General features: G+C 46.5%; 44 protein-coding genes (2 of these 44 only partly in view). 38 read left to right on the top strand and 6 right to left on the bottom strand.

Features of this window, described 5'->3' with window-relative positions; genetic code table 11:
• From FS628_RS03985 to FS628_RS03905, 17 genes are all read left to right on the top strand, one after another.
• Positions 1-484, top strand: partial view of a carbohydrate ABC transporter permease gene (locus FS628_RS03985; protein ID WP_076330510.1) — the 3' portion only. 425 nt of this gene lie to the left of the window's left edge; the window shows 484 of its 909 coding nt (coding positions 426-909); the start codon falls outside the window, past its left edge; the stop codon is at positions 482-484.
• Positions 485-616: 132 nt separating this feature from the next.
• Entirely contained in the window at positions 617-2,146 is a 1,530-nt protein-coding gene (locus FS628_RS03980) for an ABC transporter substrate-binding protein (protein ID WP_145319183.1), read from the top strand.
• A gap of 127 nt (positions 2,147-2,273) precedes the next feature.
• Positions 2,274-2,972 carry a hypothetical protein gene (locus tag FS628_RS03975; RefSeq protein WP_145319180.1) on the top strand — a complete coding sequence of 233 codons (699 nt, stop codon included), beginning with the start codon at positions 2,274-2,276 and terminating at the stop codon, positions 2,970-2,972.
• Positions 2,973-3,270: 298 nt separating this feature from the next.
• Entirely contained in the window at positions 3,271-5,025 is a 1,755-nt protein-coding gene (locus FS628_RS03970) for a sensor histidine kinase (protein ID WP_145319177.1), read from the top strand.
• Between the two features lie 72 nt (positions 5,026-5,097).
• Positions 5,098-6,726 carry a response regulator gene (locus FS628_RS03965; protein ID WP_145319174.1) on the top strand — a complete coding sequence of 543 codons (1,629 nt, stop codon included), beginning with the start codon at positions 5,098-5,100 and terminating at the stop codon, positions 6,724-6,726.
• A gap of 123 nt (positions 6,727-6,849) precedes the next feature.
• A complete protein-coding gene (locus tag FS628_RS03960) occupies positions 6,850-8,535 on the top strand; it encodes an extracellular solute-binding protein (RefSeq protein ID WP_145319171.1) in 1,686 nt (561 codons plus the stop codon).
• Between the two features lie 190 nt (positions 8,536-8,725).
• Complete coding sequence (locus FS628_RS03955) at positions 8,726-9,616, top strand: ABC transporter permease (protein WP_145319168.1); 891 nt, start codon at positions 8,726-8,728, stop codon at positions 9,614-9,616.
• A 29-nt stretch (positions 9,617-9,645) separates the two neighbouring features.
• Positions 9,646-10,524 (top strand): carbohydrate ABC transporter permease, encoded by an 879-nt coding sequence (locus FS628_RS03950; protein WP_145319165.1) that lies wholly within the window; start codon positions 9,646-9,648, stop codon positions 10,522-10,524.
• A 34-nt stretch (positions 10,525-10,558) separates the two neighbouring features.
• Positions 10,559-11,644: a glycoside hydrolase family 53 protein gene (locus tag FS628_RS03945; protein WP_145319162.1), complete on the top strand. Its 1,086-nt coding sequence runs from the start codon at positions 10,559-10,561 to the stop codon at positions 11,642-11,644.
• A 129-nt stretch (positions 11,645-11,773) separates the two neighbouring features.
• On the top strand, positions 11,774-13,846 hold the full coding sequence (locus FS628_RS03940; RefSeq protein WP_145319159.1) for a beta-galactosidase: 2,073 nt from the start codon (positions 11,774-11,776) through the stop codon (positions 13,844-13,846).
• 210 nt (positions 13,847-14,056) lie between these two features.
• On the top strand, positions 14,057-15,496 hold the full coding sequence (locus tag FS628_RS03935; protein ID WP_145319156.1) for an NAD-dependent malic enzyme: 1,440 nt from the start codon (positions 14,057-14,059) through the stop codon (positions 15,494-15,496).
• A gap of 55 nt (positions 15,497-15,551) precedes the next feature.
• Complete coding sequence (locus FS628_RS03930; protein ID WP_440131262.1) at positions 15,552-16,223, top strand: HD domain-containing protein; 672 nt, start codon at positions 15,552-15,554, stop codon at positions 16,221-16,223.
• Positions 16,224-16,598: 375 nt separating this feature from the next.
• On the top strand, positions 16,599-17,666 hold the full coding sequence (locus FS628_RS03925; RefSeq protein ID WP_145319150.1) for an FUSC family protein: 1,068 nt from the start codon (positions 16,599-16,601) through the stop codon (positions 17,664-17,666).
• A 116-nt stretch (positions 17,667-17,782) separates the two neighbouring features.
• Entirely contained in the window at positions 17,783-18,274 is a 492-nt protein-coding gene (locus FS628_RS03920) for a pyridoxamine 5'-phosphate oxidase family protein (protein ID WP_260870921.1), read from the top strand.
• A 247-nt stretch (positions 18,275-18,521) separates the two neighbouring features.
• On the top strand, positions 18,522-20,897 hold the full coding sequence (gene helD / locus FS628_RS03915; RefSeq protein WP_145319145.1) for an RNA polymerase recycling motor HelD: 2,376 nt from the start codon (positions 18,522-18,524) through the stop codon (positions 20,895-20,897).
• 313 nt (positions 20,898-21,210) lie between these two features.
• Positions 21,211-23,070 (top strand): adenine deaminase, encoded by a 1,860-nt coding sequence (locus FS628_RS03910; RefSeq protein ID WP_145319142.1) that lies wholly within the window; start codon positions 21,211-21,213, stop codon positions 23,068-23,070.
• 387 nt (positions 23,071-23,457) lie between these two features.
• Positions 23,458-24,378, top strand: coding sequence for a hypothetical protein (locus FS628_RS03905; RefSeq protein WP_145319139.1), 921 nt, complete (start codon positions 23,458-23,460; stop codon positions 24,376-24,378).
• A 230-nt stretch (positions 24,379-24,608) separates the two neighbouring features.
• Here FS628_RS03905 and FS628_RS03900 read toward each other — a convergent pair whose 3' ends face one another.
• The gene (locus FS628_RS03900) at positions 24,609-25,523 is read right to left on the bottom strand and encodes an AraC family transcriptional regulator (RefSeq protein WP_145319136.1); all 915 of its coding nucleotides are present in this window, start codon (positions 25,521-25,523) and stop codon (positions 24,609-24,611) included.
• Positions 25,524-25,695: 172 nt separating this feature from the next.
• Here FS628_RS03900 and yicI point away from each other — a divergent pair, with 172 nt between their 5' ends.
• The 4 genes from yicI to FS628_RS03880 all read left to right on the top strand — a co-directional run bounded on the left by yicI (position 25,696) and on the right by FS628_RS03880 (position 33,506).
• Positions 25,696-28,014, top strand: coding sequence for an alpha-xylosidase (yicI, locus tag FS628_RS03895; protein WP_145319133.1), 2,319 nt, complete (start codon positions 25,696-25,698; stop codon positions 28,012-28,014).
• Positions 28,015-28,088: 74 nt separating this feature from the next.
• Complete coding sequence (locus tag FS628_RS03890; RefSeq protein ID WP_145319130.1) at positions 28,089-29,099, top strand: phosphotransferase family protein; 1,011 nt, start codon at positions 28,089-28,091, stop codon at positions 29,097-29,099.
• 19 nt (positions 29,100-29,118) lie between these two features.
• The gene (locus FS628_RS03885) at positions 29,119-32,049 is read left to right on the top strand and encodes a glycoside hydrolase family 3 C-terminal domain-containing protein (RefSeq protein WP_260870920.1); all 2,931 of its coding nucleotides are present in this window, start codon (positions 29,119-29,121) and stop codon (positions 32,047-32,049) included.
• Between the two features lie 155 nt (positions 32,050-32,204).
• The gene (locus FS628_RS03880; RefSeq protein ID WP_145319127.1) at positions 32,205-33,506 is read left to right on the top strand and encodes an MFS transporter; all 1,302 of its coding nucleotides are present in this window, start codon (positions 32,205-32,207) and stop codon (positions 33,504-33,506) included.
• A 158-nt stretch (positions 33,507-33,664) separates the two neighbouring features.
• Here FS628_RS03880 and FS628_RS03875 read toward each other — a convergent pair whose 3' ends face one another.
• Together FS628_RS03875 and FS628_RS03870 are read right to left on the bottom strand one after the other, a co-directional pair.
• On the bottom strand, positions 33,665-34,978 hold the full coding sequence (locus tag FS628_RS03875; RefSeq protein ID WP_145319124.1) for an MFS transporter: 1,314 nt from the start codon (positions 34,976-34,978) through the stop codon (positions 33,665-33,667).
• Positions 34,979-35,008: 30 nt separating this feature from the next.
• Positions 35,009-35,455, bottom strand: coding sequence for a MarR family winged helix-turn-helix transcriptional regulator (locus FS628_RS03870; protein ID WP_260870919.1), 447 nt, complete (start codon positions 35,453-35,455; stop codon positions 35,009-35,011).
• Positions 35,456-35,686: 231 nt separating this feature from the next.
• On the opposite strand from FS628_RS03870, the gene FS628_RS03865 reads away from it, so the two are divergent.
• The gene (locus FS628_RS03865; protein ID WP_145319121.1) at positions 35,687-36,160 is read left to right on the top strand and encodes an RbsD/FucU family protein; all 474 of its coding nucleotides are present in this window, start codon (positions 35,687-35,689) and stop codon (positions 36,158-36,160) included.
• Between the two features lie 4 nt (positions 36,161-36,164).
• On the opposite strand, the gene FS628_RS31890 is transcribed toward FS628_RS03865, so the two are convergent.
• Positions 36,165-36,314 carry a hypothetical protein gene (locus FS628_RS31890; RefSeq protein WP_222125177.1) on the bottom strand — a complete coding sequence of 50 codons (150 nt, stop codon included), beginning with the start codon at positions 36,312-36,314 and terminating at the stop codon, positions 36,165-36,167.
• A gap of 109 nt (positions 36,315-36,423) precedes the next feature.
• Between FS628_RS31890 and FS628_RS03860 the strand changes: the two genes are divergently transcribed.
• A complete protein-coding gene (locus tag FS628_RS03860; protein WP_260870918.1) occupies positions 36,424-36,924 on the top strand; it encodes a GNAT family N-acetyltransferase in 501 nt (166 codons plus the stop codon).
• A 77-nt stretch (positions 36,925-37,001) separates the two neighbouring features.
• A complete protein-coding gene (locus tag FS628_RS03855) occupies positions 37,002-37,622 on the top strand; it encodes a conjugal transfer protein TraX (RefSeq protein ID WP_260870917.1) in 621 nt (206 codons plus the stop codon).
• A 123-nt stretch (positions 37,623-37,745) separates the two neighbouring features.
• Here the strand turns inward: FS628_RS03855 and FS628_RS03850 are convergent, their stop codons facing one another.
• On the bottom strand, positions 37,746-41,420 hold the full coding sequence (locus tag FS628_RS03850) for a non-ribosomal peptide synthetase family protein (protein ID WP_145321370.1): 3,675 nt from the start codon (positions 41,418-41,420) through the stop codon (positions 37,746-37,748).
• A gap of 79 nt (positions 41,421-41,499) precedes the next feature.
• Positions 41,500-43,242, bottom strand: coding sequence for a methyl-accepting chemotaxis protein (locus tag FS628_RS03845; protein ID WP_145321368.1), 1,743 nt, complete (start codon positions 43,240-43,242; stop codon positions 41,500-41,502).
• A gap of 510 nt (positions 43,243-43,752) precedes the next feature.
• On the opposite strand from FS628_RS03845, the gene rpiA reads away from it, so the two are divergent.
• The 14 genes from rpiA to FS628_RS03775 all read left to right on the top strand — a co-directional run.
• Positions 43,753-44,424: a ribose-5-phosphate isomerase RpiA gene (rpiA, locus tag FS628_RS03840; protein ID WP_145319118.1), complete on the top strand. Its 672-nt coding sequence runs from the start codon at positions 43,753-43,755 to the stop codon at positions 44,422-44,424.
• A gap of 11 nt (positions 44,425-44,435) precedes the next feature.
• On the top strand, positions 44,436-45,050 hold the full coding sequence (locus FS628_RS03835; RefSeq protein ID WP_440131241.1) for a GNAT family N-acetyltransferase: 615 nt from the start codon (positions 44,436-44,438) through the stop codon (positions 45,048-45,050).
• A 15-nt stretch (positions 45,051-45,065) separates the two neighbouring features.
• Positions 45,066-45,527, top strand: a complete 462-nt coding sequence (locus tag FS628_RS03830; RefSeq protein WP_145319115.1) for a MarR family winged helix-turn-helix transcriptional regulator — start codon at positions 45,066-45,068, stop codon at positions 45,525-45,527.
• Between the two features lie 259 nt (positions 45,528-45,786).
• Positions 45,787-46,875, top strand: coding sequence for a cobalamin B12-binding domain-containing protein (locus tag FS628_RS03825; RefSeq protein WP_145319112.1), 1,089 nt, complete (start codon positions 45,787-45,789; stop codon positions 46,873-46,875).
• Positions 46,876-46,887: 12 nt separating this feature from the next.
• Positions 46,888-48,603, top strand: coding sequence for an ATP-binding protein (locus FS628_RS03820; RefSeq protein ID WP_145319108.1), 1,716 nt, complete (start codon positions 46,888-46,890; stop codon positions 48,601-48,603).
• A gap of 37 nt (positions 48,604-48,640) precedes the next feature.
• Positions 48,641-49,603, top strand: coding sequence for an alpha/beta hydrolase (locus FS628_RS03815; RefSeq protein WP_145319105.1), 963 nt, complete (start codon positions 48,641-48,643; stop codon positions 49,601-49,603).
• A gap of 99 nt (positions 49,604-49,702) precedes the next feature.
• Complete coding sequence (locus tag FS628_RS03810; protein ID WP_222125176.1) at positions 49,703-50,011, top strand: hypothetical protein; 309 nt, start codon at positions 49,703-49,705, stop codon at positions 50,009-50,011.
• 17 nt (positions 50,012-50,028) lie between these two features.
• Complete coding sequence (locus tag FS628_RS03805) at positions 50,029-50,742, top strand: class I SAM-dependent methyltransferase (protein ID WP_145319099.1); 714 nt, start codon at positions 50,029-50,031, stop codon at positions 50,740-50,742.
• A 63-nt stretch (positions 50,743-50,805) separates the two neighbouring features.
• The gene (locus FS628_RS03800; RefSeq protein ID WP_145319096.1) at positions 50,806-51,792 is read left to right on the top strand and encodes an N-acetylglucosamine kinase; all 987 of its coding nucleotides are present in this window, start codon (positions 50,806-50,808) and stop codon (positions 51,790-51,792) included.
• Between the two features lie 63 nt (positions 51,793-51,855).
• Complete coding sequence (locus FS628_RS03795) at positions 51,856-52,293, top strand: GNAT family N-acetyltransferase (RefSeq protein ID WP_145319093.1); 438 nt, start codon at positions 51,856-51,858, stop codon at positions 52,291-52,293.
• 219 nt (positions 52,294-52,512) lie between these two features.
• On the top strand, positions 52,513-52,971 hold the full coding sequence (locus FS628_RS03790; protein ID WP_091017386.1) for a MarR family winged helix-turn-helix transcriptional regulator: 459 nt from the start codon (positions 52,513-52,515) through the stop codon (positions 52,969-52,971).
• The gene (locus FS628_RS03785) at positions 52,968-56,135 is read left to right on the top strand and encodes an MMPL family transporter (protein ID WP_145319090.1); all 3,168 of its coding nucleotides are present in this window, start codon (positions 52,968-52,970) and stop codon (positions 56,133-56,135) included. The genes FS628_RS03790 and FS628_RS03785 overlap by 4 nt, the downstream gene beginning before the upstream one ends.
• 200 nt (positions 56,136-56,335) lie before the next feature.
• Positions 56,336-56,962: an SGNH/GDSL hydrolase family protein gene (locus FS628_RS03780; RefSeq protein ID WP_145319087.1), complete on the top strand. Its 627-nt coding sequence runs from the start codon at positions 56,336-56,338 to the stop codon at positions 56,960-56,962.
• Between the two features lie 88 nt (positions 56,963-57,050).
• A protein-coding gene (locus FS628_RS03775; RefSeq protein WP_145319084.1) for a phosphotransferase crosses the window boundary here: on the top strand, positions 57,051-57,671 show its 5' portion. It continues 438 nt past the right edge of the window; only the first 621 of its 1,059 coding nucleotides appear in the window; it begins with the start codon at positions 57,051-57,053; its stop codon lies off the right edge, out of view.

The following is a 57,671-nucleotide window of genomic DNA, read 5'->3' as shown; positions in this document are numbered from 1 at the left end:
CTCCATACTGGCACTCATCATGCCGCTACTGCTATCTCCATTCTTTGTACTGGTCATGCGTACATTCTTCGCGAACTCCATCCCGGTATCCATTCTGGAATCGGCCCGGATTGATGGTGCAGGAGAGTTGAGAACGTTTACACGTATTGTGCTCCCACTCTCCCTTCCGGTAATGGCAACCGTGGCGTTGTTCAGTACACTGAATTACTGGAATGACTGGTACCTTAGCATGATTTTTATATCGGATAACCGGACGATCAGCCTTCAGTATCTTATGTACCGGACGCTGCTCGATATTCAATATTTAACAACCAACTCCAATGTCTCTTCACAGATTTCGTCACAGGGTGGATTGCTGAATCTGCCGAACAAAACACTGCAAATGGCGATGGCTGTGGTCGGTATTGGTCCAATTGTACTGGCATATCCATTCTTCCAGCGGTATTTCATCAAAGGTCTTACGGTTGGCGCTGTGAAGGGATAACTCCGGCCGGTTAGCGGAGTGGGCATGGGAAATGAAGATGGACTGAAAGGGCATATATAGAAGTTGCTATGGGTTTTATTGTGAATTGGGGCAATGGGCTGTACGGTTCAACACATGACAGGAGGGGTTCAATTGGTTAGATCATTAAAGGTATGGTCACGCATGATGGCAACGGTGATGACGCTGAGCCTGGTGCTGGCAGCTTGCTCATCAGACAAAGGTGGAACAACAACACCTGGAGCAGAAGGCGGAGGCGCAAGTGAGGGTGGAGGTAAACCCTACGAAGTGACGCTATTCTACCCGGGGACACCTCAGAAGGATGTCGCTCTGGTGGAAGCTGAGATCAACAAGAAGATGGAACCGAAGATCGGGGCCACGCTCAAGATCAATGCTATTGACTGGGGACAGTGGGATAACAAGCTGAATCTCATGATCTCTTCGGGTGAAAAATCAGACATTATCTTCACAGCAGCTTGGCAGAACTACACGGTGAATGTAGCCAAAGGCGCATTCTTGCCACTGAATGATCTGCTTGATGCACATGGTCAAGATATCAAGAAAAACCTGGACCCTGCCTTTCTGGAAGGTTCCCAGGTAGACGGCGTGAACTATGGTGTTCCAACGAATAAGGAACTCGCTGCCACACGTGGCGTGCTGGTACGCAAAGATCTGGCTGACAAGTATAACCTGGATCTGACAGCAGTTAAGACATGGGCTGATCTGGAGCCTCTGCTCAAAACCATTAAGGAAAACGAGCCAGCCATCACACCGTTCTATATGTCCAACACCAATGGTAACGGGTTGCTGGAGAATCTGGATTGGGATTATCTCGGTGATGCTTCCGTACCTGGAGTAATCTCCAAAACAGCAGGTGGAACAACGGTTCTGAACGAAGTGGAGACCCCTGAATTCAAGGAAGCGGCTGAACTCGCTCGCAAGTGGTATCAAGCGGGATATATCAACAGTGATGCTGCTACATCCAATGTGTTCCCGAAAGACCAGGCGAAGGCTGGAAAAGCGTTTCTCTGGACGGATGGCATGAAGCCAGGCAAGGATAAAGAAGAAGAAGGGTATGTGGGTTTCCCACTGACTCAGATTGAGATGACACAGCCGACAATTACGACGGGTGATGCATCTGGAGCGATGCTCGCGATCTCCCGCTCTTCGGAGCAACCGGAGAAAGCAATGCAGGTAATTAACCTGCTGCATTCCGACAAGGAAATTAACAACCTGTTGAACTTCGGAATTGAAGGTACTCATTATGTGAAAAAAGACGGACAGGATAATATCATTGCTCTCCCTGAAGGTGTCGATGCCAACAGTCGTACCTACAATCCAGGTGCACAATGGCAGCTGGGTAACCAGTTCCTGAACTTCCTCTGGGATAATGAAGATCCGCAGAAATGGGAAAAGTTCAAGGAGTTTAACGCCAAAGGTGTGAAGTCACCAGCATTGGGCTTTACGTTCAATAGCCAATCTGTCAAAAATGAAATTGCTGCGGTCAACAACGTGAACAAACAGTTCAAGCCGGGTATGACATCGGGTGCCGTTGATCCGAATGAGATGATCCCAAAATATCTGGAGAAACTGAAAGCAGCGGGCATTGATAAAATTATTGCTGCCAAACAAGAACAGCTCGATGCATTCCTGTCTGGGAAATAATTAAAAGATTGAGGACGTTTTCGGTAAACAACCGAAGGCGTTCTTTTTTTGTTCTATTTTGATATGGATTGTTAATCATAATTAGGAAAAATATGATATAATCAGGTGGTTGATTGGGGGTGTTCGTGTGTCGAGAACCAGACTTGTGTTCTCCGTGGCTTTATTGCTATTTGCTATCATCTTTACATTTAACCACCATCTTGGTTTTTCTGTTGGAGATACAATGCTGTCAGCAATAGGTATATCACCGTATACTACATCCTATTTAAGTGGTGTACATATCACACTTTTCCTGGGAATGGGGTTCTTCGCCTGTGGCTTCTATCTTACACGCAAAGAAATTGTAAAAGGGTCCCCCGGTCTTGCAAAAGGGTTATGGATCGTAGTTCTCGCTATCGTTCTTAGTTATTCGTCCATGACGGATAAATTCATGTATGTAGCCAAGTGGGGAGCAAGCGGCATTGACGGCATATCCTATGTTCAAAACAAAAGTTCTTGTACATTTAACGTTCTTATGACGGGCGAGACCCGAGCAACCTGTGATCTAACACTCAAAAATTACGGCAGAGAGCCCGTAGCAGCGGTGCTATTGCCTGATCTCGGCCGCAGTTACAAGCTTAAGGACGACCCGTTACTTGAGGCTTTGAAGTCTGTCCAATTAAGGCCAGCATACATTGAGCTTGAACGCCATGGAACGTTTGTGGGCACGTTGGAGTTTTACGGGAAAGCGGAATCTCCTCTGCATGTCAGTGGAAAACTTGGTGATATTGTGCTCGATGTAGGCGTGGATGGAGCGAACACGGTGTTTGATTACGATATTCCATAGTTGATATTTGAATAGAAGAAACAGAACGATTACATAAAAAGAAGTAGATTAAGATTTGATATTAATAGAAAGACAAAAACATATACGGATCAGACAGGGGCTGGCTAAATGCTGGCTCTTTTTGTTCGTGGAAGTTGCAATTAGTGCAGAAATATTGGTTTTATCACCTTCCCCCTAGAATTGGTAACGCTTACGCTTAGATAATGAATCGGTTTGTCTCAAAAAAAATAGTTTGTCTTTACCGCTTACATCATTACAATTAATGTCACGACAAATTAAGACAAGGTGAGATGAAAAGATGTCATATCGGACAAACCTGTTTTCCAAAATGGTCATTCTAATTCTGATTATGCTAGTTCCAGTTGTGCTCCTGTACTGGTACTCTAATCACAAAACGACAGCCGTTCTCAGAGATGAGTTGAATCGATCGAATAGCAATCAGCTTGAATTTTTCCAAAATCAGGTGAACACACACATTGAGTTGTTGTCCTCATGGCCGAATCTGCTCATACATGATCCTGATATTGCCAGCTTCCGGCGAATCTATGCGAACAGTAAATATTTTGACCTCGATGCCATTAATTTGGTTAAGCGTATTCAAAATAAGCTGAGTATTCAGGAAAGTTCATCCAATTGGGCCACAAAGTTATATCTGTACTCTCCTTCGCTCGGCAGAGTGGTTTCCGAAAGGGACGCCCGTTCTTACGATAAGCAAACGCTAAGGGAGAATATAATTTCCGGCTGGGATGTACGCAAAATCCAGGATGGGGAAGATAATCGGTTCATGTTTAGCTGGATTACAGTATCTCCATATGGTATTAAAGACCCAGCGGATAATGCGGAAACGATTATTAAACTGGAGTTTGATAGTGATAATATTCGAGACATGCTCGACAAATTCAAGGACGATGGCAGGCATGACCCCTTCTATTTCCGTGAAGATTCGGGGGTCATCTATAACCGGACTTCGGATCGTTCCCTAACGAATCAGTTGATGGAAGAACTGTCCATGCATAATCTACAGGACGTCGATAATCGCACCGTTGTCATTGGGAATGAACCTTACATGGTTAATACGGTCAAATCCAGTACGACAGGCTGGTATCTGGTAGACTATATGCCTTTATCCGATATTTTGAAGCCCATTCATCAATCGAATATGCTGTTCTATTCATCCATGATTTGTTTGTTATTGATGAGTTTTGGTGTAGCGTACTTGTTATATGTTCAGGTGCAGGTGCCTGTGAAACAACTCATTCGAGGCTTCCAGCGATTGAAGCAAGAAGATTATTCAGTAAGGATTAAGCCAAAGGGCCGCAATGAATTCAGTTTTCTGTCCGAACGTTTCAACTTGATGGTGGAGCAGATCCAGCAGTTGTTTGAACATGTATATCTGGAACAGATCCATGTGCGTGAAGCCCGGTTGAAGCAGCTGCAATCACAGATTAACCCGCACTTCTTCTATAATTGTTTCTCCTTCATTACGAGCATGGCGAAGCTGAAGCGCATGGACGCTGTTGTAGCGATGTCGCATAACCTATCGCGATATTATCGGTATACGACAAGGCAGGAACGGGATTTGGTACCGTTGACAGAGGAAATTGAATTCGTCAGCTGTTATCTGGAGATCCAACGGATGCGTATGGATCGTATTCATTACAAGCTTGATCTGTCCGATGAGATGCTGAGACAGGAAGTGCCGCCGTTGATTGTGCAGCCACTGGTGGAGAATGCGGTGATTCACGGGATTGAAGCGGATGCGGAAGCCGGAGAAATAAGAGTAACCGGGGAGAAACGTGGCGACGTGATGGTTCTTGTGGTAGAAGATGATGGACAAGGCATGACACAAGAGGCGCGTGAGGCGCTCCTGAATAAACTCAGAGGAACGATGGATCAGGAGATGGGGTGTGGCCTGTGGAATGTGAACCAGAGACTTCAACTCCGATATGGGGATCAGGCAGGAATCGATATAACTGAATCGGAACTTGGTGGATTACGCGTTACGCTGTCGTGGCCAGCCGAGCAAGAGCTACTTCTGGAGAACGAAGGATGAGCCTCTGAAGTGTCTATAGCATGATGAATAATGGAATGAACTGCAGAATGAACGAGATAGGGAGTGACTTGCTTGATAGATATACTGCTGGTAGATGATGAAACGTATGTAACAGAAAGTCTTGAATTGACGATACCCTGGGGAGAACTTGGGGTAACGACCGTGCTGCGTGCCGCATCCGGTAAGGAAGCGCTGGAGATTATGGAGGAAAATGCAGTAGACATCGTAGTCACCGATATTCGAATGCCTGGCATGTCGGGACTGGATCTCATTGCAGAGGTAAGCAAACGCTGGTCTCATATCCGCTGTATTTTGCTAACCGGTCACAGTGACTTTGATTATGCCAAGAAAGCCATTCAATTGCAGGCCGCTGATTATATTCTCAAACCTGTAAACGATGATGAGTTCATGGGATCGGTCTCGGCAGCCATTACATCTCTTCGGGATCAATGGGATGAATTCGATAAATATCACCGGCTCTTATACAGTCGGAAGTCTGACTATAAAATTTTACGGGAAAATCTCATGCACGATCTGCTGCTGGGGCGCGAGATCACGGCGCGGGCACTTCGTGAACAATTGGAACAATACGAGATTCACATTAACCCGGAGCAATCCGCTGTGATGATGCTGATTCGTCTCACAGGACGCTTCTCGTCGATGGACCAGCAATCGCTGGATTTGATGGATTTTGCGGTAGGTAATATTGCAGAAGAAGTGCTCGGAGAGCAATTTAACGTGTGGTTTGGTCGTGGGCCGCATGAGTGTCTGGTTATGTTTCTGCAAAATCAGGGACAGGTCGAAGCCCCGCAGATGAACTTGGATACGCTGAGAGTATCCGCTGAAACCTTCCGTGAGCATGTCATTCGGTATTTGCAGGGAGATCTGTCTATGGTGGTTACACCGTCATTTCCCTTTAATGAGTTGACCGTAGCTTATCGAAAAAGTCTGGGCTCACTTGTTCTTTCCGGGCCGGAAGAACACAAGATTATATATATGGACCTGGATAAGGCACTTAGTAAACGCCCGGAGAATGATGCAGTGCAGGCGCTTGAAGAGCTGTACAAACCACCTGTACTTCCGCAATTACTTGAGACCAAGCAATGGGAAGCGGCAGCACGCAAGCTGAACATGGTCTTTGACGCGGCAGAACAGGTACGGTTGTCCAGGGAACATGTGTATGAGATGTATCTGTCTGTAACGAATGCATTCATGTATATCGCCCATAAGCAGGGGCACTTGGTACATGAGATTGATCATGCAGGATTCGATCTGCTCCTTGCTCATCAGTTGATTCAATCACCCGAGAAGCTGCGGCGATGGGCCACTGAGATGCTGTCTAAACTGCAGGAGGAATTGTCGGATCAGGAAGGTGTGCAGAGCCGCAGACATGTGATCAAGCAGGTTCAGGAACTCGTGACAAGAGATACTGGACAGGATCTGTCGGTGAAAATGATTGCAGACAAGGTATATCTGCACCCCGTATATCTATCGAAGATATACAAGGCAGAGACGGGGGAAGGACTTGGCGATTACATGATTCGTATGCGTATGGAGCGTGCTCTGTATTTGCTCAAGAATAGCAACAAAAAAATATACGAGATTACGAGTGAGCTCGGCTATCAAAATCCGCAATATTTCAGCAAAATGTTCAAAAAGCATTATGGCATGACACCCAATGAATTTCGGGATCAGGCATAATTTCAACAACATTCCAGAATATAGGTTGGCAAAGGTGCAGAAATCTTGATTTCGTATCATAGGCTCAAAGGCCTGGTCAGCCTATAATGAAAGGGTAACCAAAACGATTTAAGGGGGAACAACATGAGAGCGCAATCAACAAAAAAGAGATTCTTGACGCTTCTCGCTACAACGCTGTGTCTAACTGTCGTTCTTGCAGGATGTTCAGGAGGCAGTGGGGGCGGAGATAGTGCAACACCAAGTACATCTGGAACTCAAAACGAATACAAAGAAAAGTATGATCCGGAAGTAACCATTACAACGGCATGGGGAATCGATCCTGAGCTGAAGTTTAAAAATGGCGAATCCATGGAAAATAACGTGGCAACCAAGTGGGCCAAGGAAAAATTCGGGATTAATATCAATTCACTATGGTCTGTAACGGATACAAATGGGGCATTTGCAACCAAACTTCGCCTCGCGATGTCTTCTGGTCAAGATATGCCTGATATTGTAACAGTGGGGGACAACTTGCTTGCTCAAGATCTGATTGATTCCGGTATGTATCAGGAAGTTGGTCCGCTGTTCGACAAATATGCTTCAGACACATGGAAAAAAGCGATGGAGCAAGATCCTAACGTATGGAACCAATATAGTCGTGATGGGAAAAGAATGGGTATCCCTGTTCTGGACTATGCATACAACAATGATTACTTGCTCTGGATTCGCCAGGATTGGCTGGATAAGCTGAAGCTGGAAGCTCCAAAAACAATTGATGAGCTTGAAACCGTAATGGATGCATTCAAAAACCAAAACCCGGATGGATTGTCTCCGGATAAGGTCATCCCGCTCAGCATTGGTTTCAAAACATCCATGAATACATGGATGGGAGACCCATCCTGGATCTTCGGGGCATACGGAACATTGCCGTTCCAATGGAATGTGGGAGCAGATGGTAAGCTGGAGTATGGCTCCATTAATCCAGGGATGAAACAAGGACTTGGTAAATTAAGTGAATGGTTGACCAAAGGCTACATTCCACAGGAAGCAGCTCTATGGGATGAGAACAAAACAGCAGAACCTGCAGTTGCAGGAACAGCAGGTATTATCCCGGGTCCTTACTGGATGAGCGGATGGCCATTAACTGACACGGTGAAGAACGCACCTAGTGCAGTATGGAAACCAATTGAGATTCCAACTGGCCCTGAAGGTAAGGCGATGCGTCATGGAACACAATTTGTAAATGGTGTTACGTTGATCAAGGCAGATATGGAACACCCGGAAGCCTTCTTTACGTATCAGAACTACCTGTTCGACAATTATGCTGATCCAGCACCAGGTAGTCCTTATGACAACGGTTTATTTGATGGATATGACTACCAATTGGACGCAAATGGAAAACAGAAAAAACCAGACGAAATTGATGGTGGATATGTCAATGTTGTGCGTTATCTGTTAGTTCGTGATGGTGCGCGTATCCCTGATGCACAGATGAAAGCCCTGCTTAGTCTAGCTGATGGTAAAGAGCCTGAAAGCAAGCTGGAAAAAGATGTAGCCGTAAACTATGGGCCAGAAACACCTGCAGCAGCGAAAGTGTTACTGAGCCAAGAAGAAATTTCCTTCAAAAACATGTTCACAGGTCCAACAACACAGACGATGAAATCCAAACTGGACTATCTGAACAAAATTGAGAATCAAGCATTTAACGAAATTATCTATGGCAAAAACCCGATTGATGCATTTGATACCTTTGTTCAAACGTGGAAATCCGGTGGCGGTGATCAGATCACACAAGAGGTCAACGAGTGGTATGACAGTGTGAAAAAATAGTTTTAAGCAGCGCCCAGACGATCGTCGTCTGGGCGCTTTTTTTGGTTTATTCAAGCTGAAGCAAAGTGGTTGATTTTGTGCCATTTATATTGCTTTTATGTGCTGTTTGGACCCCGTAAAAGGTTGATATAATCGCATTATAAGCCACTCAGGGAGTACTTGAGTAGGAAGAAATACAGGGGGAGCAATCATGAGAACTTTGAAACGCAATTGGCCATTCCACGTTATGCTTTTGCCAGCCATTATCTTTCTGATTATCTTCAGTTATGTGCCTATGGGCGGGATCATTATGGCATTTCAGAATTACAAGCCATGGCTTGGGATTAGCGGCTCTGAATGGGTCGGGCTGGACAACTTTAGATATTTGTTTGAACGTGAAGACAGCTTACAGGTTATCTGGAACACACTAATTATTGCTGTACTTAAACTGATTTTTAACTTATTTGTTCCATTTGTTTTTGCCATTCTGTTGAATGAGATTCGCAAGATGGCGATACAACGAACCATTCAGACACTTGTCTATTTACCTCACTTCTTGTCCTGGGTCATTCTGGGCGGGATTTTGATAGATCTTCTGTCAACCGGAGGGTTGGTGAACCGGGTTCTGGGGACCTTCGGACTGGGACCTTACTTCTTCCTAGGAGATAACAGTTACTTCCGTTCTACGGTCATTCTGACAGATGTGTGGAAGGAATTTGGCTATAACATGATTGTCTTTCTGGCTGCACTTGCCGGAATTAATCCAGCGTTGTACGAAGCAGCCGAAATTGACGGAGCAGGACGTTGGAAACAGACACTGCACATTACGATTCCATCGCTTGTGCCGATGCTGATGGTTGTAGGAACACTGGCACTTGGTAACGTACTGAATGCCGGATTTGACCAGATTTTCAACCTGTACAACCCGCTCGTATATCAAACGGGAGACATCATTGATACATTCGTATATCGTTCTGCGATGCAAAATGGTGAGATGGGCTTCGCAACAGCGATTGGATTGTTCAAATCAGTCATTAGTATGATCTTGATTCTCGTATCTTACAGCTTAGCCAAAAAATACGCTGGATACCGCATATTCTAATCGAATGAACAGAGAAAGAAGGGACCACGATGTATCATAAATCATTGCCTTATCGCGTGTTTAATATAGTCAATACCTGCTTTCTGATTTTGATCGCCATCATGTGTATCATACCGATGGTTCACGTACTGGCTGTATCCTTTAGTACGAAGGCTGCGGCCGATGCCAATCTGGTCAATCTCTGGCCAGTAGGCTTTTCACTTGAGGCCTACAAAAAGACGATGAATAATCCGATTTTCTTGAACTCACTCTGGATTTCACTGTTACGTACAGTGATTGGTACAGCGATCACCTTGCTGATTACATTCCTGGCAGCGTATCCGTTGTCCAAAGAAAATAGTGAGTTCAAAGGCAGAACGATCTACTCCTGGATTTTCGTATTCAGCATGATTTTCAATGGAGGATTGGTTCCATTCTATATGGTTATCCAGAAGATCGGGTTGATGGACTCCTTCTGGGTACTGGTGCTCCCAGGGGCAGTGAATACATTCCTTGTCATCCTGATGCTGAACTTCTTCCGGGGTATTCCAAAAGAGCTGGAGGAAGCTGCGCTGATGGATGGAGCTAACCATTTCAGAACGCTGTTCAGTATCTTCCTACCGATCTCCTTGCCGTCGATTGCAACCATTGCATTGTTCAGCATGGTGTTTCACTGGAATTCCTGGTTTGATGGATTGCTCTATATGAATAATGCCAAGGATTATCCACTTGCTACCTTTATGCAAACGGTCATTATTGGACGTGACATGAGTAGCATGAGCATGAATCCAAAAGAAATGGAATCTCTATCTCAAACGACGGTTAGAGCAGCTCAGATCTTCATCGGAAGTGCTCCAATCTTGATCGTATATCCTTTCCTGCAACGTTTCTTTGTCAAAGGTATGACGTTGGGCTCAGTTAAAGGCTGAGCCTGTATCACTAATTCAAATGGAGGCTGATACAGTGAGTAACTTGGGAGAAAAGACATTCGTTCTGGGAATGGATGTATCATTTATGGATGAGATCGAACAACATGGTGGGACATACAGCGATGTGGACAGCAAGGATCAAGACTTGCTGTCCATCCTGAAGCTCAATGATGCTAACGCGATTCGGCTGCGGATCTGGAATGATCCTGTAGGTGGGTTCTGCAATCTGGAGCGGACGGTGGCGGTAGCCAAACGGATCAAGGAACAGGGTCTGCAGTTTTTGCTTGATTTCCATTATTCTGATCGGTGGGCCGATCCAGCCAATCAGTGGAAACCAAAGGCGTGGGAGAATCTCTCCTATGAGGAACTTCAACGTGCGGTTTGTACGTATACTGCCGATGTTCTGAGAACGTTGAAGGAACATGATGCTCTTCCAGACATGGTGCAGGTCGGAAACGAGATTACACCAGGCATGTTATGGAATGAAGGACGTGTCGGTGGAGAAGAACATGACACGGATGAACAGTGGGAGCGTTTTGCAGGTCTTGTGAAGTACGGAGTTGCTGCGGTCAAATCCGTTGACGCGGATATTCAGATTATGATACATATTGATCGTGGTGGAGATAACGCCGAGAGCCGCAAGTTTTACGATCGCTTTGAAGCACTGGGTGTGGAGTTCGATATCATTGGGCTCTCGTATTATCCTTGGTGGCATGGCACACTCGATGCCTTACGTGACAATCTGCATGATCTGGCTGAGCGTTATGGCAAACCCATCAATGTGGTTGAAACCGCTTATCCGTGGACGCTGGAACAGCCGGAAGGTATGGAATGGATTTTGAATCAGGAAGAATTGTTGTTGCCAGGATACCCTGCAAGTGTAGAGGGACAGACCAACTATCTGAAGGATCTGTTGCAGATTATCCGTGATGTTCCTGGTGGTTTGGGTCATGGATTCTATTATTGGGAACCTGCCTGGATACCAAGTAAGGAAGAATGGTCTGTGGGACATCCGAATAACTGGGGTAACCTCACGATGTTTGATTTTAAAGGTCGTAAGTTGGAATCGTTTACAGCGCTCGCTGCTGTAGAAGAATCAGATGCAGAGACATATGTGTAATAACTCACAAGTTCGCAAGTTGCATCTGACGTAAGACATAAAGAATGCCAGATGATACCAGGTCATATAAGCCGTGAATATTGTTGTATCAAATTAAAATTGTAATTCAAAAGCAAGGGAGTTGTCCTTATGACATACAAATATCCACCTGTAAGTTCCAAAGCCCCGCACATGTTGCATGGCGCAGATTATAACCCGGAGCAGTGGCTCCGCTATCCTGAAATCTTGGAAGAGGATATTCGCTTGATGAAGCTTGCCAAGTGTAACGTGATGTCCATTGGTATCTTCTCTTGGGTATCGCTTGAGCCGGAAGAAGGCGTATATACATTCGAATGGCTGGATCAGGTGTTGGATCGTTTTGCAGCTAATGGCATCTATGCATTCCTGGCTACACCAAGTGGTGCGAGACCAGCATGGATGTCTGCCAAGTACCCAGAAGTACTCCGTGTCTCTGAGAAACGTGTCCGTAATCTCCACGGTTTCCGTCATAATCATTGTTATACTTCCCCGGTATACCGTGAGAAGGTTACTGCGATCAATACGAAACTGGCAGAACGTTATTCGGTTCATCCAGCTATCATCGGCTGGCATATCTCCAACGAGTTCGGTGGAGACTGTCATTGTGATTACTGTCAGGAAGCGTTCCGTGGCTGGGTTCAGAAAAAGTATAAGACACTCGATGAACTGAATCATTCGTGGTGGACCACATTCTGGAGTCACACGGTTACAGACTGGAGTCAAGTCGAGTCGCCAGCTCCACACGGTGAGACACAAGTACATGCAATGAATCTGGATTGGCGTCGTTTCGTTACGGATCAGACAGCTGATTTTATCGTGCACGAAACGAAACCGTTGAAAGCTCAGAATCCAGATCTGCCAGTGACAACGAACCTGATGGAATTCTATGGTGGTCTGAACTACTGGAAGTTCGCTGATATCCTGGATTTCCTGTCTTGGGACAGTTATCCGACTTGGCATGATGCCGATGATGATGCAAAACAGGCATCCCGGATCGCAATGATGCATGACATCGTTCGTTCCATCAAAGGTGGGCAACCGTTTCTGCTGATGGAAAGCACGCCAAGTTCAACCAACTGGCAAGAGGTTAGCAAGCTGAAAAAACCTGGCATGCATCTGCTCTCTTCTCTCCAGGCTGTAGCACACGGTTCAGATAGTGTACAGTACTTCCAGTGGAGAAAGAGCCGGGGGTCCAGTGAGAAGCTCCATGGCGCAGTAGTAGACCATGTTGGGACGGAACACACTCGCGTGTTCCAGGATGTGACGGACGTAGGTACGGCTCTTGAAGGCATGGAAGCTATTGTAGGAACAGCGGTTCCAGCAGAAGTTGCGATCATATTCGATTGGGAAAACCGCTGGGCCGTTAATGATTCCCAAGGTCCACGCAATATCGGTGTGAAGTATGAGCAGACGGTGGAAGAGCATTACGAAGCATTTTGGAAAAAGGGAGTTGCTGTAGACGTCATCGATATGGATGCAGATCTGTCCAAGTACAAGTTGCTGATCGCTCCAATGCTTTATCTGGTGCGTGAAGGTGTCGGCGAACGCATCGAGAAGTTTGTGGAGCAAGGCGGTACGTTTGTAGCGACCTACTGGTCTGGAATTGTCGACGAAAATGATCTGTGCTTCCTGGGTGGATTCCCGGGCCCACTGCGCAAGACGCTTGGCATCTGGTCCGAGGAAATTGACGGATTACATGATCGTGACCTGAACGGAATCATTCCTGAGAAGGGCAATGAGCTTCAGCTCAATACAACGTATGATGCCATTGAACTGTGTGATCTGATCCATCTGGAAGGCGCGAAGTCTCTGGCTACGTACCGTTCCGACTTTTATGCCGGACGTCCGGCATTGACAGTTAATCAACTGGGATCAGGAAAAGCATATTACGTGGCGACACGTCTGAAAGCACCATTCTATGATGATTTCTATGCTCAGCTAATTGCTGACCTGAACATTGAACGTGGACTTGAGACAGAGCTGCCTGCGGGAACCACGGCACATACGCGTACAGATGGTACGGCTGATTATGTGTTTGTACAGAACTACACACCAGATGAGAAGTTGGTTGAATTAGATGCACAGTCCTATACGGATCTGCTCAGTGGTGATGCTGTGGAAGCCAGTCTCAGCTTGCAACCATATGACATTCGTGTTCTGCGTAGAGCAGTTGATCGGAAATAATATCCATTCTATACGTTACGAATAAACGGAATTAGTATTAACCAAAAGATCGCCCTGAGCGCCTGTTAAAGGTGTTCGGGGTGTCTTTTTTATTTTATGTAATTGCTGTAGAACGACTTTTTCTGGACAAGATAAAGGATAAACGTGTCCGCGCAGCGAAGACAAACAGGTAACTTGTAACTCAAGACTTACAGTCTGGGAGGAATTGGAATGAATCAGAGAAATCTGGACGGCAACAGCATTATTATTCGGCTGGAAATGACAACAAAAGATATCAAGTTTGGCGAAGTGGCTTCGGCCATCTCGGAAGCTGGTGGAGACATCATTGCCATTGACGTCATTTCGACCAATCAGGATGTCAGTGTGCGCGACTTGACCGTCGCGGTAACAGATGCACAGGATAACAGCAAAATTATAGAAGGTGTGCGCCAACTCAAAGGTGTATCCATCATTAACGTATCGGATCGCACGTTCCTGCTGCATTTGGGCGGCAAGATCGAAGTGACCCCAAAGACCCCGATTCAGAATCGGGAAGACCTGTCGCGTGTGTACACTCCGGATGTAGCCCGGGTATGTTCAGCGATTGTGGAAGAACCGGGGAAAGCATTCTCGCTGACAATCAAGCGGAACACAGTAGCCGTGGTATCCGATGGCAGTGCGGTGCTTGGACTGGGCAACATTGGTCCCCGTGCAGCGATGCCGGTCATGGAAGGTAAAGCGATGTTATTCAAACAGTTTGCAGGCGTGGACGCCTTCCCCATCTGTCTGGACACACAGGATACCGAGGAAATCATTCGTACTGTGAAAGCGATATCACCTGGTTTTGGCGGTATAAATCTGGAGGATATTTCATCACCACGTTGTTTCGAAATTGAACGTCGTCTGAACGAGGAACTTGATATTCCAGTATTTCATGATGATCAGCATGGTACAGCGGTTGTGTTGTATGCCGGTCTGATCAATGCGCTGAAACTGGTAGGCAAGTCCATTCGTGATGTGAAGATCGTGGTCTGCGGTATTGGAGCAGCAGGTGTAGCTTGCAGCAACATATTATTGTCTGCGGGTGCCAGTCGACTTATTGGTGTTGATCGTGAGGGTGCGATTGTACGGACACAAACCTATGAGAATGAAGTCTGGAGTGACTATGCAGCCCGTACCAACCCGGAACTGGAAACGGGTTCGCTGCGTGAAGTCATTCGTGGAGCCGATGTGTTCATTGGCTTGTCACGAGGCAATCTGTTAACTCGTGAAGACGTGCAGACCATGGCCGAAGAACCAATCGTTTTTGCGATGGCTAACCCTGTACCTGAGATTATGCCTGCCTTGGTGGAAGACATTGTGGCCGTTATGGCGACAGGGCGATCCGATTATCCGAATCAGATCAACAACGTGTTATGTTTCCCGGGCATGTTCAGAGCAGTTCTGGATTGCCGTGCTACTGAAATTAATGAAGAAATGAAATTGGCGGCCGCTCAAGCCATTGCTTCGGCCATTACGGACGAAGAGCGTACACGCTATTACATTATTCCGAGTGTGTTCAATGATAAAGTCGTCAAATCGATGCGCAATCGCGTGATTGAAGCAGCTGTTAAGACAGGTGTGGCGCGGCGTATACCGCGTGAACAGGCCCGCGAAAGCGGGGAATCGTAGGATGCAAGAGAACCCTCTTCAACCATCCAGTGCGAGCGTGCAAGGATCAGGACACATGCAAAATGTGGACGGAACAACGGAAGGTGAGGCTGTTCTGCGAGCTGCCCGATCTTTTGTTCTAGGGGACTCATCCAAGCATACGGATGGTCATGACTGGCCGCACATCGAAAGGGTCACTGCACTTGCAGTGGAACTCGCTCACCGAATGGGGGCAGATCCATTTATCTGTGAACTGGCTGCCTTATTACATGATGTTCCGGATGAGAAGCTGAATGAAAGCTTGGAAGCCGGGATGGCGAAACTGAATGACTGGCTGGATACCCAGCCGCTTGATTCGGATATACGTGAAGCGGTTGTGGGTATTATTAGCAGCATCTCGTATGCGGGGGGCCAGCGTCCTGCGGTCAGTTCGCTTGAAGCACAGGTTGTACAAGATGCGGATCGTCTGGATGCATTGGGTGCGATTGGGATCGCGCGTACCTTTGCCTTTTCAGGAGCGAGAGGGCGCGAGATGTACGATCCGTCCCTTCCCCCACGGGAGCAGATGACCCGTGAGGAGTATCGCAATGGGCGCAGCACAACGATAAACCACTTTTACGAAAAACTGTTCAAGCTCAAGGATCTGATGAATACGTCCTATGGCAAGGAACTGGCGGAGCAGCGTCATGAATATATGGTTCAGTTCGTGGAGCAGTTCAAAAGAGAATGGGAGGGTACGGATCGGTAGGCAGGCAGGCATGATCAGCATGCTGATTACACAGAATGATGATAAGTAACAGAGGCGAATCTTTGAAGTGGCGAACATCCATTTTGAAGATTTGCTTCTTTTTGGGTTAATAATGTGTATTAACATACATAAATGAATCAATACTCTATTTTTGATGATTTATGAAATGGAATAAAATAAGGTTTGCATAGCTTTTTGTTGCGCTCTCTCGCTATGAAGGATCGCTTTCTGACTTATGACATGGCAACGGAAGATCTTCCATGGTACAATAAATCGTTCTCCTGAATGAATTCAGGCAAAAAAAGAAATATGGGGTAATAATGAACATGATTATCAAATGTAAAAATTCAGGTTCGGTAAAGAGGAGGGGTGACCATGTCATTTGGTGCACGTGTACTTAAGACGGGGATAGCGGTCACGCTTGCCTTGTATCTTAGCAGCCTGTTCTTGAACCCGCAATCTCCCGTGCCTGCCGCAATCGCGGCTATATTTGCCATGCAGCCTTCCATCTATCGTTCCTGGAAATACTTCCTGGATCAGCTGCAAACGACGACACTCGGAGCCATTGTGGCCCTGTTGGGAGGCATGGTGTTGTCCAATGAGCCAATCGCTGTTGGATTAATTATTGTACTTGTCATCATGATCTGTCTTAAATTGAATATGGGTGAGACGGTTGGACTGACACTGGTCACGGTCGTATCGATTATGGAAGCTTCGGGTGACTGGCACTTTGCACTTAATCGGTTTCTGCTGACATTGGTAGGTATTGTATCAGCATTTCTCATTAACATCACGGTATTCCCTCCCAAACCAAAGCTTCAGTTCGTTAAGCAAATTCAGAGTGTTTTCAGCGGGATGTCGCTACTATTGCGAACTTCTATCTCAGATGAGATTAAGGAAGTTGTATTCCGGGAGGAGAAAAATAATCTGGGTGGCTCCATTAAATCTCTGTCCGATAAGTATAACTTGTTTGAAGAGGAACAGAAGAAGATGAAGCGCTCGAAATTCAGCGAAACCCGGCAGATGGTTGTATACAAACAGATGCTGCTTAGTCTGCAAAAAGGGTACGAGGTGCTGGATTCGGTGGAACGCCATTATTTCCAGGCACCGCGGACACCAGCCATGGACCTGTTTTTTGACTCCCATCTGGAACTGGTTATCAAATTCCATGAGCATGCACTGCTCAAGTTCGAGGATAAACTGAAACCAAATGGGGAAGAGGCTGCACAATTTATATTAGATAACGATCGTTTCATGGAGCAGGCGATTACCGAGTTTGATATCGACAAGGACGGAATGTTACGATTATCCATCGTGGCTGCTGCGATCTATGATTACGGATATCAGCTGGAACGTCTGAATCGACTTGCCGAACATGTGCACAGCTCCAGTGAAGACAAAGAATCACAGGACAAAATCTTGAACTGGCTTAAGTGGCCTTAATAACGAATTGCGCACCTGCTTCGTGATCATATACAATGGAATGACAACATAGCCCGGACAACCGTGTCCGGGTTGTTTTGTCATACATACGGCTGAATGGCATGAAGAAATGTTGAATGAAATTTTACGAACTGAGGGATAGAGATATGATCATAGAGCAATTGGATGCTGAATTAATGGAATGGTTGAATGGGACTAATCTGGAGCATAAACAGCATGAAGCATTGCAACTGCTGAGCGTATCTGAGGATCAGTGGCCGCATCAGGCGATGATTAGTATGGGGGAAGTGATTGCGATCAATCCGCATCAGCTTAGACTGGCACTATGGCAGGGTACTCAGACCAGTATGAACATGAGCAAAACAGGCAAGGCTACCTTGATTGCGGTTCAAGGACAACGATTGTTGCATATCCGTATAGAAGTAAAACTCCTGCCTGAGATGAAAGAGGCCATTCATCCGAGAGATCGCTTTGAAGCTCAAGTACTTCATGTACGTGTGGATCACGCGCCGTATGCGGAGATTACTTCAGGAATAACCTTTCAATTAAAAGATGAACTTGGAGCGATAACACGCTGGAAAGAGACGATTGAAGAATTACGAAAGTAGGCATTGGTAGCTTAATCCGTTGAGGACCCAGTGATTGGGTAATAATAATGAAGGAGAAAACAACAAAAAACGCCTCCGCTTGCATCGGGACGCTGTCACTGGTAGAATAAAAAATGGTTTTCAGAAAATTAGAACTAATTAACATAAAATTAAAATGTTTACTTTCTAATAATTATACCATTGCCTTTTCGGGCTTGTCAAATGGGATTTTGAGGACACAATCCGGGGAAAGAGGGGCTATTAACATATGAGTACAGATCAGCAATGGAATGAAGAACAACAGCGGGTCAACACCGTGACCGATCAGATTGAACGCAAGATCACAACGCTGGAAGATGAAGTTGGTTCCTTCCGTGACGAAGTGGTCGGGATGAGAAAAGACTTCTGGGACGAAGTCACGATGAACTTCAGTGAAGCAGATGATGTCGGGGAGACTTCAACCAGCATGAGGCAGCAGTCACAGGTACTGTCCGATCGGGAGCGCAGCCATCTGAATACAGCGGCTGCGTTGGACAAAATGAAACGACTGCATCATTCACCGTACTTTGGCCGGATTGACTTCAAAGAAGATGGATATCCCAATGCAGAACGCATTTATCTGGGCATTGCATCGTTGTTGGATGAGAAAGAAGAATCCTTCCTGGTCTACGACTGGCGTGCACCAATCTCCAACCTGTATTATGACGGGGCACCGGGACCGATTACGTACTATACACCAAGCGGGGAGATCAGCGGTGATATAGAGATGAAGCGGCAGTTCGTCATTCGGGATGGACGTATCCGCTTCATGTTCGACACAGGGGTAACGATTGGCGATGAGCTGTTGCAGGCTGTACTCAGTCGAACTTCAGATGCACAGATGAAGAGTATTGTAGCGACCATTCAGAAGGAGCAGAATCGGATTATTCGCAATGACCGGACACGCATGCTCATTGTGCAAGGTGCAGCAGGCAGTGGCAAAACATCCGCAGCGCTCCAGCGTGTGGCGTATCTTCTTTATAAATACCGCGAGCATCTGCAAGCGGATCAGATGGTTCTTTTTTCGCCGAATCCAATGTTCAACAGTTATGTCTCCACGGTACTGCCTGAGCTTGGGGAGGAAAACATGTTGCAAACGACCTTCCAGGAGTATCTGGAACGCCGTTTGGGTCGGGAATATCAACTGGAAGATCCGTTCATTCAGCTCGAATATGTGTTAACGGGCACGGAAGATCCTGATTACGATGTTCGCATGTCCAGCATACGATTCAAGTCGTCCGAATCTTTCCTGGGGGTCATTACGCGTTATAAGGAAAGCATGCTGTCAGGTGGTATGAAGTTCAAACCGGTTCGCTTCCAAGGCCGAGCGATTGTCACGTCAGAGGCTATGGCTGAGAAGTTCTACAGTTTTGAGTCATCTGTCAAGCTGGTGAGTCGACTGGAGATGCTGCGGGACTGGATGCTGAAAGAACTGTCTGCCTTTGGTAAAGGTGAACTGGATGCGCCTTGGGTCGATCAGCAGCTTGATCTGATGGAGCCGGAGGATCTGCAACGTGCCTATCAGCGCCTGAAGCGCAAGCAAAAAGGAAAGACCCATACGTTTAATGACTTTGAGCAGGAAAGAGAAATTCTGGCACGTATGGTGGTCAGTGACCGACTCAAACCGCTGCGAAAATGGATCAAGTCATTGCGATTTGTCGATATACGCCAATTATATGCGCATCTGTTCAACGATCAGGCTCAGATGGTGCGACTGCTGGGTGAAGAAGCGCTGCCTGTCCAATGGGAAGAAATCTGTAAGATGACTTTACGCAGATTGAAGCTTCAGGAGTTGGCATATGAAGACATTACGCCATACTTGTACCTGCGCGAGCTTATGCTTGGATTCCATATTAACTCCAATATTCGTCATGTCATTATTGATGAGGCCCAGGACTATTCCGCGTTTCAGCTGGCCTTTATGAAAAGATTGTTCCCACGGGCGAAGATCACAGCACTCGGTGACTTTAACCAGGCAATCTATGCCCACTCTTCAGTGCTTAGTGGAACAGGACCATTAACTAACCTGTACGGACCAGACAATACGGAAGTCATTGAGTTGACCAGGAGCTATCGATCTACCCGGGAGATCGTGGAGTTTACCCGCGGCATGGTACCTGGTGGGGAAGAGATCATTCCATTTAATCGTAGTGGCGAGAAGCCGAAGGTTATCGTTTCTTCTGATTCAGAGCGTCATATGAACGTCATTACGACCGACCTCAAGCATTTGATTAAAGAGGGGTATGAATCGGTTGCAGTCATCTGCAAGACTGCGGAAGAGAGCAAAGAAGTACACGCTGCATTGAGCAAGCAACTGCCAACAGCACCGAAGTTAATCAAGAAAACGACACTGGCTTTTGAGCAGGGTGTTCATGTCATTCCAGCTTATCTGGCCAAAGGCGTAGAATTTGACGCTGTTCTAATCTATGACGGTTCTGCAGAGCAGTATGCACAGGAGCATGAACGCAAATTGTTCTATACAGCTTGTACGCGAGCGATGCATCTACTGCATGTCTATTGTGTGGGTACACCGAGCCCGTTCATTACCTCCCAGTCGGAAGAATGGTATGATCTTGGCAAGGTGTCTGCTGCTCAAGTAGATTGACCTAATACTCACTGTTTATAGGTAATAAGAAGACTTCCGTTCATTGGAACGGGAGTCTTTCTGTGTATGATACATATAACAGGAAATAATCGGCATACCAAGGGGAAGGATAGGTGTAGGCCCAGATAAAGGTGAATATATTGAATAATTCCTGACGTGAGTTCGAAAAGGATTGGGTTTCATCGCTAAATATGACTTCAACTTTTGTAATCAGGCACAATGGATGTGATTTTTCTTTACACATGAGGTCCGGACTCATATAATCGAAACAATATATTTTTTTGGGATCGTTTATTAATGAAGGAGGCAGAACATGAACAAACCATCTTTTGAACGGCCAATTATGGCCGATTGCGTACCGGACCTGGTCGCTACAGCACGGGGAGATCTGCCGGCGACGTTGGTCATTCGCGGAGGTACGCTGGTGAATGTGATATCGGGTGAAATTTTACCTGAAATGTCGATAGCCGTGCAGGGAGCTCGAATCGCTTATGTCGGTAAAGATGTAAGCCACACCATCGGCGAACACACCCGGATTATTGAAGCAAACGGCAAATATATCGCTCCTGGTCTGCTCGATGGACACTGCCATATCGAAAGTACACAGATGAAAGTAACCGAATTTGCGAGAGCGGTGCTGCCTTCAGGCACAACCGGGGGGTTCTTTGACCCGCATGAGATCTCGAACGTACTCGGACTCAAAGGTCTGAGACTAATGCTGGATGAAGCGCGGACCACACCGATGGCTGCTTATATGCAGGTTGCTTCCTGTGTGCCTTCAACTCACCCCGGACTGGAGACGACGGGGGCTTATATAGGACCTGAAGAGGTCGCTGAAGCCCTTTCGTGGGGCCCGGACATGATTGGCCTTGGGGAAGTAATGAACTTCCCTGGGGTCGTTTACGGGGACGAGACAATGATCGGTGAGATACAGGCGACCCTCCGTGCTGGCAAAGTGGCAGACGGTCATTTTACGTGGGCAGCAGATGACTGGCGTCTGCCAGCTTACGCGGCAAGTGGGGTTACAGGGGATCATGAATGTGTGACCAAGGAAGATGTGGTGGAACGTCTGCGTCTCGGGATGTATGCGAAGATGCGCCAAGGTTCCGCATGGCATGACGTGGCAGAGACGATCAAAGCCTGCACCGAGCTTGGACTGGATACACGCCGGATGATGCTGGTTACTGATGATCGAAGCTCTGAGTCGCTTCTTAAAGAAGGACATATGGACTTTGTGGTTCGTCTAGCGATCTCCCAAGGCGTGAAGCCCGTCACGGCTTTCCAGATGGCTACGATTAACACGGCTGAGCGATTCGGTGTTGCACGCGACATCGGTGCGGTGATTCCGGGCAATATAGCGGATATTATTCTGTTGGACGGTCGTCTGGCGGATGTACGTGTGGGCATGACGATTGCTGCCGGGCAAGTTGTGGCCGAGAATGGGAAAATGACGGCGGTCTGGGATAGCTTCACGTATCCCGAGGAAGCATTGAACACGGTGAAGTTGGAAGCCAATATTCAACCAGAGGATCTGGAACTCGCTGCGCCGATTGCAGAGGGGACGATTGGTGCCAAAATCATTCATGTGACAGAGAACCATGTGGATACGAAGGAGAAACACCTGCCTGTCACGGTGCAGAACGGCAAGGTTGTGATTTCAACTTCAGGGGAAGTATGCAAAATTGCGGTATTGGAGCGTCACAAACAAACCGGAAATCGGGCGGTAGCGCTGGTTGGAGGTATCGGCTTCACATCGCCGGCAGCGATTGCGATGACAGTTGCTCATGACAGTCATAACCTGTTGATTATCGGTAATGATGATGCGCTAATGGCTGAAGCCGGTAACCGCGTCATTCGCATGCAAGGTGGGGTAGCTGTGGTAACAACAGCAGGTGTAACTGAATTCCCGCTGCGGATTGCAGGTTTGATGTCAACCGAATCGTTCGAAGTGGTTGCAGCCCAATCAGCAGCAGTCAGTGAAGCCTTACAGTCCGCAGGATGTACGTTAAATAATGCGTTCATGACGCTTTCGCTGTTAGCGCTGGTTGTGATTCCAGAACTGCGATTGTCTGACAAGGGGCTTGTGCGGATCTCGGCAGACGGCATTGAACTGGTGTCCCTTTTCGATGAAGTGGTTGACGGTACACCGGTAGCCCCAGTGGGTAATGAATAAACGGAAATTTTGAGTAGAGCATCATTAATCTACAATACATGCAAAGCCGCTTTAGGGCGGTTTTTTTTGTGCTTTTCTGGAGAAAACGCTTTCTAGGTCTTCTGGGGCTTGGTATTGATATGGAAATAATGACTCAAGTCGTGATGAAAGAAGAAGAAATTTAGAAAATTCATGATAATTGTGACTTTAGAACTATACATACAGAACTGTGAATTCCCGAAATATAGTTATATGATTCTTTCGTCGTAAGTCTTGAAGATGATATTGCATATAAAAGCAATCCAAATTCGTCGTACCTAATAAGTATCCATTAAATGAATATGAAACGACACAATTTCATCCAGATTTGCACGTCAGAGCTGATAACTTCAGAGGGAGTGTACAAATATGAAAAGCAAAAGGGGTTACCGTTTTATCTTATTACTGAGTTGTTTGATCCTGTGTGCGAGTACAGCCTGTTCTTCCAAAGTCATTGCGGATGGTTCAGTCGACAGTTATGCAACGATTCATGGAGAACTTGATGTGCCAGTGAGAGCGACTTGGGTATGGGATACCACCCAGATCCGAAGTAATCCTCAAGAGGTGTTAAATTACGCTACAGCGAACAAGATCAATACGATCTATCTTCAGATGAACCGGGATATAAAAATTCCTGAGTATAAAAGTTTTATCCGCCAGGCGAGAGCCAAGAACATTGCGGTTGACGTCATGGATGGAAGATCAGCCTGGGGGTTGACGGAAAGTCGGGAGCAGATTGCATCTTTCTTGGACTGGATCGAGGCATATCAGGCGCAGGCGTTGTCCAATGAGAAATTTGCTGGTATTCATCTGGATATTGAGCCACATGTGCACCCACAATGGAAAATCAATCAGGCCAGTGTAATTACCCAGTGGCAAGGCAATGTGGATTACATTGTTGAGAGAGCATCACGAATGAAGATGCCAGTTGCGGCTGATCTGCCTTTCTGGCTGGATAACTACAAAATTCCGGGTTCAACAATGGCCGTTAGCAACTGGATGATTCGCAAGTTTGATTCCATCACCATCATGGCTTACCGCGATACAGCTGCTGCAATCTATAGTGTAGCCAAGGATGAGCTTGCGGAAGCGGCTCTGCTCGGCAAGACGATCTCCATAGCTGTGGAAACGAAGCAAAGCAAGGAAGGTGACTTCATTACCTTCTATGAAGAGGGATCTGCTTATATGGAAGCACAATTGACTTTGGTCGAAAAAATGGCTTCAGCACATGCATCCTTTAATGGGTTCTCCGTACATGAATACACTTCATGGAAGACGCTGAAAAAGTGAGCCTCTGTTAAGCTCCATAATGCACGGTGAGTATCAGCGAAGGTTATGAGGGTTTAATTGAGACGACATGTCTCAGTCCGTTTGTCTCGTTCGAGGGAAGTAGAAAAAGAAGGTGCTTGCAGCCTGTTAGCTGCGAGCACCTTCTTTTGTTTTGTTGCTGAATTGTAGCGACACAGGGTGATTTCATGCTCAAGTACGCTGTCTGACCGCTCTCCCAGAGCGTGGTCTTTCTAGACTAGGGCGGACGCTGTAGCTACGTTCTCATAGAACATTTTGCGGTACTGTGAAGGCGTAGTGGATTTATGCTTTTTAAACGTTGTGATGAAGTAGCTTAGATGCTCAAAACCCACATCCATGGCGATATCAACAATCTTGTGATCCGTATTCTCAAGCTGAACGCAGGCCTGTTGAACACGGTAATAGTTAATGTAATCAACAGGGGTTTTCTGCACCATCTGTTTGAAGAAACGGCAGAAGTGTCCTTCGCTCATATTGGCCTCATCGGCCAGTTCTTTTAGTTTCAGAGGTTCAGGATACCGTTTGTGAATATAACCAAGTACGGATTTCAATCGCTCGATCTTGTCGTGACTCCCTGTAGTCACGGTGCCTTTGAGCGGAGCAGATCTCATGTGTTCGAACATTCGGGCAAATATGAGGTACAGGTACGCTTTTGTTGACATTTCGCACGTTTCTGTTCTGGTAGCATGATCCGCAAATATACGTTTCAGATGATCCAGAATTTCCTGCCCCCAATCCCCATCTGCCTGGATATGAAAAGGGGGAATCACTGTTTTACGTACCAGTGGACCGATGAATTTCTCCTGTACCGTATCGAAGGTGCGGCTGCCGAGCAGCTCCGGATTAAACACAATGGAAGAGAATACGCAGGGAACCTCACCCTTCAGGTAGCCCGCATGGATCTCCCCTCGATTAATAAAGATTGCCTCGCCTGCCTTCACCTCAACGGTGTTCATATCAATCTGAAAAACGGCGCAGCCTTCGGTCACCATGGTGAACTCCATCTCATCATGCCAGTGGCAATCCAGAATGCTGTCGCCATTTAATTGTTGAATATCCGGGTACACGCTGACGGGATACATGGCATTACCGTGTATTCGGTCTTCCCGTAATCGTTCACGTTCCATATCAACGACTCCTTTTATTTCATTATTAATGTAATCGTTTCCATAGTTTGGTGCTGTTGTTCAAGAATCGGATGGTTAATATCAAAATCGTGATATATTTGGTCAAAATATCAGAAGAAATTCATTATTAATATCAATATTATTATAGTATAACCGAAGGGGGAAAGAAAACATGAAATTTACTGATGGATTCTGGATGACTCGTGAAGGGTACCACATTCAAAACCCGACTGACATTCGTGATATTGTGCAAAAAGGGGATTCTTTGACCGTATATGCGGCAACTAAATATATTCGCACCAAAGGCGACACATTGAACGGAACTTTGCTTAAAGCAACGTACAGCTCACCTATGCCTAACGTGATCCGTGTAACCTTGAACCACCATAAGGGTGGAGTGAAAAAAGGGCCTGTATTTGAGCTTAACACGCAAGATGCGAACGTGGACATCACAAAAAATGAACAAGGTGCTGTTTTGAAAAGCGGCAACCTGGAAGTTCAAATCGACAAAACGAACGGATGGGACGTCAGCTTCCTGTATGGAGGAAAACGGATTACAGGTAGCGGTCAAAGAGCGGCAGGTTATATTACAGGTCCAAGCAAGGAAGCATACTTCCGCGAGCAGCTTGATCTCGGTATTGGTGAATACGTTTACGGACTCGGTGAGCGCTTTACGCCGTTTGTTAAGAATGGCCAAATCGTAGATACCTGGAATGAGGACGGCGGTACAAGCAGTGAGCAGTCCTACAAGAACATTCCGTTCTATTTGTCCAATAAAGGATATGGCGTATTTGTAAATCATCCTGAACGCGTATCGTACGAGATTGCATCCGAGAACGTATCCAAAGTACAGTTCAGCGTTGAAGGAGAGACGTTGGAGTACTTCATTATCGGCGGTGACAATCCTAAGGATGTACTTGATAATTATACGAAATTAACAGGTAAACCAGCGCTTCCACCGGCATGGACATTTGGTCTGTGGCTGACAACATCATTCACAACAGATTACGATGAAGCAACGGTTAACCATTTCGTAGATGGTATGGCAGAACGTGATCTTCCGCTTTCTGTATTCCATTTTGACTGCTTCTGGATGAAGGAATACCAATGGTCTGATTTCGTATGGGATGAAGCGATGTTCCCGGATCCGGAAGGCATGCTAGCACGTCTGAAAGAAAAGGGTCTTAAAATCTGTGCTTGGATCAATCCGTACATTGCAGAAAAATCCTACTTGTTCGATGAAGGTATGGAGAACGGTTATCTGGTGAAAACAGCGGATGGCAGTGTATGGCAATGGGATATGTGGCAAGCAGGTATGGCTCTGGTTGATTTCACGAATCCGGATGCTGTGAACTGGTATAAGAGTAAGCTGGAAGTCCTGCTTGATCAAGGTGTGGATTCCTTCAAGACCGACTTCGGTGAAAGAATCCCGACAGATGTCGTGTACTTCGATGGCTCTGATCCGGTTAAAATGCACAACTACTATACACAGCTCTATAACAAAGCTGTATTTGAATTGCTTGAAGAGAAGATTGGCAAAAACGAAGCTGCCCTGTTTGCACGCTCTGCAACAGCAGGCGGTCAACAGTTCCCGGTTCACTGGGGCGGAGACTGCTCTTCTACGTATGAATCCATGGCTGAATCCCTTCGGGGCGGCTTGTCGCTGGGTCTTTCCGGTTTCGGATTCTGGAGCCATGATATCAGTGGTTTTGAAAGCACGGCGAGCCCTGACGTATACAAACGCTGGGTACAATTCGGACTTTTATCTTCTCACAGCCGCCTACACGGAAGCACGTCGTATCGCGTGCCTTGGTTGTTTGACGAGGAATCCGTGGACGTTGTTCGGGACTTTACCAAACTCAAAATCAGCCTGATGCCATATCTGTACAATTCTGCGGTGGAGTCGACGGTAAGAGGTATTCCGATGATGCGCGCTATGCTGCTGGATTTCCCAGAGGACCCAACAACATACAACCTGGATACTCAATATATGTTTGGTGATTCAATCCTGGTGGCTCCGATCTTCAACAAGGAGGGTGATGTTCGTTACTACCTGCCTGAAGGAACTTGGACGAACTATCTGACTGGAGCTAAAGTACAAGGTGGACGCTGGATCAGTGAAAACCATGACTTCAAAACACTGCCAATGATGGTTAAGCCAAACAGCCTGATCGCTGTCGGTGCTGTAGATAGCAAACCGGATTATGACTTTGCGAATGATGTGTCCTTGCACTTGTTCGAACTGGCAGACGGTCAAACGGCTCAAGCTGTCGTTGTGAACCAAGGAGCTGAACAGGAACTGACAGTTAATGTTACGCGTAATGGATCAGTGCTGGACGTTCGTGCTGAGGGCGCAGGTAAACCATGGAACATCGTGCTTCGCGGGATCGAGAGTGTATCCAGCGTTGAGGGCGGTTCCCAAGTGTCTGGTGCGAATGGTGTTGTCATTGCAGCAGCAACAGGCGCAACTGCACTTACAATTCAACTGTAACATGATATAGTAGACGAAAGGACGGTACCGAAAGGTGCCGTCTGTTTGTCTACGAAGATAGGAGATCAAATGAAATGTGTACAACGAATTCGGGTTTACACCGCACGATATCATCAGAGATGCTGCATCATCTGGTGGAGAAAAGTTTTGGAAGCGATACCATAGTGAAGGAGTTTGGTCTCCTGCAAGGGGGTCTGTTTAATACAACCTATCGGATTCAACTTGAGCATGCATCATATACGGATGTAATTTTACGTTTGGCCCCGGAGAGGGCAGAGCATTCGGATACGTCTGTCCGTGATCCACTTTTTTCGTTTGAGCGTACGATGATGGCGGCTGAACCGGTCGTGTATGAATATTATCGTAAGGCAGGCATTGCTGCCCCAAACATTATTGCCTGTGATGACAGTGGATCTATCATTCCGAGAACATACATGTTTATGGAATTTATCCCTAGCAAGCAGCTGGATCATTCATCGATCTCGGAAACAGATAAAGAACGATTGTACCAGCAGCTTGGCGTTTATACCGCCATCATGCATCAGATCGAAGGTACATCGTTTGGCTGGCCGCAGGGGGATGGGACGATTAAAGGCTCGGATCATTGGTCCGAGGTGCTGTCCTCATTTGCAGAAGAAACGGCACTTAAAGCGACACAAGCCAAGTATATGCCAGGTGTAGGGGAAGAGATCGCGGCCATATTCATGAAAAATAAAGACTTATTTGATCAGGTGACCCGTCCGGTACTCGTTCATAATGACCTCTGGGAAGCAAATGTACTTGTTCATGAGAAACAAGGTGAGCTAAGCGTTGCGGCAATCATTGACGGGGACCGATCCATGTTTGCTGACAGAGAGTTTGAAGCCCTGTTGTCGACACAGTCGGTGGCTTTCCATGAAGGATATGATCGTCCTCTGGACTCATCCGTTGAAGGACAGGCACGCAGGCTTGCCTACCGAATACTTTCTTCTTATTTTAATGCGTATGTCCATGAACATCAGGTCAATCAACCCGAAGATGGACAGAAGTATCAACAGCGTACTCTGGATTTATTGGAGCAATGGAAGCAACTGGAATACAACTAACTCGTAGGAGGAATGAAGGATGAAGGAATATCATCAGTACCCGATGTGGGACGCGTCACTTTCACTTGAGGAACGGTTGGATGACCTGATTGCACGATTGACAACGGAGGAGAAAATCCGACTAATTCCTACGCGTGAAGCAGCTGTGCCAAGGCTGGGTATTCCAGCCTACAACGTAGGTGGTGAAGCCGCCCACGGGGTTGCATGGAAAGGGGAGGCGACGGTATTTCCGCAACCTCTCGGTCTATCGAGTACCTGGAATACGAGACTTATGCAGGAGATTGGTTCCGTTATTGGCGATGAAGCGAGGGCATACCATCACCGTGATCCTGAGGTTCATGGGTTGACATTGTGGGCACCGACGGTTGACCTGGAACGTGATCCACGCTGGGGCAGAACGGAAGAGGGATATGGCGAAGACCCGGTCCTCACGGGAGAAATGTCGGCAGCCCTTGTTAAAGGCATGCAGGGAAATGATCCTTTTTATCTGAAAATGGTTGCGACATTGAAGCACTTTTTTGCCAATAATAATGAGAAAGATCGTCTGAATTGTTCATCCAGTATCGATCCGCGCAATCTGCGTGAATACTATTTAAAAGCATTTGAAACGCCATTTGTGGAAGGCGGAGCCTTGTCCATGATGACAGCCTATAATTCCATTAATGGTACACCTGCCATCGAAAGTCCATATGTGAATGATGTGGTTAAAGGTGAATGGTCTATGCCTGGGTTTATTGTATGTGATGGTGGAGACCTGTCACAGACGGTGAACTATCATGGTTATCACACCAGTCATGCCGAATCAGCAGCGGGTGCGTTGAAGGCAGGGGTGGATTGTCTTACGGATGAAGTGGATCTTGTCGTATCTGCACTGGAGGAGGCTCTTGATCAGGATCTGTTAAAGGTAGCCGATTTGGACCGAGCGATTCGCAACATCTTCGGTGTTCGGATGCGACTTGGACAACTGGACCAGTCTGGGCTCAATCCATATGCGTCTATACCTGAATCTGTATTATGTGCACCAGAGCATGCGAAACTTAGTTATCGTGCTGCTGCCGAATCGATTGTTTTGCTTAAAAATGATGGCTTGCTCCCCTTACAGCCAGAAGCGTTGCAGAAGATAAGTATCATTGGACCGCTTGCGGACGTTGTCTATACCGATTGGTATAGTGGCACACTGCCTTATCGCGTATCTGTCCTCGATGGATTGCGTAATCGGCTACCCCAAGCTGATATAACATATGCCGATGGGAACGACCATATACGGCTGAAGACAGCAGACGGGCAGGTTATAACCCTGGGTAAGGAAGGTACACTTTTCGCTGTACCGGAGGGCAGTGCACTTTCAGCTGAGTTCGTACATCAGGATTGGGGCTGGGGAAGTCACACGCTGAGAAGTATGAACAATCGATACGTAAGTTTAACCGAGCATGGGATCTATCAGGCGAATGCCCCGGAGATTGGTGGCTGGTTCGTGAAGGAAGTTATTCGAATGGATCTTCAAACGGAAGGGAGTACCACCTTGCGGACGTGGAACGGTATTCCCGTTGGACTGAGCAAATATGAGGGGCATTCTGCTTTATCACCACTCCCGCCAAAAGGAGAACAAGCTACGGGTACAACTCCGAGTGATATGGGTGACTCTGGACGTCCAAGTCCATCACCAAGCAACACACCAAAATCTGTAGCCTTCGATATTGATATGGTGACGCGTGGAATAGAACAAGCCGTAGAAGCTGCACGCAGCAGTCAGGCATCTGTCGTTGTAGTCGGCAATAGCCCATATATCAACGGCAAAGAAGAAATTGATCGCCCAAGTCTTCTGCTTCCGCCGAATCAGGTTGAGCTTGTCAAGGCTGTGTGCAAGGTCAATCCTAATACGGTGGTTGTCATTATGGGCAGTTATCCATTTGCCTTGCAGGAGTTGAAAGAGATTGCCCCGGCCATCGTTTATATGACACATGCAGGTCAGGAATTGGGGAATGCACTGGCGGATGTGCTGTTAGGTTATTATGCCCCGGCAGGCAGGTTGAATATGACGTGGTATGAAGATGAATCCCAGCTTCCTGACATGATGGACTATGACATCATCCAGCGTGGCATGACCTATATGTATCATGAAGGGCCGGTTCAATATGCATTTGGTCATGGTCTAACCTATTCGGAGTTCGAGTACGAAGCGATTCATGTAAGTCGTGTTACAGAGGCCGATCGAGATCATTTGAAGATTGAAGTGAAGGTAAGTAATAAAGGTGAACACGATAGTGATGAAGTTGTTCAGATCTATGGAGCTGCACATACCTCGCGAGTGAAACGCGCTCAGAAGCAACTGCTTGCTTTCCGGCGTATCCATGTGAAAGCAGGGACGAGTGTTACAATCCGTTTCGAAGTTCCTGTTCAGAAGCTGTCACTGTGGGATGTTACGCGGGATCGATATTGCCTGGAGACAGCCACTTGGGCCATTCTGGCAGGGCGTTCTTCCGCAGATATCCACCAGTCGGCCGTGATTGAGATTGAAGGAGAGACGATTCCGGATCGTCCGCTGCACTTGCTTACCTTTGCCGAGAATTACGATGCCAGTGCAGGTGTTCTGTTGGATGAATGTCTGGAAGGGCGTTCGGCAGTAAGGGCAATTACTCGGGATGAACCCTTATATCAAGAGAATCAATCGTCCTGGATCTCTTTCAACCATAATGCTGCTCAGAGACTGCAAGGATTCCAAGCCAGAGTGGCGGCCTTTGGAGAAGAGGGCAGACTGGAGATTCGTTCCGGAGGACCGGAGGGCGATCTACTCGGTGTGTGTGAAGTATCCGGACCTGGAGGCAGTGTGAATGGGAAGGATATTCGGTGGACTACTGTCCAGTGTCCTCTTGAGGCGCCAAATAAGGTGAATGAGCTGTATATTATTTTCAAAGGTGGAGCGGCTTTACGACATTTTATGTTGATGTAGTTGTGCCCAATGAATCGAAGAAGCTGTCTTGCGCGAATACGTGACGACAGCTTCTTCGTGCTGACTAGTGATACATTCCATGCGTCTGAATAATCACGCTCGAAAACAACCACAATAATGCTGTTGTGTGTAGAACCTGTAAAGGTGGTTGTGGTATGAATGATAAAAAGTGGGACCTCGTCGCACTTGCTTCCATCCCTTTAATTATGACCTTGGGTAACTCCATGCTTATACCGATCTTGCCACAGATTGAACGCGAATTGAAGGTATCTGCATTCAAGGTCAGTATGCTTATTACAGTCTACGCTGTAGTTGCCATCCTGCTTATTCCACTCGCAGGGTATTTGTCTGATCGTTTTGGCAGAAAAGCAGTCATTATTCCCAGCCTCATTATTGCAGCCGTCGGGGGTGCTGTAGCTGGAGTGGGTGCATGGATTCTGGATGGAAATGTAGCTTACTGGACCATTTTGGGGGGCAGGTTATTGCAGGGGGTTGGAGCAGCCGGCGCATTCCCTATTGTCATTCCATTGGTTGGGGACATGTTCAATGATGAAGATCAGGTTAGCAAAAGCCTGGGAATCATTGAAACCTCGAATACGTTTGGTAAAGTGTTAAGCCCGATTCTGGGTGCAGCACTGGCTGTTTGGCTATGGTTTTTACCATTCATGGCTATTCCTGTATTGTGTTTAATCTCGGTGATTCTGGTTATTTTCCTGGTGAAGTCTCCCAAGAAAAAAGAAAAGCCACCCACCTTTACGGAATTTGTGGCTTCCATTCGGGACGTATTGAAAGAAAAAGGACGATGGTTGTACGCCTTGTTTGCAATCGGTGGAATTTGCATGTTTATTCTTTTTGGTGTGCTTTATTATCTATCCGAGACGTTGGAGAGCGAGTTCGCCATGAAAGGGGTCGTAAAAGGTCTCGTACTTGCGATTCCGTTGGCAGCCCTATGTCTTTTTTCCTTTTTCGCAGGAAAGTGGATTGGAAAGAGTAAGCCTCGCATGAAATGGCTCGGATTCGCAGGACTTGTTCTTGTAACCGTTTCGCTGGGTATTATTGGGATTTTCGATAATATCTACGTTGTGTTGGGACTGTTCACATTAGGAAGTGCCGGAGTAGGAGCAACCTTACCATGTCTGGATGCTCTTATTACTGAAGGTGTGGATAAGAAACAGCGTGGTACAATTACAGGTTTGTTCAGCAGCATGCGATTCATCGGTGTATCGCTTGGTCCTCCTGTTGTGTCCCTGTTGATTGGCACACAACATTTTTGGCTTTTTGGTGTGCTCGCCGCATCTGGAGCTGTGGGGGCATTGCTCACCTTATTTGCGGTCAAACCCGATAAGGGAAACCAACCTACTTCAGGAAGCGGACAGAAACAGGATGAAAGGCATATCGATCGGATTGAGACGAGTCGAGGTTATGCTCCTGTACGGCGCAAGAAAAGTCCACTCTAGATGGATGGTATTAGCCGACAATTCAATCTTATTTTAATTGAATACCATGAACACATAAAAAACGCGTTTAAGCCTGAGAAAGCATGCTTCCTCGGTGTAAACGCGTTTTCTTGAAATTAGGAATGAACCTCGTAATCGTGTCCACTCCATTGACGGGTTTATTCTTTATTTCTGGTATCTTGCGTATTATGTTCCGAGTCCTTGGGCTGATCTGTATTTGTTGCAGGTATATGCGTATGAACAAGCAGAGGATGAGCTTCTATGGAGAAGCTTCCACTTCGTTTTCCCTGAATCAGATAGATAAGCAAGAACAGAATCATGAACATCACAGAATAACGATACATATCGGTATAACTGGTCATGGACGCAATGGCACCGAGCAGAAGTGCGCCAGTTGCAATACCCAGATCGAGCGAGTTTAGAAACATGCCGTTAGCCATACCCCGCTGAGCAGGAGATACAACTTGAATCATCCAGGTCTGCAGAGATGACTGCATGGAACCATAGCCAATCCCGTAGATAAAGGCAGCAACGAACAGCACGGACATTGAAGTTGCGTAGGAGAGGAGAAAGAGTCCTCCAGCAATGAATATGGCCCCTGGGATGAGCAGTGCTTTTGGACCTTTGCTGTCATAGATCCGCCCCGCAAATGGTCTGACCAACAACACAGCAAGTGCGTTGAATAAGAAGAACAGTGCTGGATTAGCCAGATTAGCTTCCTTACCGTACAAGACAATGAATCCGACAAGCCCGCCATACGTGATGGATAACAGGCAATTCAGCACACTGGGCAGGATCAGCTTGCGGTTAAAAGGCGTTTTCTGTTTCGTGTTCGACACCGTAGCGGTTGCTGCTGCCTGGGCGTCGAGGCTCGCACTGTTTTCGGTTCTTACTGCTTTTTTGCGTGTGAGCGTATAACTCAGTGGATAGATGACTGCGATAACACCAGCAGTACATAACATCAGGGTTACGAATCCTGCACCTTGGAGTAATGTAACACCAATGATTGGCCCCATGGACATAGCCAAGCTCGTAGATAGCCCAAAGTAACCCATTCCTTCCCCCATTCGTTTGACGGGTACAATGTCCGAAGCCATTGTTGGAAAAGCGGTGCTGCTCATACCAAACCCGATACCAAACAACATTCTCAGCAATAACAGCACAGCTATACCTGCAGCAAAATAATAACCGAGCGTTGCGAGCAGGGCAATCGACAGTCCAATGTAGATCATGGCATTACGAAGACCCTTCTCCAGTGCTTTCGCAGAATAGAGTCGGGCTGCAATGGCGCTGAGCGCAAACAGACAGGTAAATAAGCTCACTTCAAACGCATTGGCGTGAAATCGTTCTTGGACATAGGACGGAAGCGGAGAGACGATCATGTGCAATTGCAAGAATAACAAAAAGTTGCATAGCATTAGCAAAATAAAATCGGTAGTCCATAACCTAACTTGTGTAGATTGTTCTTTCATGATGACGTATTCCCCCTGAGTTGTAATTCATTACAGATTGCGATTTATGAGGGAAAGAGTATGTTTAAATGCTTCCATCTGGTCTTCGGGTATACCTTCAGCAAGTTCTTTATTCATTTCTCTTTCAATTGGAACAAGAATATCGATTAATGCTTTGCCTTCCTTGGTGAGATATAACAGGTAGGCTCTGCGATCTTGTTCGCTGGTCCGGCGTTCTACCCAGCCTTTTTTCTCCACCAGATCAATAATCCGGGCAGTGGTGGGTTGGTCTTTGAAGACACGCGCGGCCAATTCTTTCTGATTGACACCTTCACCTCGGTCAACATTAAATAAGACAGAGAATTGCTCTGTTGTAATATCATAAGGTTTGAACCGCGTTGCAAGTAAGGCTACTGCTTTGCGATGCGTGAAACCCAGCATGAATCCGACAGATTGCTCCAGTGTATAGTCCATGTGATTGCTAGTCCTCGCTTCCATGATAAAATGTCCCAATCAATTAGTTGTTACAACAACTATATGGCAAACAAGTAATTTTGTCAAAATGAAATATTCACATACAAGCCACAGCCCACGCTATGCAAACATCAAATAATCCTGATAGAATGGGAATGAAACCGCTTCTATGTAAATGAAAGTCCCGATTATTTCAAGATTGGTGAATATCAATTCACTCTAACCGATGTTGGAGATGACCAAGGAGAGCTGTATATGCTGAAGAACATTCCCACCATAATACCTCCGGAGTTGCTCAAAATCATGTCTGAAATGGGGCATGGAGATGAACTGGTTCTGGCAGATGGCAATTTCCCGGCAGCCAGTCATGCCAAGCGCCTGGTACGTTGTGATGCACTGGGAGTCGTCGAACTGCTGGAAGCCATCCTGCAATTATTTCCACTGGATACCTATGCCGAACGTCCAGCTGCTGTCATGCAGGTTGTAAAAGGGGATCCGGTGATCCCAATTGTATGGGAAGAGTACCGCCGATTAATTGAAGAATACGAAGGCATTACGGATGCATTGGATCATGAAGAGCGATTTGAATTTTATGAACGTGCTTCGCGTGCCTATGTCATTGTTGCAACGGGTGAGCGTGCGCAATATGCCAATCTGATTTTGAAGAAAGGCGTCATTTTCCCTGATTCTGATTCTTGTCAGCAGCAACATAATACTGGTTCGAACTGAATAGTCAAGGCGACGGAGCAGCGGATGCTTTGGTCGCCTTTTTATTTTTGCCATTGCGAAGCCAATATAACAGAACGTACAGAATGGGCATGGACTCGATAAGCAAGGTGTACACTGGAAGCGCGTATGAACAAATAGCCAGTTCAATGTCCAAGATACTACAAACTTTGATACAGATGATGAATGGGGAAAACAAGGGGATTGTTTTATAATAGAAGAACACATATGGAGCGGTTATCTCATTTCCTAAGGAGTTGGATGAATTGCAGCACCGTATCAGACAGGCTGGTCTTGCGGATCTTGATGAAGTGGGACGGTTATTTAATGAGTACAGAATGTTCTACAACCAAAATGCTGACCTTGAGGGAGTACGTCAATATATTAGAGAACGAATGGAACGTGATGAATCGGTGGTTTTGGTAGCAGAAACAGATGTGAACAGTGATTGTGGGGCAAATGGAAGCAACGGCTTGCCACTCTCGAATGGCTTAATTTGTAACGGATTCGTTCAACTTTATCCCAGTTTCAGCTCGGTATCAATGGGGCCGATCTGGGTGCTTAATGATCTATATGTGCATCCGGATTATCGTCAGCAAGGCATTGCAAGGAAGCTGCTGCAAGCAGCCAAGCGATTGGCATCTGTACGTGGAGTTCTTCGTATATCACTCTCGACTGAGTTAAGTAACAAGCAAGCGCAAGTTCTATATGAATCCGAAGGATATGCACAGGATACCAAATTCATGTATTATGAACTTAATGTATAAGAGGTTGCTCAAAAAGACGCACTATATAAATGAATGGCAGACCCGTCAAGTCGGGAAAGAGGGAGGGAAGTCGCAATATGATGCAGTGGATTGCCATGATCACGATGTTAATTGATCATATAGGAGCTGTCTTTTTTCCACATATGATAGAACTGAGGATCATAGGTCGTATCGCTTTTCCAATCTATGCCTTTGCAGTGTATATCGGCTATAAACATACACGAGACGTACAAAAATACATATGGCGGCTGTTCTGGATTGCAATGATATCACAGGTGCCGTTCATGGCTGCGTTTAATCATTACTCATTGAATGTGGTATGGACGTTGTGGTCAGCTCTTTTGGTACTGTTAGCTATCGATAAACTGCCATCCCGCCTACTGGCCATTCCGATCGTAATTGGGGCAGGTTGGTTTATGGAAATTAGCCAGATGGATTATGGGATGTATGGGTTATTATTGGTCCTGTTATTCCGTTATTTCCAGGGTCCTGTACTTGTAGTGGCACATGTCGTGTTAAATGCACTATATCTTCTGCTGCATAACAGCTCTGTGCAAATGTATAGTGTAATGGCAACTGTAGGTATTGCCATTGCTCAATATTATCAAGCAGGTTTCCGCATGAAGGGGCCACGTTGGGTTTGGCGCTATTTCTATCCAGCTCATCTCGCTATTATTGCAATGATCCGATGGGTATAAAAGAATGATCCAGCAATTCGAAGTGAAGCAAAGAAGCCACCTTCTCGTCAGTGAATGACGATGAAGGTGGCTTCTTTGTATTCCAATATTATTAAATGCGGATGATAGATTGAACGTACTCATTTACTCCATTGCTGTAGAAGTACCGTTGTGGCGCCGAATTGCAGCCGGGAAATATCCAATCTGAACGGCGTAGTCTAACATGGCAGAGATGAAGCGATCATCTGTTTTCGCACATGAGATTCCGGCAGGTTCCACATAAGCAGTTGTGATAGGGCAGGCGTAGACATAAGCTGAATCCTTAGCACCGTCGCCTTCTAGCTGAGCAATGGCCAATTGTAGAGCTTCAGGCTCCTTACTGATGCTGGCATCGAACAACCAACGTGTGTATTCCGCGAAAGGTAGCGTTTCGACTTCATAGCCAGCCCGATTCACTGAACGGATCAGTTCATCATAACGGATTGGCTCCGGATTACAGATGTGGAATACACGACCGGCTGTATCCTGACGTAAGGCCAGATGAACAATGGCTTCACTCGCATAGTTGATCGGTGTGAAATCAACCATCCAGTCTGCGGCAGGAGCTTTGCCGAGTAATAACATTGCTTTGATCATACGATAGAAGGCGTTGCTATCAATATTGGACTGGAAGCGTCCAGTTTCAGAGTGGCAAGTGAGATTACCTGCACGATAGATACTGACAGGTACACCCTGCTCGGCGGCAATCATGAGCACTTTCTCGGCTTCAAGCTTGCTGTCCGAATACAGGTTGTCCACGTGCAAGTCGGACGGGAAACGATCATATTGCAATGAGGATTCCCACTTGCCGCTGAGCGCCAGATCTTCCGGAATACCCATCGTGGATACATGGTGGAAGGAAGCCCCAGGTTTGCTGCGAATCAGATCCAGCAATGCGACGGTGCCTTCCACGTTCGTTTTGGCGAACTGCTCGGCATCCCCGAAATGACGTACATCTGCAGCACAGTGGATGACACGGTCAATTCGTTCCTTAACATAGGAAGTTTGTTCAGCGGAAAGACCGAGATTAGGCTGTTCAAGATCCCCTTCAATGATCTCCACGCGGGCTGCAAGTTGATCAGTCAGTTGTTTACCGAAATATCCTTCCAGCACTTTAGTCAAACGTTCCATCGCAGTGATTCCATTGGTCGGGCGACGAACAAGCGCGTAGATTCGTGTACTTGAATTCAGAATTAACTGTTGCAGTACATGGGAACCCAGATATCCAGTCGCTCCGGTAAGTAACACATCCTCAGGTTCACGAATGACCGGATATCCCAACTGGGATGCCAGTTCTACAGGATGTTCGGATAATTGTGTGATCATTCCATCGGTCACCACTGAATCCGTAACTTCTGCTGCACTGTGAGACAGTACTTCCACACGACGCGCAAGTGCGCGGATGGTTTTCTCGGCAAAGAAGTCGGCAATTTTCAGCTGAGGATAATGCGGCTTCAGAATGACCAGTACATGAATAACCCGGAGAGAATCACCACCGATGTTGAAGAAGCTGTCTTCGACACCAAAGTCATCGTGCTGAAGAATTTCTTTCCACGCATCCAGGATAATGGATTCCGTCTCCGTCTCGGGCATGACCAGGTCAGGGCGATCTTCATGTCGTTCCACATGAGGTAGGGATACCATCGCTTTGCGATTGATTTTCCCAGTCGGTGCGATCGGCATTTCATCCAGCTGACAGATCCACTTCGGCACAAAATAAGAAGGGAGTTTCTCCGCCAGATCTGCTTTGATGTCCGAAACAGAAAGGGTACGGCCATCTTTCGATGTAAAATACCCAACCAGCATATTCTGTCCGTCCGATTCTTTCTTCGGAATGACAGCAACGTTCTGGATCTGATCAAGTCGTGCAAAGTGATCTTCAATCTCCCCGATCTCAATCCGGTGACCACGAATTTTTAGCTGCGAGTCACTGCGACCGACATACTCCAGCAACCCGGTATCCAGCAATTTGGCAATATCGCCAGACTTGTAGATTTTCTCACCTATCGCAAACGGATTCTCAATGAATGCTTGCTCTGTACGTTCTGGCTGATTCAGATAACCTTTGGCCAGTGCAGGAGTAGCGATATATACCTCACCAGGCACGCCTACCGGGCAGAGCTGTTGTTCTTCATTCACAATGTATACTTTGTAGTTATGAATCGGTTTACCGATAGGGATGTTCACCACATGTTCGGGAACCTGCTCACTGATGCGGTGAGTGGCTGTGGCTACTGTACATTCGGTAGGTCCGTACACATTCACAATGTCAATCTGATTGCCAAATTTGCGCTGGAAGGCACGAACCTGTTCGCCATAGAGCGCTTCTCCGGCTACGGTAATGATTCTGACTTTGGCCAGCTTGTGGAAACCTTCTTCTGATAAATAGGTTGCAAGCTGATTGAAGAAGATCGTAGGCAGTATCGTAATAATGGTTGTTCCTGTACGTTCAATTGCACTTGCGAATTCTTCAACGGATACACGTTCTTCCGCAGACAACAGATATAATTCTGCTCCATAGAACAAGGCGCCAATCGTATCCCACACGGATGCATCGAAGCTGTATGTAGCAAACTGGGTTAATACATCACCTGGTTGAATGTCACAATCACGCTGCACCACACTACCAAGATTAGTGACACCCCGATGGGCAATCAGAGCACCTTTGGGCTTACCGGTAGATCCTGACGTATAGATGATATACGCAAGATCGTCTGGGTGAATATCCAAGTTAGGGTTGCTTGCTGCAAAGCCGGCTAGACGACCATCCACAGCCAGAATCTGGCGGACGGTAGCTATACTGGAGAATAAGCTGGATGCTTGGGCATAAGAAGCTTCTGTTGTTAGAACGAATGGTGACGCCGTATCTTCCACAATATAGCTGTTACGTTCTTGGGGATGCTCAGGGTCGATCGGAACATATGCACCGCCTGCTTTGAGAATACCGAGCAGGGAGATAATGGTCTCCAGACTTCGATTCATAAAGATACTGACGAATTCCCCTTTTTGCAATCCATTGGATATTAGAACACGTGCAACCTGATTGGCTCGTTCGTTTAATTCTCTGTACGTATATCGTGCGGATGGCGATGTAATCGCCGGTGAATCCGGATATGCTGCTGCAGTTGCTTCAAACCAGCCGTGAATGGTCTGATTCGCTGGTTCGAGAACGGCAGTATCATTCATTTCACGGTACAGCAATCGATCTGAGGCAGAAAGGATATCCACTGCACCGATTGCTTTGTCACTGTCACGCACCAGGGCAAGTAGAAGAGTCTGATAGTATTCTGCATATCTCAGTACTGTAGACTCTTTCAACAATGAACTGTCATAGAACAGATCGAGAATGAGCATGCTCTGATCATCTCGAACGTTCCAATTCAATACTTGAGGAGCTTGGGGCAACTGTACGCTGTTCAGCATAAAAAACGATTCAGGATATCCACCCGATTGAAGCGTATATTCAATCTTGAGCTGCTCTGAAATCTGATGACATAGTTCGTTAAAAGTTAATTTGCCCTGAATCTGTAGTGAAAGATAGGAAGCTGCCTGATCGGGAGCAAGTACACCTATGGCAAGTTCCTGTTCAGCTGACAATCGGAATAACAAGGCTGCATAAGCTGAGAGGAGTACCGGGTACACCATCTGTTCTCCAAACTTCTGTTTAAGTTCATGACTCAGAGAAGCATGTAATGTTAATTGAGCAGATTGATAAGAGAATGATTGTTGACGTCGCCCAAAATCCAGTGGAATCTGAAGAACCGGCAGGCCAGATTCCATGGAATGGGAAGATGATGATTGGTGTTCAATCACTTCAGTTATTCCTCCTTGGTTCAAACCGAATTTTGGTGGATTTGAATTATTGTTTGCTTACATTGAAATGAGAGATCAGTTCTTGCAGTTCCTCTGACATGCTGGTAAGGCGTGTGGAAGAGTCTACTAATGTAATCAAAGATGCTTTTTGCTCATCAACTGATGAGGAGATTTGTTCACTGCTGTCTGCTGTCTTGCTTACGCTTGAAGACAAGTCATCTGCTGTAGCGGTCATTTCTTCAGTACCTGCAGAGATTTCTTCCGTAGCGCTTGAAACTTCCTGAATCTGATTAGACACTTTTTTCGCTGCTTCCAGAATATCTTCGAACAATTGTCCCGTTTGATCGGCTACGCTGAGCCCTGTATCTACTTCGGATGTACCTTGCTCCATGGCACGAACCGCTTGTTTAATTCCAGCTTGAATCTCCTGGATCAATACACCAACCTGACTGGTCGCTTGTTCAGACTGTTCGGCAAGTTTGCGTACTTCACCTGCGACAACTGCAAATCCTCGTCCTTCTTCACCGACACGTGCTGCTTCAATGGATGCATTGAGAGCAAGCAAGTTCGTCTGGCTGGAGATTCCCGAGATGATATTGAGAATATCGCCGATTTCCTGTGAACGACTCTCCAGAACCTCAATGGCAGAAGCGGTATTCTTAACCGACTCGGTAATCAGATTCATCTGTTCGGATACTTGACGGACAACGCTGTTTCCTTGTTGTGAGCGACGTTCCATTTCATACGCTTCATCCGCTACACTTGCGGAGCTGCTGGCAATCGTCTGAATCACGGTAGCCATCTCGGACATGGCACGTGCACTATCCCGGGTTGCCTGTTCCTGGGAACGAATGTTGGAAGTGATTTGTGTAACATTGTTATTAATGGAATCCGCATTCTCGCTGTTTCTTTCGGAAACTTCATATAGTTCTTTGGCAGACTGATTCACTTCTTGTGATGTGATTTGCACTTTAACGATTGTATCGTTGATTTTGCGAACCATGGTGTTGAACTTCTCGTTAACCAGTCCCAGATCGTCCTTACCTGTCGGAATGTTGACATTCAAATTACCCCGACTTACGTCATCAATTCCTTTGATCAAGTGACGGATAGGGGAAAGTGTGTTTTTAACCACAAGGTATTGGATAATCAGGAATAACAGTAAGAAGGCAACAAGGATAATAATGCCGTTCTTGAGCAAAGAGTTCAGTCCTGCGGGCACGGCTGATGCATCTGCATCAACGGCGAAATAAGAGAAAATCTTACCGTTACTATCTTTAATTGGATAAGCAATGGTTGTCCAGGTTCCAAAATCATCGGAATAGAACGTTGTGAACGTTGGGCGATCCGTATTGAGCATTTCTTTCAGCGCATTGGCTACAACGACGGGCTGCTCATACATGTCACCGATATTTACGTTCTCACTTTGAAAAGCCTCTCTTAGGTTGGTCGGCATCGCTACAAGTGATGTTAATCTCTTGCTGTCGCCACCGAGCTCAACACCGAAGATGTAGGCTTGTGCAATGTTGGGATAATATTCCTGCATTTCATCGAAATATGCTCGTAATTTTGTTTGTGTTGCTCCATCATAGCTGCCTTCCGCAATAGCAGCTTGTACCTCGGCAGGATTGATATCTTCAGCCCACTTTTTGGTAATTTGCTCTACCTGTCCATGCAGTTGATCAACAAGAACTGTTTTTTGAAAATAGTAACTGCTTGCGATAAGTGCTACCCCGATGATAATGATATTGGTAAATGAGAGTAACAGATTTTTGGAGAAAAACGACATGCTTTTCCAACTTAATGATTTCACTAAATTCCACTCCTGATCTTCTTTAAATTAAGAAACTTTAGGTTTGCTTTGGTACAGTGAACTAGATCATTCCGTGATCCCCTCCAAAGGAAATTTATGCGACAATGGTCTTGGTTTATCAGTCGCTTTCGTAGAGACTTATGTACCGTATGAACCATAGGTGTCTAATTATTAAAACACATCTATAATTAATATGTCGTATAAAATGTCGTTAAATTGAATAGTTCCGTTAAAACTTTTTTAATATTTTACGTATTTATGGACATATCAGACGAAATATAGGTATTTAGAACTGTTTATTTTAAAATTTCCCATTTTTTAGCTTCATTCTGTATTCTATAACATGGTGGGTAAAAATACATCCTCAAACATTGGAAAAAAGATTGGTAAAGATGCAACAGAAGGCACGGATATACATCGGAAGCGGTTTTATCTATAATAACTACATATGCATTTCTCAAATTATGAGCAGGCGGGGGTTTATAGATGAATCTTAAACAGATAGCAGCAGAGCGTGCGGCAGAATATGTTGAAGATGGAATGAAGGTTGGATTAGGGACAGGTTCAACAGCTTATTATGCCATCTGCCGAATCGGTGAGCGGGTACGTGATGGATTGAATATTCAAGCGGTGGCCACTTCGGAAGCTTCGGACAAGCTCGCCCGGGAATGGGGTATCCCCATTGTTCCCTTTGACCAGATTGGACGTCTGGATCTGACCATTGATGGCGCAGATGAAGTAGATCCCGATTTTAACCTGATCAAAGGTGGCGGCGGGGCTCTTTTGCGTGAGAAAATCGTGGCTGCGAATAGTGACAAATTGATTATTGTAGCAGATGGCAGCAAAGCCGTACAAAAGTTGGGGAAATTTCCGCTACCGGTTGAGGTGGTTCCGTTTGCTTCAGAGTGGACCTTCCAGGCTCTTGAAAAACTGGGGTGTCACCCACAATGGCGGATGGATGGACAGGAACGTTATCTGACAGACAACGGAAACCTGATCGCGGATTGCCACATGGAAGTCATCGATCATGCTGCGGACCTTAATGTTCAATTGAACATGCTACCGGGTGTTGTTGATAACGGACTATTTGTGGATATGGCGAGCGCAGTCATTCTTGCCCATGCGGACGGTAGTATCGAAGAGCTTCATCGTTCTTAATTTGAAAGAGGGTGCTTCCTATAGGTATAAAAGAACTACCCCTAGTGGATGGTGAACTTGTTCTCCGGTGTGTGGAGAAGAAGGATCTGCGCGAACTCTATGAATTGATTTATAGTGATGACACTCCGGAATGGAAGCAGTGGGATGCACCCTATTATCCTCTCGAACACGAAAGCTATGAAAGTTTTGAACAAGGTATGCTCAAACGTATGAACGTTGATCAGAGCGATTCCAAACCTGTGTCGATCCGTATCATAGAATTTGACAGACAAATCGTGGGTACGATCAGCTATTATATAGAAGATGAGTTATCCATGTGGCTGGAAATGGGGATTGTGATATACAGATCTGCCCGTTGGGGAAGCGGAATGGGTACGCGGTCGCTTGTGATGTGGTCAAGTCATTTGTTTGAACATCTACCTCTAGTTCGGGTTGGATTGACCACATGGTCCGGCAATGAACGAATGATGCGGGCGGCTGCAAAAGCCGGGTTGCAGGTGGAGGGGCGAATGCGGAAGTGTCGTATCGTTCGCGGACAATACTATGATTCAATTCGTATGGGAATGCTTCGCGAGGAGTGGGAGCAGAAGCTTTCGTCTAATGCGAGCGGAAATGTAAACAACTGATGGAGGATTATTGAAATGCTGAACACGGAGGACAACCGGGAACTATCTTTACAATTATTTGTGGTTCTTGTTCGGGCCTACAATTCTGTGACTTCACGTTCCAATCGGGACATCCAGAGTCACGGACTGAATACGACAGAATTTGGCGTGCTTGACTTGTTATATCATAAGGGACCACAGGCATTGCAAAAGATCGGTGAAAAGGTACTGATGTCCAGTGGTAATATTACGTATGTTGTAGATAAGTTACAAAATAAAAATCTGCTATTTCGTCGGCCATCCAAGGAAGATCGGCGTGTCATTTACGCTGAATTAACCGAGGAAGGAAGACAATTGTTCACAGAGATATTTCCTCAACATCACCAGGTTATCATTGATGCTTTGGAAGGACTGGACCCTTCAGAGAAAGTGGATGCGATACGGATGTTGAAGAAGCTGGGGTTGGCTGCAGAAGGGAAAACTGACTTGCGTTTATAACGCAGGTCAGTTTTTTTGTGGAGCTCGAAAAGTATAGCAGATACTGGCTGAGTGGCTTGCATGGTTCTACATAATATAGGAAAATTGTTCTATACATGCATAGCGCAAACGCATGCTTATCCAAAGTTAATGTATAATGGAACGGACATATGGAGGGCGGAATGGATGGATAGCAATAAAGTTTCACGTAGAGGAACCTATCCCAAACTGCAAGTTAGCTAACGTCGATCTCATTCCCGAGTAGAGGAGGGCTGCGTCCATGAGTCATCGAGAAGCAGGAGAACACTTACTCCAACAAGCCAGTAACTTGGCTGATAAAATAACGGAGAAACAGTATCTCAGACAGCCCGATTTACTTGAACGATTTGGCGAAAATGGAAAAATGCGAACCAAACAGGATTCGGAGTATAGCTTGAACTATTTGGCTGAAAGTGCGCTCGTACAGAGTCCTGAACTCTTTACGCATTATATTGCGTGGCTGAAAGTTTTACTTGAGGGTTACAAGGTATCGGCAGAGGATCTGGCGATTAATCTCAATCTGATTAAAGAGACATTGGAAGAGGAATTTGACCATCCGTCAAAGGCGCTTCTGCTCGATTATCTGGAGATGGGAATATATAGAACAACACAAACGGAGTCACCTGCAGGTTACATGAATGAATCCATGCCTTATGGAGAGGCTGCTCAATCGTACTTGCAGTGTTTGCTAGATAATGAACGAAAAGAAGCCTTCGAGATCATTGAAGTTCAGTTAGAAGCCGGGGCGACAATTCGTGATATTTATCGATATATCTTTCAGCCTACCCAGTACGAAATAGGGCGATTGTGGCAATGCAATCGGATCAGTGTAGGACAGGAACACTTTTGTACGGCAGCGACCCAGTCATTCATCTCACGTCTCTACTCACGCTGGTTGATGGATAACGGTCAGGATAAAAAGCTGGTTGCCACCTGTGTAGGCAGTGAACAACATGAGATCGGACTACGAATGCTCACAGATGTGTTCGAGATGGAAGGTTGGGATACGTACTATCTGGGAGCGAATGTTCCCAATGGAAGTGTAGTAGAGGCCATAGAGCGCCATCAGAGCGATGTTGTTGCGATTTCAGTTACGATGACGTATCATCTTCATCTGGCCAAAGAGCTGATCCATCTAATTCGTCATCATCCGGCAACGGCACATGTGAAGATTATGGTCGGGGGATATCCCTTTAATATTGATCAGGAGCTGTGGAGAACGATAGGAGCTGACGGTTATGCACCAGGGGCCGATGAAGCAGTTGCCGTCGCAGAACAATTACTGGCTCAGCCAGTTACATGTAATCATCATGATATGGTTAGGGATTAGGAGAGGGGTGATGTGGTGCCTAATGAGAACGGAGAGATACAGAGGCTGCGCAGAACGATTGAGCAGTTATCGGATCAGATGATCCGCAGCAGAGAGCAGGAGGAACGGACGCTTGCGGAATTCTCGGATATGAATAATGAACTGGTCACACTCCAGCGTCTGCTTGCGAAGAACAATATTAGTCTTGAGGCCGCACGCCAGAAAGCAGTAGATGCAGGTGAATCTAAAAGCGCATTTATTGCAGGAATCAGTCATGATTTTCGTACGCCATTAAATGGAATATTGGGGATGGCTGAAATGCTGTTGCTGTCTCCTTTGTCTGAAGAACAGGAGAATTCTGTTTCTGTTATACAGGATGCTGCCAGACTGTTGCTTAAGCTGATTCAGGATCTTCTGGATCTGTCCAAACTTGAGGCGGGGCAGATGCGACTTGAACTGGGGGAAGTGGATCTGCAAGAAACGATACATTATATTGTTCGTTTACTCGAACCTCAAGTCAGAAAGAACCGCAATCAATTATCGGTAGACTTTGACTCCGGAATATCAACTCTTCTGGAAGGGGATTCAACGAGAATTACCCAAGTGCTCATTAATCTGATTCAGAATGCAAACAAATTCACATCTGAAGGTACGGTACGGATACGAGTTGCCCTTATTAAAGATGATGAGATTAGTCAAATGATCCGATTTGAAGTTGAAGACACGGGCATTGGTATCTCGGAAGAAGATCAGAACCAATTATTTCAACCCTATATGCAGACAGAACGAGGCCGTTCGAGTGAGTATGAAGGAACGGGGCTTGGATTATCGATCTGCAGATCGCTCGTTACACTGATGGAAGGTCAGATCGGAGTAGACAGCAAAGAGGGTGAAGGATCAACATTCTGGTTCGAACTTGGGCTTAACAAGAAACAAGGTAATCCGTCCGCTCACGAGTCCGGTCCGCCGTTGTCTGAGCAGATTCAAGGGCAGGCTGTGGAGGATGAAGCTCCTCCCGTATCTATCTTGTTGGCCGATGATAATGTGATCAACCGGCAGCTTGTTATGTTGCAACTCAAAAAGCTGGGAATCACCCAAGTTGACGCTGTCTTGAATGGGGAGGAGGCAGTAGCTGCTTTTCTCAACAAAAAATACAGTTTGATTCTAATGGACTATATGATGCCTTTAATGGATGGCTTGGAAGCAACACGCAAAATTCGCGCGATAGAAATGGATGAAATGCGTCATGCCACCCCAATCATTGCGATGACAGGCAATGTTATGCAAGGGGAGAAAGACAAGTGTAGGGAAGCCGGGATGAATGACTTCATCGGCAAACCGTTCACGTTAGAGATCCTGAGTACGATGATCCAGAAGTGGCAGCAATCGTCTGAATCGACAGAAGTACTGAATATGAGCATCGTACATGAGATTGCCGAATTAAACACTGATGGTGATCGCACACTTCTCGGTATGTTATTGGACATGTATCGTACCGAAACACCTGGCAAGATCGAAGTGCTGCGCAGACATATTGTTTCGGGAGACCATGCAGCTGCAACAGGGGTAGCCCATGATCTGAAATCAGGCAGTTTGAGTCTGGGGATTCGTTATTTATCGACTTTGTTTGCCCAGATAGAGCAGTTTGCCAAGGAAGGGCAATCGCGTAAAGCAGAACCGTTGCTAGATACCTTGTTGCCTGCTTTTCAAGAAGCATGTGCGGCCCTGCAACGAGTAAGTAAGGATTGAACACATTTTAATTAGGAATGAAAGGTAGGACACGTTCATGTTATTCTACGGACTTGGGACACTGGTTCTGATCGTTCTTGCTCTTCTGTGGGCAGGAGGGCTTTATTTTTTCAAAACCGCCATTCGACGTACGCCCAAAACGTTTTTGGTGGATAATCCGAATCTGATGCCTGAACCCGACAATGAGATCATCAGCAGCGCTTCCGATCTGAATTGGCTTGATGCTCAGCCTACAGAAGAGATATCTATTCAATCGCATGATGGATTAAAACTGCACGGTACATGGCTGGGTTCCAATAGCGGGTCTGATCATACGGTTATTCTGGCACATGGTTATTCGGGGAGAGGCAGAGAAATGGCTGGATTCGCCCGGTTTTATGCGGAAAAGCACGGTTATAACGTACTCATGCCAGATGATCGAGGTCATGGACAGAGTGAAGGTGATATCATCGGTTTTGGCTGGTTAGATCGGAAGGATTATGTCCAGTGGACCAACTGGGTGCTGGAAAAGGTGGGTACACAAGGGGAAATCATATTGCACGGCATATCCATGGGAGGAGCAACCGTACTGATGACTGGTGGTGAAGCTCTGCCAAGCCAAGTTAAAGCGATTGTCTCTGATTGTGCGTACACCTCCGTAGAAGAAGAATTGACGTTCCAGTTGAAGCAATTATACAAACTTCCTGCATTTCCGTTCATACCCGTCACAAGTCTGATCTCCAGATGGAAGGCAGGATACTCTTTCAGGGAGGCATCCGCGCTGAATCAACTTGCCAAAGTCAACGTGCCTGTGCTGTTCATCCACGGTGAAGCCGATACGTTCGTACCAACAGAAATGGTGTACAGATTATACGAAGCTTGCCCGACCGAGAAAGAATTGCTAACCATTCCCCGGGCAGGCCACGGCACAGCGTTTCAAGTGGATCGCAATAGATATGAGGCAGCACTGGAATCCTTTATGAAGAAGAATCTTTCGCATCCGGAATTCGCAATCAATTGATTCCCGTATTGTATTATGGGTATTCATTAATGGAACAGATGTGAAAGGAGGCGGAAGATGGCGCGCACACAAAGGAAATGTTCTTACTGTCATGAAGGAATGGCAAAAGACGAGTTTAAGTGCAAATCTTGCGGTAATCTGGTTGCCACAAAGACGGCATTGCCGGAACAACCATACATGACCGAATATGAAGAATCGGTATTGGATCGCTATTCCATCGCTTTGCTTGTACTGATTACGCTTTTTCTCGCTCCGGTGGCCATCTCCATTGGTGGAGTAATGTTATTTAACGACAGTTCATACAAGAGGGATACGGGGAAATTGCTCGTAACAGCTGGATTTGTCATAATGTTCATTTTTATAATCATTCTTTTCGCCGGTAATGGGACGTTGACTTTTAACTTCTAATTGATGGGGGTATCTTGATGGGAAACGAACAATTTGAGGCTGCGCGAAAAGCAGAGGCAGGTTATCATTCCAATTTCTATCAGAATAATGAATTATTCGCCTCTGGTACCTGGATGTCGAGGCCCATGCCTATGGTGATGGATATGCTGGAACGTCTCCTTGCTCACAAGGAGGAACTGCGTGTTCTAGATCTTGGATGCGGAGTCGGGAGACATACGATACCGATTGCACAGCGTCTTGCCCAGACCAACAGTGAAGTCATCGGTGTGGATTTACTGGATGAGGCAGTAGACGGACTTCGCAAGTATGCGAAAGAATATCAGGTTGATCATATCGTGCAGGCAGTGAAAGCAGATGTTGAACAATATGCTGTGGAGCCAAACTATTTTGATTATATCGCTGCTTGTTCTTGTCTGGAACATGTCTCAAATAAGCAAGCCTTCATGGAAGCAATAGACCGGTTACAGGCCGGAACTCGTACAGGGGGCATTCATTGCATTACGATGAGCACCAATGTGGAGGAGAAAGAAATGAATACAGGCAAGGAGATTGAACCATTAATTGAACTGAACTTGTCGACAGTTGAAGCGATCGCTTTGCTGGAGGATGCCTACAAAGGTTGGAATATTCTACTTCAAGAACATGTTACACAGACGATTGAAGAGGAAAAGTATGATGAACCGACACAGTTTCGTTGTGAACTGCTTCGTTTTGCTGTACAAAAGCAATAAACTCTCTGCCGGGATCTGACAATGGACCCGGCATTCTTAATGTCTGAAGGGAGATAGTCAAGGATGAATACATATGTAATAGGGATGGATGGAGGAGGGAGCCATACGCGTGTGGCTGTCGCCGATCAGAACGGGAAGCTTTTATCCTATGTGCAAAAGAGTGGTTGCAATCGCTATCACGATACCAATGCTGAGCAAAATGTGCTGGAGGCTATCGCCGAAGCGATAACTCAAGCCGGGCTCAAGCCGAGTCAGATCGCCTCCATTCAGGCAGGGATGGCAGGCTTGAATGAGCCTGAAGATACAGTTTGGGCTGAGGCATTACTCGCTCGTACGGGGATTAGAGGCAGGATCAGTGCAGTAAACGATACGCGCATCGCACATACAGCGGCCTTCGACGGTGAGCCAGGCATTGTCGCTATTGGAGGGACGGGCTCTTTAATCCTTGGCAGAACGGAACAGGGAGCTTGGCTGCGCAATGATCAGTTCGGACATTACGCGCCGACAGCAGCACGTTTTTTAGCTTACGACACGGTGCATTCCATTCTTGCAGGACGTTATGGGCCGCAGGATCAAGCTTGGATTGAGCAGGTGTTGGCATATTGGAATGTTACCTCAGTGCGAGAGCTCGCTGCGCTGGGGGTAGCCGGTTTTGCCGAAAATAAACAGGCGACCAACCGGAAATTTGGGCAGATGGCGTCTATGGTGACGGAAGCTGCTGCTCGCAATATTCCCCTCGCAGTTAGGGTATGTGACTCGGCTGCTGACACGGCCGTTGTGGGCATCTTGATGCTTGCATCCTGTTTTGAACATCCAACAGTGTCCTTGAATCTTACCGGAAGTTGTCTGAGTTCACCATATATGGTGGAAGCTGTTCAGAAAGGGCTGGATGCTGCCTATCAACCCAATGGAAAAACAATTCAATACATGACTAGCCATCTGCCAGCAGTTGGAGGTGCATTGTTGGATGCATATCAGATGGCGGTGATCAAGGGTCCGGACGACATCTCCACTGTGCTTCAATCAGAGCTGAATCGGCACACGACTTGAACTTTTAGAGGCTAACGACTACAATACGATAACGGAAACAAGCAAGGTATAGGAGGAATCAAGGTGTTAATTAATCTGAAATCACGCATACAGGAGCCGGAAGTGCAGGAACTGTTGTCCTACTCGGTCTTTCCTGATCCGGATCACTTGAACCGTGCGTTGCAACAATATGTAGAGAAGGACGAGCTGCAACTGGCCGGTTACGAAGATGAAGGACAGTTGATCGGTCTGATTGGATATGAGAAGACAGGAACAAGTGAGATTACCATTCATCATATCTCGGTTTTGCCTGAAAACCGCTTCAAAAATTATGGACGTGGTATGATCTCACAGCTGTTGGCAACATACAATCCCGATAGACTGATCGCTGAGACCGAACTGGAAGCCGTCGAGTTTTATCGGAATACGGGGTTCGTGGTGTATAGTCTGGGTGAATTATACCCAGGTGTGGAGCGATTCCGTTGTGTGCTTGAAAAAGAGGAAGATACAGACGAAGAGTAGCACAGAGGCATTTTATTACTTTAAGAAATATATGGATCATAATCATTACAGGATGTTGGATTTAGCAATTAGCTGAGTCGGACGTCCTGTTTTTTTGTTGTTTTTATCATAAAACCAGGAAAAAAGTATTGCTTTAAGAGATTGTTTCATTATAGAATAGTTTCACAGAAGAATAGTTCGCTAAGCGAACTATATTGATTCGGGGAAGGAGAATGAAGAATGAATACACCGGATGCGAAAAGTTTGGTGAACCGCTATTTGGATGCTTCCTTTCTGGTCAATAAGCGGTTCGATACGCGGATACGTGAACAAGTGGGGCAGACCATAACGACCGATCAGTTCTGCGCACTTCGTCTGATTGAAGAGAAACCTTCCTGCACACCCTCTGATCTGGCAGAGCTTCTGTGCATAGGTAAGAGCAGCATTACCGCTTTGGTCAACAAGCTGGTGGATCGCGATTTGGTCCATCGGGCCGGGGATGAACGCGACCGCCGCGTTGTATATCTGACACTGACGGATACCGGACGACAGGTATACAGGGAAACAGAACAGGAAATACAGCAGATTCTGGAGCCGTATTTGGTTCATTTTAAACCGGAAGAGGTTCGAATTTTCATTGAATCTTTTGAGAAGCTTGCAGCTTTGCTAACGCATGAAGGAGGACAGGAGAACGAATGAGAGCGATATTGAAAGCAAGATGGTGGTTAATGGGGCTATGGGTTGCTGTAGCTGCCGTGTTGATGTTTACTGCCCCTAACATGAGTGAACTGATTCGGGAGAAGGGACAGTTTTCGGTTCCTGAAGGGTACTCTTCCACCCAGGCAGCAGCGATTTTGAATGAAGCTGCAGCACAAAAAGGAGAGCAACAGGGTAGCCAGATCGCTCTTGTGTTTTATAACCCGGATGGTCTGGGTACCACGGGAACACAAGAGGCAGAGCAGGCCATTAAGAACTTGGAGGCCGATAAGGAGAAGTTGGGCATTCTGTCCATTCTGGAACCTTTTTCTCAGCCTGAGTTGTCCGAGAAGATGATCTCAGCTGACGGCAAAACCATTCTAACGTCACTATCCATTGATCAGGGAGATCGCACGGTCAAGGAAATGCGGGAAGACCTGAATGAAGCATTGAAGTCCGTCAATGTGGAGCACTACATAACCGGTAAAGGTCTGATTGACGAGGATACCATTGAAAGTTCCCAAGAGGGGCTCAAGAAATCGGAATATATTACAGTTGTCTTTATTTTACTTATTCTGTTCCTGGTCTTCCGTTCGTTTGTAGCTCCTTTTGTACCGCTGCTGACGGTGGGGATCAGTTACATTGTATCGCAACAGATTGTTGCATTCCTCGTGGATGGAGTTGACTTCCCTATATCCACGTTTACACAGATCTTTATGGTCGCAGTCATGTTCGGGATTGGTACGGATTATTGTATCCTGTTAATCAGTCGGTTCAAGGAAGAACTGGCTCATCATGAGAATACGTGGGATGCCATCATTGCCACCTATCGTACTGCGGGTAAAACGGTACTCTTCTCGGCTCTTGCCGTGCTGGTTGGATTCATTGCCATCGGTTTTGCCCAGTTTATGTTGTACCGTTCTGCGGTTGCCGTAGCTGTAGGTATTGCTGTGATGATGCTTGCACTGGTTACCATTGTGCCATTCTTCATGGCGGTGCTGGGCAAGAAGCTATTCTGGCCGTCGAAGGGATCACTTGAACATGCCGAGAGCAAGATCTATGGTGCAGCTGGTCGCTTCTCGCTGAAACGTCCATGGGCTGCACTGCTCATCGTTGCAGCAGTCTGTGTGCCTCTACTGGCAACCTACGATGGTAAACTATCGTTCAACAGTCTCGATGAGATTGGTGAGAAATATGATTCCGTAAAAGCATTCAACATTATCTCTGACAGCTTCGGTCCGGGGGAATCGCTGCCGGGTCAGATCGTCATTCAGAATGATGAAGCGATGGATAATGCGAAGTATATGGCCGTTGCCGAGAAAATTAGCCGGGAAGTAGAGAAAGTAGCCGGAGTCTCTGGTGTCCGCAGTATGACACGACCTACGGGTGATGAGATTAAAGATTTTGAAGTTACACAGCAAGTCGGAACATTATCGGATGGACTGGGTGAAGGCAAGACGGGTCTGGACAAAATCCGTGATGGTCTAAGTGAAGCCAGCAGTCAGCTAAGTAAAAATGAACCACAGTTAAAAGAAGCTGCTGATGGAGCAGGTGAACTTACCAAAGGAACTACCCAGTTGCAATCGGGTATCACGCAGCTGAGTGAGGGACTTGGGCAGATTGAGAAAGGCATTCGAGATGGTTCTGCAGGTGCAGGGGATCTGAAAGCAGGGCTCCAGCAAGCCAAAACGAGTGCAGATCAACTTGCGCAGGCGAACAATCAGTTGCTTGAAGCCTATCGTCAGGCGGGAGCTGGTGTCGCTGCACTGGGGGATGGAACCCGCGAACTGGAGCAACAGCTGAACGGGGTTTCAACAGCTCTAACCAGTCTGTCCGAATCCTTCACAGCACTTGAAGAACGTTATCCTGAATTACAGCAAGATGCTGACTACCAGCGTATCAAAGGTACGATAGGCGAGACGGGTTCTGGTACAGCCCAGCTTGCTCAAGGTTTGGGTCAGATTAAGACCAAACTTGGGGAAGCGGCGGCTGGAATCAATCAGGCCAATGAAGGTTTTGCCTCCGCAGCAGCCGGACAAAAGGCGCTTGCCGATGGTCTGGGCCAGATTGTAACGGGAATCAGTCAGCTTGAGACAGGTCTGAAACAGGCCGCTGATGGTCAAGGAAAAGTCATTAAAGAAATACCTTCCATTCAGAACGGGCTTGGTCAGCTTCAGGGTGGACAGGAGAAAATTCAGCAAGGCTTCTCAGATCTGAGTGGTCAACTAACACAACTGACGGATGGCTTGAATCAAAGTGTCGATGGTATTAAACAGGTATCCGGGGGACTGGATTCAGCGCAGGACTATCTGACACAATTGCAAAATTCACCGGATTCGGATCTGGCAGGCTGGTACGTTCCTGAAGAAGCACTGAGCAACAAAGACTTCACACAGGTATTCGATACGTATCTGTCCCAAGACCGGAAGACGATGACCATCGACGTTATTTTCGCCGAAAATCCATACGGAACAGAAGCCATTGATCGTGTCCCAGACATTGAGGCTGCTGTACATCGTGCGGTACAAGGCAGTACGCTTGAAAAAGCAGACATCGCCATAGGCGGAGTTACCAGTACGTTTGCAGATCTGCAGGAGATCTCGAATAACGACTATACACGTACTGTAATGCTGATGCTGGCAGGCACATTTATTATTCTGGTTGTGCTGCTCCGCTCGATCATTATGCCGCTGTATCTAATCGTTTCCTTATTACTGGCTTATTTCACATCGATGGCGTTAACCGAAGTGATCTTTGTTAATATCCTCGGATTCGCAGGCATCAGCTGGGTTACTCCGTTCTTCGGATTTGTCATGCTGATTGCACTTGGTGTAGATTACAGCATCTTCCTGATGGACCGTTTCAATGAGAACAAAGGCATGAAAGTACAGGATGCGATGTTGTACGCGATGAAGAACATGGGGACCGTTATCCTCTCTGCAGCAGTCATTCTAAGCGGTACATTTGCTGCCATGTATCCATCTGGTGTTCTCTCGATGATGCAGATTGCTACGGTAGTCCTTAGCGGACTGATCTTGTACTCACTGCTATTCTTACCATTCTTCGTTCCAGTGATGGTGAAGATGTTTGGCCGGGCCAACTGGTGGCCATTCCCTAACAAGGAACAGGCGGATTCTGTTGATTCGGATCGGACCATAGGCATGTAATGCATTGCAATGAATCAGGCTCTGCCGCGTTATGCGGCAGGGCTTTTTTCTTTGTTTACCTCTACAGGAAAGCTACAATCTTGTGCAAAAGAAAGGTGCATGCCTAAGGACACCATCCCGCGCCTTGTCGTCCCGCTCATCATAAGATATAGAGCAGTTCATTATTGTTCAGAGAAATCACAGCAGAGAGGGGCGACGGGATGGTATATCGATATGTGGCTATAGGCGATTCATTAACGGTAGGTACAGGAGCGTTGCTGGGCACCGGCTTTGTTCCTTTATATCGGCGAATGGCGGAAATGAATGTCCGTACGTTTGTATCCATGGAAAATATGGGCGTGAATGGACTGACGTCGGGAGAAATGTTACAGATGATCTCATCGCATCCCCGAGTGCGGCAATCGCTGCGTGAAGCGGATATCATTACATTATCCATTGGTGGGAATGATCTGATTCGTACATTTAAAGCAAGTAATGGCATTCCGAATGCCGGAAAAATGACACAGGTGCTCGGAGAAACCCGCAGTAATGTATCCCAGATCATGCGGCACATTCGGCAGTTAAAGGGTAACAGTGAGTATATGGTCCGATCCATCGGATTGTACAACCCGTATCCACAGGCGACGGAAGCTGCATACTGGGTGCGCCAATATAATTCGTTTCTGAATGGAGCCGGATCAGGGAACTATGCGTGTGCTCAGGTCTATGACAGGTTTGAAGGTCGTGAACGTGAACTGTTATTCTGGGACAGGGTGCACCCTAATGCAAGAGGATATCGTGTCATTGCAGAACAGCTGAATCGGACCGGATATTATCCGTTCTCCTAATCTCGAACAGAACTAGACCAAGCAGTGGAGTTCCTTTAAGATAAATAGATGACAGTTCCATTTTGTGAGATAAAGGGGTTAATATTTGGTGCAAAACATCGATTCCGGGTCCCTCCATCATTCAGAGCAGCAACGTATATCCGAAGTGTTGACCTTATATGGTTTAACATCGAACTGGAAAGGCGAGCGTGGAAAGGGTGGAATGAATAATTCTACCTACATGCTCCATGTAGACGGGAATAATTACGTACTGAGACAATATGAAACACATAATGATCCGATGAAAATCACCTTTGAACACGAGGTGCTGGCAGCCCTCCAACGTTCGAACTTTAAGCTTAATACACCTTCACCTGTAAGACGGTTATCTGGTGAGGGAGGTACATTCCTTGCTGTCAAAGATACCCTCACAGGTCACACCAAAATCGTCACTCTGTTTCATTATAGGGAAGGCGTCAATCCGATCTGGCATACGCCAGATCAATTGTTTGGGCTCGGTAAAGCGGCGGGGACCCTGTCTTCTGTTATGGCTACGCTGGATATACGACTTGAACCTGTTTACCCCCCGTACTATCGAATTCAGGATGCGTATCCGCTCTGTTCACCTGAACGATTATTACAGCTGTGCTCATCGCCGCCAGAGCAATTGGTCGCATGTGCGAATGAACTGAAGCAACTTAGGGGTACGCTGCCAGATTTGTTAGAAGCA

The sequence above is a fragment of the Paenibacillus xylanexedens genome (genome assembly GCF_007676705.1).
GTDB lineage: Bacteria > Bacillota > Bacilli > Paenibacillales > Paenibacillaceae > Paenibacillus > Paenibacillus xylanexedens_C.
The sequence above is the reverse complement of the archived record's forward strand: the minus strand, read 5'-3'. Positions and strand labels throughout refer to the sequence as shown.

Bases quoted from the DNA above. Each gene is read 5' to 3' on its own strand.
- FS628_RS03875 (WP_145319124.1), bottom strand. From the start codon at position 34,978: ATGAAAGAACAATCTACACAAGTTAGGTTATGGACTACCGATTTTATT.
- FS628_RS03815 (WP_145319105.1), top strand. From the start codon at position 48,641: ATGTTATTCTACGGACTTGGGACACTGGTTCTGATCGTTCTTGCTCTT.
- FS628_RS03800 (WP_145319096.1), top strand. From the start codon at position 50,806: ATGAATACATATGTAATAGGGATGGATGGAGGAGGGAGCCATACGCGT.
- FS628_RS03905 (WP_145319139.1), top strand. From the start codon at position 23,458: ATGAAAAGCAAAAGGGGTTACCGTTTTATCTTATTACTGAGTTGTTTG.
- rpiA (WP_145319118.1), top strand. From the start codon at position 43,753: ATGAATCTTAAACAGATAGCAGCAGAGCGTGCGGCAGAATATGTTGAA.
- FS628_RS03785 (WP_145319090.1), top strand. From the start codon at position 52,968: ATGAGAGCGATATTGAAAGCAAGATGGTGGTTAATGGGGCTATGGGTT.
- FS628_RS03970 (WP_145319177.1), top strand. From the start codon at position 3,271: ATGTCATATCGGACAAACCTGTTTTCCAAAATGGTCATTCTAATTCTG.
- FS628_RS03825 (WP_145319112.1), top strand. From the start codon at position 45,787: ATGAGTCATCGAGAAGCAGGAGAACACTTACTCCAACAAGCCAGTAAC.
- FS628_RS03940 (WP_145319159.1), top strand. From the start codon at position 11,774: ATGACATACAAATATCCACCTGTAAGTTCCAAAGCCCCGCACATGTTG.
- FS628_RS03790 (WP_091017386.1), top strand. From the start codon at position 52,513: ATGAATACACCGGATGCGAAAAGTTTGGTGAACCGCTATTTGGATGCT.
- FS628_RS03935 (WP_145319156.1), top strand. From the start codon at position 14,057: ATGAATCAGAGAAATCTGGACGGCAACAGCATTATTATTCGGCTGGAA.
- FS628_RS03855 (WP_260870917.1), top strand. From the start codon at position 37,002: ATGATGCAGTGGATTGCCATGATCACGATGTTAATTGATCATATAGGA.
- FS628_RS03780 (WP_145319087.1), top strand. From the start codon at position 56,336: ATGGTATATCGATATGTGGCTATAGGCGATTCATTAACGGTAGGTACA.
- FS628_RS03830 (WP_145319115.1), top strand. From the start codon at position 45,066: ATGCTGAACACGGAGGACAACCGGGAACTATCTTTACAATTATTTGTG.
- FS628_RS03890 (WP_145319130.1), top strand. From the start codon at position 28,089: ATGTGTACAACGAATTCGGGTTTACACCGCACGATATCATCAGAGATG.
- FS628_RS03930 (WP_440131262.1), top strand. From the start codon at position 15,552: ATGCAAAATGTGGACGGAACAACGGAAGGTGAGGCTGTTCTGCGAGCT.
- FS628_RS03955 (WP_145319168.1), top strand. From the start codon at position 8,726: ATGAGAACTTTGAAACGCAATTGGCCATTCCACGTTATGCTTTTGCCA.
- FS628_RS03900 (WP_145319136.1), bottom strand. From the start codon at position 25,523: ATGGAACGTGAACGATTACGGGAAGACCGAATACACGGTAATGCCATG.
- FS628_RS03870 (WP_260870919.1), bottom strand. From the start codon at position 35,455: ATGGAAGCGAGGACTAGCAATCACATGGACTATACACTGGAGCAATCT.
- FS628_RS03845 (WP_145321368.1), bottom strand. From the start codon at position 43,242: ATGTCGTTTTTCTCCAAAAATCTGTTACTCTCATTTACCAATATCATT.
- FS628_RS03960 (WP_145319171.1), top strand. From the start codon at position 6,850: ATGAGAGCGCAATCAACAAAAAAGAGATTCTTGACGCTTCTCGCTACA.
- FS628_RS03880 (WP_145319127.1), top strand. From the start codon at position 32,205: ATGAATGATAAAAAGTGGGACCTCGTCGCACTTGCTTCCATCCCTTTA.
- FS628_RS03920 (WP_260870921.1), top strand. From the start codon at position 17,783: ATGAAATTTTACGAACTGAGGGATAGAGATATGATCATAGAGCAATTG.
- helD (WP_145319145.1), top strand. From the start codon at position 18,522: ATGAGTACAGATCAGCAATGGAATGAAGAACAACAGCGGGTCAACACC.
- FS628_RS03805 (WP_145319099.1), top strand. From the start codon at position 50,029: ATGGGAAACGAACAATTTGAGGCTGCGCGAAAAGCAGAGGCAGGTTAT.
- FS628_RS03885 (WP_260870920.1), top strand. From the start codon at position 29,119: ATGAAGGAATATCATCAGTACCCGATGTGGGACGCGTCACTTTCACTT.
- FS628_RS03925 (WP_145319150.1), top strand. From the start codon at position 16,599: ATGTCATTTGGTGCACGTGTACTTAAGACGGGGATAGCGGTCACGCTT.
- yicI (WP_145319133.1), top strand. From the start codon at position 25,696: ATGAAATTTACTGATGGATTCTGGATGACTCGTGAAGGGTACCACATT.
- FS628_RS03810 (WP_222125176.1), top strand. From the start codon at position 49,703: ATGGCAAAAGACGAGTTTAAGTGCAAATCTTGCGGTAATCTGGTTGCC.
- FS628_RS03865 (WP_145319121.1), top strand. From the start codon at position 35,687: ATGCTGAAGAACATTCCCACCATAATACCTCCGGAGTTGCTCAAAATC.
- FS628_RS03910 (WP_145319142.1), top strand. From the start codon at position 21,211: ATGAACAAACCATCTTTTGAACGGCCAATTATGGCCGATTGCGTACCG.
- FS628_RS03950 (WP_145319165.1), top strand. From the start codon at position 9,646: ATGTATCATAAATCATTGCCTTATCGCGTGTTTAATATAGTCAATACC.
- FS628_RS03850 (WP_145321370.1), bottom strand. From the start codon at position 41,420: ATGGAATCTGGCCTGCCGGTTCTTCAGATTCCACTGGATTTTGGGCGA.